Below are 55,472 nucleotides of genomic sequence, written 5' to 3' on the forward strand. Positions count from 1 at the left end.
ACGACGCGCCGATCTCCACCAGGGCCTGCTCGAACTGGCCTGCAGTCTCATATGCCTCCGCCGCCTACGAACCTCATTCTGAAACGATCAGTAAGCCGGCGCCGCTCTCGCGGATGTGGTCGGCCGCCGTCGTGGTTGCTCAATTGGTGGTTGCGGTGGTGGTCGTCGGGGGTTCGTCGGTGGGGGTGGTGGGGTGTCCCGGTGGACGGTGCTCGTGGTCGAGGCGGCGGGCCTCGTGCAGGAGGGACCAGATGTCTGCCACCGGGCCCACGTGGTGGAGCTTGTCGGGGTTGAGGACCGTGCGGATCGTCTGGATGTGGCCGTCGAGGATGTCGAGGGTCCAGGCGGTGACGACCTTGCCGTCCCGGTCGCGCAGGATCGCGCCGGCCTGGCCGTTCAGCTGAAGGGGCTCCACGACGCCGTCGACCCGGGCGAACAGCGAACCGAGGGAGACGAGTGCACGGGCCACGTTCTCGACGCCGAGGACGCCCGCGCTCCACTGCGGGGCCTTGCCACCGCCGTCGCCGACCATGTGCACATCCGCGGCGAGCAGTTCGCGCAGCGCGTCGACGTCGCCCTCCCGGAAGGCGTCGAAGAAGCGGCCGGCGAGTTCCTCGCGTTCCTTGCGGCCGGCCTCGAACCGAGGCCGTCCCGCGTCCATGTGGCGGCGGGCCCGTACCGCGAGCTGCCGGCACGCGGCCTCCGAGCGGCCCACCGCGGAGGCGATCTCCGGGAAGCCGAACGCGAACACCTCCCGCAGCACGAAGACGGCCCGTTCGAGCGGGGTCAGCCGCTCCAGCAGCAACAGCGCCGCCGTCGACAGGGAGTCGGACAGCTCCGCCGACCGCTCCGGGTCCTCGTAGGGGTCGCTGAGCAGCGGCTCGGGGAACCACGGCCCGACGTACTCCTCCCGCCGGACCCTGGCCGACCGCAGCACGTCGATCGAGATCCGGGTGACGACCGCCGAGAGGTACGACTTCGGCGAGACGGGCGCCGTCGGCGCGAACTCGTACCGCAGCCATGTCTCCTGCACGGCGTCCTCGGCCTCGCTCACGCTGCCGAGGATCCGGTAGGCGATCGAGAACAACAACGGCCTCAACTCCTCGAACCCCCCGGCCCGCCCCGTCGCACCCTGCTCGACCCGCCCCTGCCCGTCCCGCGCTGGTCGGCTCCGCCCGTCGCGCCCTGACCGGCTCTGCCCGTCGCGCCCCGGACGACCGGATCCGGACTGCTCCGCACGAGCGGATCCAGGCTGCTCCTCGCGGGCGGGCCCGGACCGTTCCTCGCGGGCTGCCCCGGACAGCCCCGCGCGGGCCGTCCGGGACTGCCCCGCATGAACAGGCCCAGGCTGGTCCGTGGTCACGTCAGGGCCTCCTTGAAGCCCTGGCGCCAGGAGGGGTAGCGCAGGTGCCAGCCGAGGTCTCGTTTGGCTTTGGCGTTGGAGAAGCCGCGGCCGTCGATCATCATGGTGACCGCCTGGTCGCCGGCGAGGAGGCGGGCCAGCCAGACCGGTACCCGCATCGGACGCTTCGCGCCCGCGCACTCGGCGAGATACGGGAGCCATTCGTTCGCCGGGGCGGGTTCGTCGTCGACGATGTTGAAGACGCCCCGTGCCTTCTGCTCGACCGCGAGGACGGTGGCGCTCGCCGCGTCGTCGAGGTGTATCCAGGAGCTGTAGCCGGTGCCCCGCCCGACGAGCGGGTACTGGCGTCTGCGGATCAGCTCGACCTGGTCGTCGGTGGCGCCGGGGCCGTAGAAGGCGCCGTAGCGCAGGGCCACGCCGCCGAAGTCGAGGACGGACCGCTCGGCGTCGCGGAGGATCTCCAGGCCCGCGTGGGCCGCGGTCCCCTCCATGAGGTTGAGCGGGTCCTCCTCGGTCTTGACCCACCCGCCCTCGGGGGCGCCGTTCCAGCTGGCGTAGCCCTGCACGACGAAGTGCGGCACGCCGGACTCCCCGGCCGCGGCCAGCAGGTGCTCGGTGCCCTCCTTGCGCAGCCGGTTGGTCCGGGCGAACCAGCGGTCCGGGTGCTTGATGTCGGGCTTGCCGGCGTGGGTCACGGAGATCGCGGTCATCTGGTGCACGACCACGTCGGGCCGGGCCCCGGCCACCGCCTCCCGGACGGCGACCGCGTCCAGCCCGTCCATCACGACGCCGTCCGCGCCCAGCCGCCGCAGCGCGCCCAGCTTGGCCTCGCTCGTCGTCGTGGCCGTCACCTGATGGCCCCGGGCCAGCAGCCGGGGCACCAGCCGCCGCCCGAGGACCCCGCTCCCGCCCGCCACGAACACGCGCATGCCCATCACCTTCCCGAGCCTTCCCGATGCCGGAGCCTGTCTCCGAGAGCAGGACGAGACAGCCGCTCCGTCTGTGACACGCCCCCCGGCAGACACCGTGCGGACGCGGCGCAGCCCCGATGTCGGTGCGATGTCGGCACTCTGTCGGTGGTTTGTCGGTCGGCTCTGGCACGGTCCTGGGCATGACGCGAATCGATGACAACCCCGTCGGCGGACGCCCCGCCGTGACCGTGCGGGGGCTGGTCAAGCACTACGGCGAGACCAAGGCGCTCGACGGTGTCGACCTCGACGTGCGCGAGGGCACCGTGATGGGCGTCCTCGGGCCGAACGGCGCCGGGAAGACCACCCTCGTACGGATCCTGTCCACCCTGCTCACCCCGGACTCCGGGCAGGCCACCGTGGCCGGCTACGACGTCGTACGCCAGCCCCGCCAGCTGCGCCGGGTGATCGGCCTGACCGGGCAGTACGCCTCGGTCGACGAGAAGCTCTCGGGCTGGGAGAACCTGTACATGATCGGGCGACTGCTGGACCTGCCCCGCAAGGACGCCCGGACCCGCGCCGACGAGCTGCTGGAGCGGTTCTCGCTGACGGAGGCCGCCAGGCGGCCGGCGAGCACGTACTCCGGCGGTATGCGGCGGCGCCTCGACCTCGCCGCCTCGATGATCGGGCGCCCCGCGGTGCTGTACCTGGACGAGCCGACCACCGGGCTCGACCCGCGCACCCGCAACGAGGTGTGGGACGAGGTCAAGGCCATGGTCGGCGACGGGGTCACCGTGCTGCTCACCACCCAGTACATGGAGGAGGCCGAGCAGCTCGCCTCCGAGCTGACCGTCGTGGACCGCGGCAAGGTCATCGCGAACGGCCGCATCGAAGAGCTGAAGGCCAAGGTCGGCGGGCGCACCCTGCGCGTGCGACCGGTGGACCCGCTGCAGCTGCGGCCGCTCGCCGGGATGCTGGACGAGCTGGGCATCACCGGGCTCGCGACCACCACCGTGGACACCGAGACCGGGACGCTGCTGGTGCCGATCCTCAGCGACGAGCAGCTGACCGCCGTGGTCGGCGCGGTCACCGCGCGCGGCATCACGATCTCCTCCATCACCACCGAACTGCCCAGCCTGGACGAGGTGTTCCTGTCCCTCACCGGCCACCGCGCCAGTGCCCCGCAGGACACCGTGCCCACCGGATCCCGCGAGGAGGTCGCCGTATGAGCGCCATCGCCGCACCGCAGAACGACGTCCGTATCCCGCTGCGCGGGCACCTGAGGCACACCGGGGCGCTGATCCGCCGCAACCTGCTGTGGATCCGCCAGGACCCGGAGTCGATGTTCGACGCGCTGCTGATGCCGATCATCTTCACGCTGCTGTTCGTGTTCGTCTTCGGCGGCTCGATCGGGCAGGCGCTGGGCGGCGGCCAGGACCGGTACGTGCAGTACGTCATCCCCGGCATGCTGGCGATGATGAGCATGACGATGTCGCAGGGCGTCGGCACCGGCTTCAGCCAGGACATCAACAGCGGCGTCATGGACCGCTTCCGGTCCCTGCCGATCGGGCGCGGCTCGGTGCTGTTCGCGAAGATCGCCGTCGAGCTGGGCCGGATGCTGTTCGCGACGGCCGTCCTGATGGTCGTGGCGGTCCTGGTCGGGTTCCACATCACCAGCTGGCCCGGCCTGTTCGCGACCGTGGGGCTGTCCGCGCTGTTCGCCTCGTCGATCATGTGGGTGTTCCTCACCCTCGGCGTGGTCATGAAGAGCGCGCAGTCCGTGCAGGCGATGGGTTTCCTGGTGCTGTTCCCGCTCCAGTTCGGCTCGTCGATCTTCGCGCCGACCAAGTCGATGCCGAGCTGGCTGCAGGCCTTCACCGACTACAACCCGCTGTCCACGCTCGCGGACGCGGCCCGCGGTCTGATGGTGGGCGGCCCGGTCGCCCACGACCTGTGGGTGACGGTGGCCTGGTCGGTGGCGATCACCGCGGTGATGGCGCCGGTCGCCATCCACAAGTTCCGCACGAAGAGCTGACGTCACGCAGAGCCGACGTCACGAAGAACTGGCGTCACGAAGAACTGGCGTCACGCAGAGCCGACGCCACGCTGAGCCGACGTCACGCAGAGCTGACTTCGGCCCGCTCAGAGCACCAGGGCGGTGGCCTCCGCGAGGGAGAGGCCGCCGCCCTCGGCGTACGCGGCCTCGTACGCCGGGCCGTCGAGGGACTCGCGGATACGGGCCTCGGTGAGGTCGTTGACACGGCGCTCCACGCCGGAGGGGACGTGTCCGGACGGCAGCAGGGCCTGGGCGGTGCCCAGGCAGCGGGCGGCGTCGGCGGCCCGGTCGCCGCCGTCGAGCCGGGCCAGAGCCATGGCCGCGACGGTGAGGCAGATGGAGGGCAGATGCGGGGTGATCGCCTCGGACAGCGGGTCGCGGGACAGCCGCATCGCCGTACGGACGCGGGTCAGGGCCTCCTGCCCGCGGCCGTCCAGGGCGTCGACCCACGCCTCCTGGCCGAGGATCATCGCGTCGAAGACGACGAAGTGCGCGATCTTGAACTCCTCGCGCAGCAGCCGCAGTTGGTCGCGGGCCTCGGAGACGCGGCCGGTCAGGGAGAGCCAGCAGGCGAGGAAGAGCCGGGCCGCGGGCATGGCCTCGTTGGGGATGCCGTCCTGCGCGGCGATGACCTCGCGCAGCAGGCTCTCCCCGCGTTCCAGCTCGCCCGCCTCCATGAGGACGCTGCCGAGCCGGGCGCCGAGCACGGCCATCTGGGCGCGGGCGCCGAGGCGTTCGGCGTGGACGGTCGCGGACTCGTAGTCGGCGGCTGCCGCGCGGTAGTCGCCCTTGCGCTCGTGGGCCTCGCCCCGGGCGGACAGGGCCTCGGCGAGGCCCCATTCGTCGCCGAGGCGGCGGTAGATCTCCAGGGCCTCGTCGGCGTCGCGGGCGGCGTCGCCCGCCCATTCGGTGCGATTCGCCTGGATGTTGGCCCGCATCCGCAGGGCGCCGGCCAGCTCCCACTCGAAGCCGGGCGTGTCCCGGCAGGTCCGTACGGCGGAGTCGAGGATCATGCGCAGCCGGTCCACGCCGCTGGTCAGCATCTCGGCGAAGAACCACATCATGCCGGGGACCCGGCAGGTCTGCGGCATCCCCGGCTCGTAGACCCGGGTGATGACGCGCAGCTTGCCCTGGGCCGCGGGAGTCTGCCAGGTCTCCAACTCGGTGTCCATGCAGGCGAGATGGGCGAGGTGGACGCCGCGCCGGGCCTCGGCGAGGATGTCGCCGGTGAGCGGCGGCGGGGTGTCGGTGCAGCGCTGCCACACCGGGCGGGCGGGCTCGGCCGGCTCGGTGAACGGGTCGGGGCCGAGCGCCATGACCTCCTGGCACCAGGTGCGGGCGTCCAGGCGCAGGTCGCGCATCTGCCAGTACCAGACCAGGGACAGCACCAGGACGAGCCCCTCCTGCTCGTCGCCGGCGGCGACGGCGTGCCGCAGGGCGGTGCGCAGGTTCTCGTACTCCAGCTGGATCCGGTCGATGGCGGCGCGCTGCTCGCGGCCACGCAGCAACGGGTCGGCGGTGCGGGCGAGTTCGCGGTAGTACGTCAGATGGGCGCGTTCGGCACCGGCGCGGTGTCCGGTCTCGTCGAGCCGTTCGGCCGCGTACTCGGCGACGGTCTCCAGCAGCCGGTAGCGCATCGCGCCGTCGGCCGAGGGGGAGGCCACCACCAGGGACTTGTCGACCAGGGAGCCGAGCGCGTCCAGGGCGGCCGGGCCGCACACGGCCTCGGCGGCGGCCAGATCGCAGCCGCCCGCGAACAGCGACAGCCGGGACAGGACGTCGCGTTCGTCCGCGTCGAGGAGGTCCCAGGACCAGTCCACGACGGCGCGCAAAGTCTGCTGGCGGGGCAGCACGGTGCGGCTGCCGCTGGTGAGCAGCCGGAACCGGTCGTCGAGCCGGTCGGCTATCTGGCGGGGGGTGAGCATGCGAAGCCGGGCGGCGGCCAGCTCGATCGCGAGGGGCAGCCCGTCCAGGCGGCGGCAGATCTCGGCGCACGCCTCGGGGTCGTCCTCGACGCGGAATCCGGGCCGGGCAGCCGCGCCCCGGTCGGCGAGCAGCCGCAGCGCGACCGGTTCGGGCAGCGGCTCCAGGGGCCGCACCACCTCGCCCGGCACGCCGAGCGGCTCGCGGCTGGTGGCGAGGACGGTCAGCTGCGGGCAGCGGGCCAGCAGCCGCTCGGCCAGCTGGGCGGCGGCCTCCACGACGTGCTCGCAGTTGTCGAGGATCAGCAGCATCCGGCGCCGGGCGCAGTGCTCCACGAGCTGGTCGACGGGGTCGTGCCGCTCGGTGACCGCGCGCATGGTCTCGGCGCCGGCGCCGTGCAGCACGGTCTCGCGGGCGCCGACGGCGGTCAGCACGGCCTGCGGTACGGCGTCCGGGTCGTCCACGGGGGCCAGCTCGGCCAGCCACACCCCGTCCCGGACGGTGTCCCGTACCGCCTCGGCGGCCTCCTGCGACAGACGGGTCTTGCCGGCGCCGCCGGGCCCGAGCAGGGTGACCAGCCGGGCGGCGGCGAGGTCGGCGCCGATGGCCGTGATGTCGCTCTCGCGGCCGACGAAGGAGGTGAGCCGGGCGGGCAGGTTGCCGGGCGCGGCGGCGGGCGTGGGCCAGGCAGGCGGCGCGGTTCGTGGGTGCGGCGCGGTCCATGGCTGCGGTGCGGTCGTCCATGGCTGCTGGGCGGTCAGTGGCTGCGGTGCGGTTGCCCATGGCTGCTGCGCGGTCCGTTGCTGCGGCGGGGGCTCGGTGAGCAGTTCGGTGTGCAGGGCGCGCAGCTCGGGCCCGGGGTCGGAGCCGAGCCGGTCGGCGAGGAGCCGGCGTACGTCCTCGTAGGCGGCCAGGGCCTGGGCCGGGCGGCCGGCGTCGCGCAGGGCGCGCAGCCGCAGCGCCTGGAGCGGCTCGTCCAGCGGGTGGCTGTCGCACAGGGCGGCCAGCTCGGGCAGGGACTGCTCGGCGCGGCCGAGGGCGAGGGCGGCGGTGTGCCGGGCCCGCAAGGCGTCCAGTCGGCGGGTCTCCAGGCGGGCGGCCTCCGCGGTGTGGCCGGGCAGGTCGGCGAGGGCGGGGCCGTGCCACAGGGCGAGGGCGTCCTCCAGGACGACGGCCGCCTTGGCCGGGTCGCCGTCGGCGAGGGCGGCGAGGCCCTCGCCGGTCAGCCGGTCGAAGCGGGTGAGGTCGATGTCGTCGGGGGCGGCGGCGAGCCGGTAGCCGCCCTCCGCGGAGGCGACGGCGACGGCGCCCAGCGCCCTGCGGAGCCGGCCGACCAGCGCCTGCAGCGCGCCGGTGGCGTCGGCGGGCGGGTCGGCGCCCCAGACCTCGTCCACCAGCAGATCGGTCGGCACGGTCCGGCCGGCACGGAGCGCGAGCACGCTCAGCAGCGCACGCAGCCGCGCCCCGCCGAGGGGGACGGGCGTGCCGTCGGGGCGGAGTGCCTGGGTGGGTCCGAGGAGGCGATAGCGCACGGGGTCCATTGTCACCGGGGACGCCCCGGCCCCGCTTCCGGGTTTCGGACGCGCGTGAACCGGGAGGAGTCGAGGGTGAGGATCCGGTCGGCGACGGGGATCTCGATCTCCTTGCCGAAGGGGCCGGACCGGGTGCACCGGTAGGCGCCGTTCCCGGGCCGGGTCAGGAGCGTCCAGGTCGCGGCCAGGACGTCGACGATCAGATAGGCGGGGATGCCGCGCAGGGCGTAGTGACCGGGCTCGGTGTGGTCGTCGTGGTGCCTGCTCGGCGGCGACACGACGTCGACCACGAAGGGCAGCAGCGCTTCGTCGATCTCGCACCTGTCCGGCCGGATCCGCTCCGCCGGCAACGCCGACGCGTCGGGCTCCGGCTTGCACCCCTCCCGGGCGGGGACGACCGAGAACCCGCCCGTCGCGCCCCAGCCGGGCAGTCCTGGCTCGATCTGATTGGCGATGCGCCGGGCCGTGGCCACGTGGGCCTGAGTGACACGAACCACAGTGAGCCCGTTCCTCGTCAGCCGCAGGCGCGCACTCCTCGGCACATGGATCGTGTCCTGGACGAACTCGACCCAGCCCTCGGCGATCGTCATGGAAATCCCCTCGGCCGACGCGACGACAGACCATCGACTACCAGGAACCTCCGGCCTTCCGCCGGACGTTCCCCCCACATCACCGGTACGGTCGACCTTCGTGCTGCCCACACCTGACTCAGGAGCCCCATGACCGCCACCACCATCCGCCCCGGCGAGCGGCGCATCAGCCCCGTGTTCCTCGGGATCCTGGCCGTCACGGCGGTGACCGGCTGGGCGACCTGGACGGGGTTCGCCGCGCAGCCCGGTGTCGCGGTGTTCCTGTTCGTGACGGCGGCCTGGGTCGTCTCGCTGTGCCTGCACGAGTACGCGCACGCGCGCACCGCCCTGCACGGCGGGGACATCACGGTCGGCGCGAAGGGCTACCTCACGCTGAACCCGCTGAAGTACACGCACGCCCTGCTGAGCATCGTGCTCCCGCTGGTCTTCCTGATCATGGGCGGGATCGGCCTGCCGGGCGGCGCGGTGTTCATCGAGCGGAACCGGATCCGGGGCCGCTGGCGGCACAGCCTGATCTCGGCGGCGGGCCCTCTGACGAACGTGCTGTTCGCGGCCGTGTGCACGGCGCCCTTCTGGCTGGGCGCCCTGGACGGGGTGCCCCGCGACTTCCGGTTCGCGCTGGCGTTCCTCGCCCTGCTCCAGGTGACGGCGGCGATCCTGAACTTCCTGCCGGTGCCGGGCCTGGACGGGTACGGCGTCATCGAGCCGTGGCTGTCGTACAAGGTGAAGCGGCAGGTGGAGCCGTTCGCGCCGTTCGGTCTGATGTTCGTGTTCGCGCTGCTGTGGGTGCCGTCGTTCAGGGACGGGTTCTTCGACGTGGTCTACGGCATCCTGCACGCGCTGGGGGTCGAGGACGGCGCCTCGTCCTGCGGCTACTGGATCTACCGCTTCTGGGAGAGCACCCCGGAGATCTGCGCGATCACTCCGTGACGGACGTGGTCTGCGTGGTGTGCGTGGCCTGCGTGTGCTGGGCGCGCTGTGTGTGCTGCGCGGCGGCGGCCCGGCCGCGCTTGACGTAGTACCAGGTCATGTTGGACGACAGCCCGGCCAGCAGCACCCAGACGATCCCCAGCCAGCTGCCCTGGGCGAAGGAGACGACGGCCGCGGCCACGGCGAGGACGCAGACGACGAGGGCGTAGAGGGCGATGCGGGGCATGGGGGTCGGCTCCTGTCGGGGACACGGGGACACTGCTCACGACTGCTTCGCCGACCAGTGTCCCCCATGCTCACGCGCCGTCCGTCATGCGCCCCCGCGCCGGTCTCACACGTCGGTGACGCGCAGCCCGGCGTGCGCCTTGTAGCGGCGGTTGACGGAGATCAGGTTCGCGACCAGCGACTCGACCTGATGGGCACCTCGCAGCCGCCCCGCGAAGACGCCCCGCATGCCGGGGATGCGCCCGGCCAGCGCCTGCACGATCTCCACGTCGGCCCGCGCCTCCCCCAGCACCATCACATCGGTGTCGATCTGCTCGATCTCCGGGTCCTGGAGGAGGACGGCCGACAGGTGGTGGAAGGCGGCGGTGACCCGGGAGTCCGGCAGCAGCGCGGCGGCCTGCTGGGCGGCGCTGCCCTCCTCGGGCTTGAGGGCGTAGGCGCCCTGCTTGTCGAAGCCGAGCGGGTTGACGCAGTCCACGACCAGCTTGCCGGCGAGGTCCTCGCGCAGCGATTCGAGCGTCTTGCCGTGGCCCTCCCAGGGCACGGCGACGATCACGATGTCGCTGCGGCGCGCGGTCTCGGCGTTGTCGTGGCCCTCGACGCCGTGGCCGAGTTCCTCGGCCGCCGCCTGCGCGCGCTCGGCGGCGCGCGAGCCGATGATCACCTTCTGGCCGACGCGGGCGAGCCGGTAGGCGAGGCCCTTGCCCTGCGGCCCGGTGCCGCCGAGCACGCCGACGACGAGGCCGGAGACGTCGGGCAGGTCCCAGGGGTCCTTGGCAGGGGCCTTCGCGGGGGCCTCGGCGGCGGTCTGTGCGCTGTCGGTAGAGGTCATGGGCCGACTCTACGTCCGCGAGTGCCTGTGCCCGGGGCCGGGTGATCCGCGCCGGACCACCAGGACCACGGCCGTCCCCAGGTCGAGCGAATCGACGGCGAACTCCCCCTCCCGACGGTGCCGGTTGCGGCAGGATGCGGTCGCATGGACGCCGTACGGGTCGCGTTGCTGCGCGAAGTGCTCGCCGGGACCGAGTGGCTGGGGGCCACACGGCGGTTCGCGGGGGTGCTGCGCGGATCGGTGGTGGCGCACGGGGGCGGGCTGCTGCTGGTGGGCACGCCCGCGTACGAGCCCTGGCACCTGGCCGCGCACCTGGTGGACGAAGCCGCCTGGTCAGGAACCCCCGAACTGGCTCCCACGCTCGTACGGCACGACGCGCGCCCCGGCGACCCCGCGCACCTCGCGGTCGGGCCGGGCAGGATCGAGGAGGCGCGGCGCGGCGAGACCCTGCTGGTGGTCGCCCCCGAGGAGCCCGCGGAACTGCTGGAACGGGTGCATGCGGCCCGGCGGGCCGGGGTGACCGTGCTGACCCTCGGCTCCGGCGGCGCGGAGCTCGCGGCGATGGCCCACGAGACGCTGGCCGTCCCGGACGGCGCGGAGCTGGACCTGAACAGCGTCCAGCACCTGGTCAGCGCGGCGGCCGGCGAAAACGCCAACGGTGTCTCCCCGAGGGCCCGCCGAGGCTTCCGCGACCGCCTCTCCCGCCTGTCCGAAACCCTGACCGCCCCACCGACCGCCCCTTGGTGACACCAGAGGATCGCCGGGGCGTCAGTCGTCCCTACGTTGTTGGTCGGGCTGAGCGAGCCATTCGTAGGGTTGGCTCACCCAGGGGTGCCGGGTGTGGCTTTCAGTCGTGTGCCGCACGTATGGCTTCGGACGATTCGCCGCCCGGCACCCCACGACGACTCGGCTGCTCATCAGGAATTGCGGCACTGATCGCTCAGTAGGGACTCGACAGCGAGGTCGTCCGTGGTACCCGTGTACGAGCGACCTGCGGAGAAGCACGTGACAGCGATCTGGGCCGGCATCGACGCCGGGAAGACCCACCACCACTGCGTGGTGATCGACCACACCGGCAAGCGACTGTTGTCGCGGCGCGTGGCGAACGAAGAGACCGAGCTGCTGCAACTCCCGGCCGACGTCCTCGACCTGGGTGACGAAGCAACCTGGGGTATCGACCTGGCGGACGGCGGGGCCGCCCTGGTGATCGCCGTCCTGCTCAACCACGGCCAGCCGCTGCTCTACATACCCGGCCGGACAGCCAAGCCGTCATGGCCCTCGCCCGCCGGCGCGTCAACGTCCTGTGGGCTCTTCTGCGTGACGGACGGTGCTATCAGCCGACACAACCCGTCACCCTCGCAACTTGACATCCCGATTAGGAATCGTCCGGGGAGCCCTCAGGGGAGGTGTCGTGCCAGCGGGGGTCGGTTTCCCATTCGAGGTTGCGCTCGCGGGCGGTCTCCATCGCGTGCTGGGCCTCTTCCCGGCTGGCGTACGGGCCGAACCGGTCCTTGCCGGGGCACTCCGGGCCCTCTTCGACCTTCTTGTGCTCCAGGCAGTAGTACCACTCGCCCGGCTTGCCGACCGTGCGCTTCTTGAACAGGGCCATGAACCACTCCTCTCGCCAAGCACATCGTGCCCCATGCCCGCTGGTTAGACTCGCTGGCATGTCTGGCCAGTCACTGCTCGTACCAGGGGAGCTGTCTCCCACCCGTTCGGTACCCGGAAACATCCGCCGTCCCGAGTACGTCGGAAAGCCCGCGCCCAAGCCGTACACGGGACCGGAGGTGCAGACCCCGGAGACCATCGAGGCGATGCGGGTCGCCGGCCGCATCGCCGCGCAGGCGATGGAGGAGGCGGCGAAGATCATCGCGCCCGGCGTGACCACCGACGAGCTGGACAAGGTCGCGCACGACTACATGTGCGACCACGGCGCCTACCCGTCCACGCTCGGCTACCGCGGCTTCCCGAAGTCGCTGTGCACGTCGGTCAACGAGGTCATCTGCCACGGCATCCCGGACTCGACGGTCCTCAGGGACGGCGACATCGTCAACCTGGACGTGACGGCGTACATCGGCGGCGTGCACGGCGACAACAACGCCACCTACCTGGTCGGGGACGTGGACGAGGAGTCCCGGCTGCTGGTGGAGCGCACCCGCGAGTCGCTGAACCGGGCGATCAAGGCGGTCAGGCCCGGCCGGCAGATCAACATCATCGGCCGCGTCATCGAGTCGTACGCCAAGCGCTTCGGCTACGGCGTCGTGCGCGACTTCACCGGGCACGGCATCAGCACGGCGTTCCACTCCGGGCTGATCATCCCGCACTACGACAGCCCGCACGCGACGACCGTCATGCAGCCGGGGATGACGTTCACGATCGAGCCGATGCTGACGCTGGGGACGTACGAGTACGAGATGTGGGACGACGGGTGGACCGTCGTGACGAAGGACCGCAAGCGGACGGCCCAGTTCGAGCACACGCTGGTGGTGACGGACACGGGGGCGGAGATCCTGACCCTGCCGTGACCGGCCCCCGCTCCAGGAGAGCCCGCCCCGACGTCCGACGTCCGGGGCGGGCTCTTCGTCTGTCCTGAATGGCCAAAAAGCGGCTCGAATTCGAGTCGAATCGGAATCGGATCCGGCCAGGATGTTTCCCGGCAGTCTGGTGGTAAAGATACCGACAGCAGGTCGGCAAAACGAGGAGCGTCCATGGAACCGTTCTCGACTCTCATCCGCACGGCGTCGCGCGAGCAGCACGACGAGGCCAAGACCTCGCCGTTCATGGGCAACCTGGTCGGCGGCCGGCTGGACGTGCCCGCGTACGCGCGCTACACCGAGCAGCTGTGGTTCGTCTACGAGGCGCTGGAGAGCGCGGCCGAGCGGCTGGCGACGGATCCGGTGGCCGGCCCCTTCGTCCGCCCGGAGCTGTTCCGGCTGGAGGCGCTGGGGCGGGACCTGGCGCACCTGCGGGGCGACGGCTGGCGGGAGGGCCTGTCCGCCCTGCCCGAGGCCCTGACCTACACGGACCGGATCCGGGAGTGCGCCGAGAGCTGGCCGAGCGGATACGTCGCCCACCACTACACCCGCTACCTGGGTGACCTGGCCGGCGGCCAGATCATCCGCGACCGCGCGGAGAGGACGTGGGGCTTCGCGCGGAAGGGCGACGGGGTCCGCTTCTACGTCTTCGAGCAGATATCCAACCCGGCCGCGTTCAAGCAGACGTACCACAAGCTGCTGGACGAGGTGGCGGCGGACGAGGTGGCGCGACAGCGGATCGTGGCGGAGTGCAGGAACGCGTTCGAGCTGAACACGGAGGTCTTCCGTGCCCTGGACAAGGAGTTCCCGCTGAGCGCCTAGCGCTCCAGGAGCACCCGGCCGCCGATCTCCACCCAGCCGTGCGGCTGGGGTGCGGTCAGGATCTGGGAGCCGTTGCCCTGGGTGATGTTGAGGGCGCGACCCAGGCGCTCAGTGAGGAGGAGGGCCGCGGCGCCGGTGGCCTCGTCCTCGGTGATGCCCCCGGTGCAAGCACCGGCTCCACCGGAGCGGCTGACGCCGCGCTCATCGATACGGCCGGGGAAGGCGCGGGCACGGACGCGGCCGGCCGCCTCGTCCTCCCAGGCCCAGGCGTAGATCCTCCCCCGGACTTCGTCCGGGGGGACCCCCATCTCGCTTCGCTCCCCGGGCGGGGGCACGTCGAGGGCGTCGACCTCGGCGGCCGTCGCGTACTGACGCAGGGTGTGCGGCGGGGCCCACTCGGCGCGGGCCTCGATCCAGGTGAACTCGCCGTCCAGCCGGGTGCCCACCACTCCGGCGGGGGTGACGAGTTCGGGTATGTCCAGCAGCCAGGCCGCGCCGACGCAGGGGTGCCCGGCGAAGGGCAGGCGCAGGGTGGGGGTGTAGATGTCGATCACTCCGCGCTCGGGGTCGTCCACGAACACGGTCTCGCCGAAGCCGAGTTTCGCGGCCAGTTCCTGCCGCTCGCCGCGCCCGGGGAGTACGGAGCCGTCGCGCACGACACCGAGTTCGTTGCCGTAGCCGCCGTTCGGTGCGCAGAAGACGCGGAGTACGTCGTAGTCAGTCACCGGGGAATTGAAACATCGCGGCCCCGGCGAGAGCGTCCCAGGCGGGAGCGCCGCCGGGCAAGGGCCAGGAGCGGGTGCCACCCTCCCACCCCTTGATTCCCCCTTTACCATTCATTGGCCGCTCTTTTAAGTCGTCGAGATCAAGCCGTGCCTGTGATCTTTCCGGGAGGTGCGAATCGGGACCCAGCGGGTACAGCTAAGGCAAGCCTCAGGTAAGTTAGGGCAGCCTCACCACACCAGATCCGCTGGAGCCTGCATGCGAGCCGTCCGACTGACCGTCACCGCCGCCGCCACCGTGGCGACTCTGACCGCCCTCTCGGCCTGCACCGCGAAGAGCGATGCCAAGGACGGCGACGCCATCCAGGTCACCGCCGCCGACACCAAGTGCGAGACCTCCGCCACGTCGGTCCCGGCGGGTCATGTGACCCTGAAGATCGAGAACAAGGGCTCGAAGGCCACCGAGGTCGAGATCGTGTTCCCGGACGACCGGATCGTCTCCGAGAAGGAGAACATCGGGCCGGGCACGAAGTACACGCTCACCGCCGAGGTGAAGGCCGGCTCGTACGAGATCGCCTGCCGCCCCGGCATGAAGGGCCACGGCATCCGCCAGAAGCTCACCGTCACCGGCTCCGGCACGACCGCGAAGCGGGACCCGAAGCTCGACAAGGCGGTCGCCGACTACCGCGCCTACGCGCAGCAGCAGGCCGACGCCACGCTGCCGCTCGTCGAGACGTTCGCGAAGGCGGTCAAGGACGGCGACCTGGAGGCCGCGAAGAAGGCGTACGCGCCCTCCCGCCTCGGCTGGGAGCGCACCGAGCCGGTCGCCGAGTCCTTCGGTGACATCGACCCGAAGGTCGATGTCCGCGAGGACGGCCTGGAGGACGGCCAGAAGTGGACCGGCTGGCACCGCCTGGAGAAGTCGCTGTGGCACGACAAGAAGACCGGCGCCACGGAGAAGGCCCTCGCCGACCAGCTGGTGACGGACCTGAAGGACTGGCAGAAGCGGGTCGGCAAGGCCGAGATCACCCCGACCTCCATGGCCAACGGCGCCAAGGAGCTGCTGGACGAGGTCGCCACCGGCAAGGTCACCGGTGAGGAGGACCGCTACGCGCACACCGACCTGGTCGACTTCAAGGGCAACGTCGAGGGCGCCCAGAAGGCGTACGAGCTGCTGAAGCCGGTCGCCCAGAAGAACGACAAGGCGCTGACCACCGAGCTGGACAAGCAGTTCGCCTCGCTGAACACGCTGCTCGACAAGTACCGCGCGGACAAGAACTCCTACGAGTTCGTCTCCTACGACAAGGTCACCAAGGACCAGCGCAAGGAACTGTCGGACGCGGTGAACGCGCTCGCCGAGCCGCTGTCCAAGCTGGCCGCCGCGGTCGCGAAGTAGGACCGCGAAGTACGGCCGCGCAGTAGGACCGCGGAGCAGGACGAAGCAGGACAGGGAGCAGGACGATGACCGACACCCAGGAGAGCCGGGGCGCCAGCCCGTCGCGCCGGGCGCTGATCGGCTGGGGAGGCGCCGGGCTCGCGCTCGGTGCCGCGGCGGCCGGCGGAGCCGTCGCGGTGGCGAGGACCGGCGACGACGCCGCCCCGGTGGCCGCGGAGACCGGCAACGCGGTGGAGTTCCACGGCGCCCACCAGGCGGGTATCGCGACCCCGGTCCAGGACCGGCTGCACTTCGCCGCGTTCGACGTGAAGACCGACGACCGCGACGAGTTCGTGCGGATGCTGAAGGACTGGACGGACGCCGCCCGGCGGATGACCGCCGGCAAGGCGGTCGGTGACGGCGCCTACGGCGGGCTCGCCGAGGCCCCGCCGGACGACACCGGCGAGGCGCTGGGTCTGAAGCCCTCCCGGCTGACGCTGACGATCGGTTTCGGGCCCTCGCTCTTCGACCGGTTCTCCCTGTCCGGCAAGCGGCCCGAGGCCCTCGTCGACCTGCCCAAGTTCCCCGGCGACAACCTCGACCGGACGCGCACCGGCGGCGACCTGTGCATCCAGGCCTGCGCGGACGACCCGCAGGTCGCCGTGCACGCCATCCGCAACCTGGCCCGCATCGGCTTCGGCAAGGTCGCCATCCGCTGGTCGCAGCTCGGCTTCGGCAAGACCTCGTCCACCACCCCGGACGCCCAGACGCCCCGCAACCTGATGGGCTTCAAGGACGGAACCCGCAACATCGCGGGATCGGAGAGCGACCGCCTGAAGAAGTTCGTGTGGGTCGGCGAGGGCGACGGCGGCAAGGACGAGGCGTGGATGACCGGTGGGTCGTACCTCGTCGCCCGTCGTATCCGGATGAACATCGAGACCTGGGACCGGACCTCGCTGCAGGAGCAGGAGGACGTCTTCGGCCGGGACAAGGGCGAGGGCGCGCCGGTCGGCAGGGCCAAGGAGCACGACGAGCCGTTCCTGAAGGCGATGAAGCCGGACGCGCACGTGCGCCTCGCGCACCCCGACTCCAACGGCGGGATCACCATCCTGCGCCGCGGCTACTCCTTCACGGACGGCTCGGACGGCCTCGGCCGCCTGGACGCGGGCCTGTTCTTCCTGGCCTACCAGCGCGACGTCCGCGAGGGGTTCATCCCGCTGCAGCGCAGGCTGTCCGGGCACGACGCGCTCAACGAGTACATCCAGCATGTGGGTTCGGCCGTGTTCGCCGTTCCGCCCGGCGTCCGCGACAAGGACGACTGGTGGGGCCGCACGCTGTTCTCCAAGGAGGCGTGAGCCGTGTTCTCCAACTACCTGATCGGCCTGCGCGAGGGTCTGGAGGCGTCGCTCGTCGTCTGCATCCTGATCGCCTACCTGGTCAAGACCGGCCGCAAGGACGCCCTGAGGCCGATCTGGATCGGTATCGGCATCGCCGTCGCCATCGCCATGGGCTTCGGCTGCGCGCTGGAATTCGGCTCGCAGGAGCTGACGTTCGAGGCGCAGGAGGCGCTCGGCGGCTCGCTGTCGGTCCTCGCGGTCGGCCTGGTGACCTGGATGGTGTTCTGGATGCGGCGCACCGCCCGGCACCTGAAGTCGGAGCTGCACGGCAAGCTGGACGCCGCGCTCGCCATGGGCACGGGCGCGCTGGTCGCCACCGCGTTCCTGGCCGTGGGCCGGGAGGGCCTGGAGACCGCGCTGTTCGTGTGGGCCTCGGTGCACGCGGCCAGTGACGGCACCCCGCGCCCGCTGATCGGCGTGGCCCTCGGTCTCGCCACCGCGGTCCTGCTGGGCTGGCTGTTCTACCGGGGCGCCCTGAAGATCAACCTGGCCAAGTTCTTCACCTGGACCGGCGCCATGCTGGTCGTGGTCGCGGCGGGCGTGCTGGCGTACGGCTTCCACGACCTGCAGGAGGCCAACTGGATCCCGGGCATCTCCGACCTGGCCTTCGACATCAGCGGCACGATCCCGCCGGACAGCTGGTACGGCACGCTCCTCAAGGGTGTCCTCAACTTCCAGCCGGACCCGACCGTCATCCAGGTCACGGTGTGGCTGCTGTACCTGGTCCCGACTCTCGCGATCTTCTTCGCCCCGGTAGGGTTCGCCTCCGGGAAGGGGAAGGTGAAGGCACCTCATGACCAGGGAACGCAGCCCTCAAAGGCTTCGTAGGCGGCACCGGAACGCACTCATAGCGGCTTCACTGGCCGCTCTCTCACTGACGGCGAGCGGCTGCGTGGTGGTGCACGGGGAGCGCGAGATCCTCCCCGCCACCACCCGCGCCGAGGCCGCCAAGGCGCTCCGGCAGTTCACGGACGCCTACAACAAGGCCGACAAGGCCTACGACAGCTCCCTGGACGCGGACTACGTCACCGGGGCGCTGTCCGACATCGACTCCGCCCGGCTGAGGGCGGGGCACGTCAACAGCCCGGCGGGCAACGCGGATCACACGCCGCTGGAGCTGACGGACGCGACGTTCACCATCCCGAAGAAGGCCGGCTGGCCCCGCTGGTTCGTCGCGGACACCAAGGCCAACAAGGGCGGCGCGGCCCGCTGGCTGCTGGTCTTCACGCGCAGCGACCTCGGCAGGCCGTGGCAGGTGGCGTATCTGACGCTCGTCGCGCCCGGTTCCGTACCGAAGTTCAAGACGGACAAGGACGGCTGGGCCGAGACGGTGCCCGCCGACACCACGGGGCAGGCGGTGCCGCCCAGCGAGCTGAGCAGGACCTACACGACGTACCTGAAGAGCGGCGGGAAGACGTTCGCGGACGGCAGCTACACCAGTGTCTGGCGCAGTGACCGCGCGAAGCAGGCCAAGAAGCCGGGCCTGGTCCGGCAGTACATCGACCAGCCGCTGACCCGCGACGACTACGCGCCGCTCGCGCTGCGCACGGCGGACGGAGGGGCGCTGGTGTTCTTCACCGCGCACCACTTCGAGAAGCGGACCGCCGCCCCGGGCACCTCCGTGCAGGTCCCGAACAAGGACGTGCAGGCCCTGACCAAGGGCGAGGTGAAGCAGTCGCTGACGCTGGAGTTCATCTCCAACCAGGTCGCCCTCGACCCGGCCGGCAGCGGCCCGGTGTCGGTCATCGGGCGGGTGGTGGGCCTGACGGCGGCACAGGGCGAGTAAGGCGCCCGGCGCCGCCGCTGGTGTCCCTGGTGCCTTTGGTGGCCCCGGTGCCGCTCGTGCTGCTGGTGCCGCTAGCGGCGCAGTGGCCAGGCGGCACCCTGATGATCGGTTCCCGCGTGGCGCGCGCACGCGTCCGTGAGGGCCTCCAGCAGGGTCAGCGGGTCGGGCAGCGGATGCTCGGGGCCGCGCACCCAGCGCACCTGCTGCTCGTCGTCGCCGGGCAGCCGGGCGGGGGGTACGAGGACGTAGGAGCCCCGGCAGTGCCAGCGCATACCGGGGTGCTCGTCCATGGTCTCGGGGTGGCAGTCCAGCTGGCACGGCCACCACTCGTCCTCGTCCTCGGGGGTGCCCCGGGTGAGGGTGAAGAACAGCATGCGGCCGTCGTCGCCCTCCGCGACCGGGCCGACCTCGACGCCCGAGCCGAGCAGCCGCTCCAGCGCCTCCCGGCCCGCCTCCAGGGGCACGTCCAGGACGTCGTGGGTCATGCCGGTGGCGGTGATGAAGTTGGCCTGCGGCTGGTGCCGGGCCCAGCGCTCGATCTGGGCGCGGTCGGTGGTGGACTGGGTCTGCCACGCGAACGACAGCGGATGCCGGCCCGGGGTGGGACAGCCGACGCGGACACAGGAGCACCGGTAGCCGTCGGCGGGGTGCGCGGCGGGCGCGAGCGGCAGTCCCGCCGCGGCGGCGGCGAGCAGCAGGGCCTCACGGCCGCCGCCGTCGGCGGCGTCCGTCTCCTTCGGCCGGCGTCCGCGCAGCCACTGGGAGAGTCTGCCCTGCCGGCCGGACCGGCCGCCGAACGTCCCGCTCATGTATCGCCTCGCCTCGCTGGTCGCCGCTGGTGTGCGGACAGCATGCCTTATCGTCCCATCTTCACGCGCTTGGGGGTGTCCGGGGTCCGATTCCGTGCAGCGCGTAGTCGACCAGGGTGTCCGTGTAGTCGTAGGTGATCGGTCCGGTCCGTTGCAGCCAGCGCTGTGCGAGCGGCGAGACGAACAGTTCCAGGGCGATCCGGGGGTCGACGCCGGCCCGGACCTCCCCGGTGTCCTGGGCGGAGCGCAGCCGGTCGACGTACAGCTGGAGCTGGGGTTCGAGGAGCTTGCCCACGAACTCGCGGCCGAGGGGCTCGTTGACCACTCCCTCGGCGGCCAGCGCCCGGGAGGGCACCTCGAAGCGCGGGTCGACGAGCTGGTCCACCGTGATCCGCAGCACGGCCTTGAGGTCGGCGGCCAGGTCGCCGGTGTCGGGGACGACGTACGGCTCCTGTCCCGCCTCCCGCGCCGCCTGCACGGACAGGTCGAGGAACGCCTCCAGCAGGACGGCCGCCTTGGAGGGCCACCAGCGGTAGATCGTCTGCTTGCCGACCCCGGCGCGGGCCGCGATCCCCTCGACCGTCGTCCTCGGGTACCCGACCTCGCCGACCAGGTCGAGGGCGGCGGCGTAGATCGCCCGGCGGGACTTGTCGCTGCGGCGGGTGGCGTCGGGGGCGGGCTTCTTCACCATGGGGTGACGCTAACAAGCCGCGCCGGCTACTCCGTCGCGTCCCACGGCGGCCAGGGGTCGCCCCAGTCGGCGTCCCGGGCCGCCTTGTACAGGTCGCCGTGGCGCTTGGTGACCGTCGTACGGCGCAGCTGTTCGTCCGCCTCGCACAGGTCGAGGAGCACCTGGCCCTTGCGGATCTGCGGGCGCCGGACCACCCGGGCGGGGGCCGGTACGGCGGGCAGCCGGGTGGCGGCGACGTAGCTGAACTTCTCGTCCTCGTACGCGAGGGAGCCGCCCTTGACCTGCCGGTGCAGGGAGGAGCGGCTGACCCGGGCGGAGAAGTGGCACCAGTCGGTGCCGGGCACGATCGGGCAGGCGGCGCTGTGCGGGCAGGGCGCGGCGATACGGAACCCGGCGCGGATCAGCCGGTCGCGGGCCTCGATGATCCGCTCGTAGCCCGCCGGGGTGCCGGCCTCCACGATCACGACGCACCGCGCGGCTGCCGCGGCGGCGTCGACGAGGGCGGCGCGGTCGGGCTCGGCGAGTTCGTTGAGGACGTACGACACCGTGACGAGGTCGGTGTCCTCCAGCGTGAGGGCGCCACCGATCCGGGCGCGCTGCCAGCGGGCGCCGGTGAGGGCCGGGTTGGCGGCGGCGATCTGCCGGCCGAGGGCGAGCGCGGGCTCCGCCCAGTCCAGCACGGTGACGGGGCGCCCGCCCGGCCAGGCGGCGGTGACGGCCCAGGTGGCGGCGCCGGTGCCGCCGCCGACGTCGGTGTGGCTGCCCGGCGCCCAGTCGGGCACGGCCGCCGCGAACGCCTCCAGCGCGGCGCGGACCGCCTCGAAGGTGGCCGGCATCCGATACGCGGCGTAGGCGGCGACATCGGCGCGGTCACGCAGGATCGGCGCGTGGGTGGGGGTCTCGCCCCGGTAGTTCGCGATCAGCCGCTCGACAGCTCCGGCCGCATGCCGGGGCGGCAGACCGTCAAGCACTCCGGCCAGGGTGGCCCGCAGAATCTCGGCTGGGGAGAAGGGGACGTTCACGGGGCGATTCTCTCAGGTGCGCACGGGTGCTTGCGGGTGCTCGCAGGGGAAGGGGGGCGGCCAGTTGGTGGAGCGGGTGCCGGGGAGGCGGGCGGTCAGCTGGCGGAGCGGGTGCCGGAGGTAGTGGCGGCAACCGGGCAGAGCGGGCGACGAACAGCGGGCAGAGCGCATGCGGGCTGCGCACCCCCGGGAAAGCCCTGCGCCCCCGGTGGGGAGCCGCAGCGACCCCGGGTCCGGACGCCCGGCAAGCGCCACAGCACCTGCCAAGGCCCGACGCCTGGCAGGCGTCGCCACCCCGGACCGGGCGCGCGCCGGGTGGGGCCGCGGCCCGCAGGCCCCCGAGTCGCGGACCCGCCGCCGGCCACCGAGTCACGGCGTCGCCCCAAGCCCCCCGGGGCGCAGCCCCGCCTCAAGTCCCCGAGTTACGGCGGAGACGCCCGCTCACGCGTCGCGGACCGCTCGTGACAGGTGGGTTGCCAGGGTGGCTCGGGGGGTGTTGTTCGGGGGGCGGCGGCGGGGGTGGACCGTGTTGGCCAGGAGGATGAGGAAGGTGTCCGTCGCGGGGTCCAGGACCAGGGAGGTGCCGGTGAAGCCGGTGTGGCCCGCCGCTCCCCTGCCCGCCAGTTCGCCCATGAACCCGTGCTGGTCCAGGGCGAAGCCCAGCGCGGGCGGGGTCAGCATGAGTTCGACGAAGTCGGGGCCGAGTATGCGCGCGGGGCCGTAGGAGCCGCCCGCGAGCAGGGTGCGGCAGAAGACGGCGAGGTCGCGGGCGTTGGAGAAGAGGCCCGCGTGGCCGCAGACGCCGCCGAGCGCGAAGGCGTTCTCGTCGTGGACCACTCCCCGCAGCATCCCCCGGTCCGCCTTGGCCCACGGCCGCCGCTGGTCCTCGGTGGCGGCCGCGCCGGGGCTGGGTCCGAAGCCGGTGGCGGTCATGCCGAGGGGGCGGGTGATGCCGTCCTCGACGAGGACGTCGAGGGTGCGGCCGCTGATCCGCTCCAGCACCAGTTGGAGCAGGATCATGTTGAGGTCGGAGTAGAGGTGGACGCCGGGTTCCGCCGTGGGCGGCTCCGCGCGCAGCAGTGCGAGGCGGGCGCTGTCGTCGGGGCAGTCGTACAGCGGGAGTTCGGGGCGCAGCCCGGAGGTGTGGGTGAGCAACTGCCGTACGGTGACGCCGTGGTCGGCGACGCCGGTGAACTCGGGCAGGTAGGCGCCGACCCGGGCGTCGATGCCGAGGGTGCCGCGCTCGATCTGCTGCACCGCGGCGACGGACGTGAAGAGTTTGGTGAGCGAGGCCAGGTCGAAGCAGGTGTCGACGGCGGCCGGGACCCGGGCGGCGTGCGGCAGTTCGACGCCGGTGTCGGTCGCGGGGTCGTAGGAGGCGTACCGCACGGCGAAGCCCGAGGCCTCGGCGACGGCGATCACGGGTCCGCGTCCGGCCATGACGACGGCACCGGCGGCCCAGGGGTGTGGTCCGGCGGTGAGGGTGTGCGCCTCGTCGACGAGGCGCACGAGTTCCGTGGGGTCGAGCCCGGCCCGTTCCGGGGTGTCGACGCGCAGTCTCGGTGCGCTCAGTTCCCGTCTCCCTCCGACCCCGCGTTCGCTTTCCAGGGACGGCACATTCCCACGAAGCAGGCCGCCGCCACCAGTGCGCCCACCAGTTGGACCACGGCCATGGGCACGGCGGTGTGCTCCCCGGCGACGCCGACGAGCGGGGAGGCGACCGCGCCGACGAGGAAGGAGGAGGTGCCGAGCAGTGCGGAGGCGGAGCCGGCGGCGTGCCGGGTGCGCAGCAGGGCGAGGGACTGGGCGTTGGGCAGGGTGAGACCCATCGCGGACATCAGCACGAACAGCGCGGCGGCGACCGGGACGAGACCGGTCTCGCCGAAGACTCCTGTGGTCATCAGCAGCAGGGCGGTGGCGGCGAGCACGATCAGGGCGAGGCCGGTGGCGAGCACCTTGTCCAGGCTGACCCGGCCCACCAGCACCTTGCCGTTGATCTGCCCGGCGATCAGCAGCCCGACCGAGTTGAGCCCGAACAGCAGGCTGAAGGTCTGCGGGGAGGCGCCGTAGATCTCCTGGACGACGAACGGGGAGGCGGATATGTAGGCGAACAGCGCGGCGAAGGTGAAGCCGCCGACGAGCATGTAGCCGGTGAAGGGCAGGTCGGCGAGCAGCCCGCGCATGGTGCGCAGGGCCTGCCCCACTCCGCCGCGATGCCGGTCGGCGGGCGCCAGGGTCTCGGGCAGCCGCAGCCACACCACCGCGGTGAGCGCGGCCCCGACCACGGTGAGGACGACGAACACGCCCCGCCAGTCGGTCACCCTGAGGATCTGCCCGCCGATCAGCGGGGCCAGGATCGGGGCGATCCCGGAGATCAGCATCAGGGTGGAGAAGAAGCGGGCCATGGCGACGCCGTCGTACAGATCGCGTACGACGGCACGCGCGATGACGATCCCGGCCGAGCCCGCGAGGCCCTGTGCCAGCCGGAAGGCGACGAGGGTCTCGACGTTCGGCGCGAGCGCGCACAGGGCGGTGGCGGCGATGTACAGGACGAGGCCGGCCAGCAGCGGGCGGCGACGGCCCCAGCGGTCGCTCATCGGGCCGACGACCAGCTGCCCGAGCGCCATGCCGGCCAGGCACGCGGTGAGGGTGAGCTGGACGGTGGCGGCGGGGGCGTGCAGTGAGCGGGTGACCTCCGGCAGGGACGGGAGGTACATGTCCATCGCCAGCGGGGGTGTGGCGGTGAGGCCGCCGAGGACGAGGGTGACGAGGAGGCTGGTGCGGCGAAGGGTGGAGGTGGGGGGCGTGGGGGAGGTCGGGGGCGTGGTGGAGGTGGGGGGCGTGGGGGACGTGTGCCCCGATTCCGGTATCGGTGCCGCCGCGCGCTCGGACATGCGTCCGCCCCTCCCTGTGTAGAACGACCCGGTCCATGCTCTCAGCCCGCGCAAGGGGTTTGCCGTAGGGGTGCGAGGGCAGGGACAGAGGGCCCGTATGGCGGACAGATTGTTCCGGATGGCGGACTTGGCGCCTACGCTGCGGAGGCATGAACGAGAGGCAGTCGAAGGTCGCGGTGGTGACAGGGGGCGGGTCCGGGATCGGGCGGGCCGTTGCCGGGGAGTTGATGCGGGGCGGGTGGTCGGTGGTCCTGGGGGGCCGAAGGGCCGAGACGCTGGAGGAGACGGCGGCGCTGGTGCCGGGGGCCTGCGCGCTGGCCGTGCGGACGGACGTGTCGCGGCCCGAGGACGTGGAGGCGCTGTTCACGGCGGCGGTCGAGCGGTTCGGGCGGATCGACCTGCTGTTCAACAACGCGGGGACGTTCGGGCCCGGCGGGGTCCCCGTGGAGGACCTGTCGTACGACGCCTGGCGGCACGTGGTGGACACCAACCTCAACGGAGCGTTCCTGTGCGCGCAGGCGGCGTACCGGCGCATGAAGGAGCAGGACCCGCAGGGCGGCCGGATCATCAACAACGGTTCGATCTCCGCGCACACACCCCGTCCGCACTCGGTCGCCTACACGGCGACCAAGCACGCGCTGACCGGCCTGACCAAGTCGCTGTCCCTGGACGGGCGGCCGTACGGCATCGCGGTCGGCCAGATCGACATCGGCAACGCGGCCACCGACATGACGGCCCGGATGCGGACCGGGGCGCTCCAGGCCAACGGGGAGACCGTCCCGGAACCGGTGATGGACGTGGCCGACGTGGCGCGCACGGTGCGGCACATGGCCGAACTGCCGCTGGCGGCGAACGTGCAGTTCACGACGGTGCTGGCGACGGCGATGCCGTACATCGGGCGGGGCTGAGGCGGGACTCGGGCGGGGCGGAACCCGACACGCCAATCTTCACAAGTGGAGTTTGAGCATCCGCAGTAATGCGGCCGTTCGGGCGCATATGCTCAACTCGCCTCCACAAGAGCTTCACATGTGGAGATGGGGTTCCGCGGCCACACCGAGGGGGGAGGGCGGCGGTCGTTCCACCGAGCCGGAATGGGGGTGGACCCCGCGCGGGACGCGGGGTGCGCACCGGTGGGTGGAACGGCCGCCGCACAAACGGCACGGACATGTACGGCACGGATATGTACGGCACGGATATATAGGGCGCCGGCACAGGCGGCAGCGACATAGCCGGCGCCGGTACAGACGACGCCGCCCTGCGACGGCTCCCTCAGCGCCGGTGCCTGCCGCCGGACTGGGCGACCGTCTTCTTCTCCGGCGCCTCCCGCCGCGTCTCCACCGCCGTCGCGGCCCGCGCCCGGCGCCGCCGCAGCAGCGCCCACGTGCCCGCGCCGAGCAGTGCCGCCGTCCCCGCGGCGCCCTCCGCCAGCCGCAACGGCGAGGGTCCGCCGTTCCTCGCGCCCGGCGCTCCGGTCGCGGCGCGAGCGGCCTTGCTCACCGTTGCCGGGTCCGCGCCCGAGCGTGCCCCGCCCTCGCTGAGCGGCTCGGCGAGCGTGCCGACCGGCTGGGCCGAACGCCCTTGCCCGAAGCCCCAGTCGAGCAGCGCGGCGCTCTGCTCGTACACCGCGTTGTTGCCCGTGCTGGGGTGCATCACGGTGACCAGCAGGGTGCGGCCGCCCCGGGTGGCGGCTCCGGTGAACGTGTTGCCCGCGTGGCTGGTGTAGCCGTTCTTCACCCCGATGAGACCGGAGTACGTGCCGAGCCCCCACGCTCCCGTGAGCAGGCGGTCGGTGTTCTGGATCTGGAAGGTCTTCCTGCCCCCCGCCGGGAAGTCGGCGGTCCGTGTGCCGCAGTAGCCGCGGAAGTCGGGGCTCTTGAGGCCGTGCCGGGCGAACAGGGTGAGGTCGTACGCCGAGGAGAGCTGGCCGGGGTGGTCGAAGCCGTCGGGGCTGACCACATGGGTGTCGAGGGCCTGCAGGTCCTCGGCCCTTGCCTGCATCTCGGCGACCGTCTTCGCTACGCCGCCGTTCATGTGGGCGAGCACATGGACCGCGTCGTTCCCGGAGCGCAGGAACACGCCCTGCCACAACTGCTCGACGGTGTACGTGGTGCCCGCCCTGATACCGACGAGGCTGGAGCCGAACGGGATGTCCGCCAGGTCCGCCTCGGTGACCTTGTACCGCTGGTGCCGGTCGAACTTCGCCAGCACGGTGTCCGCGAACAGCATCTTCAGCGTGGACGCGGGCGGGAGCCGCCGGTGCGCGTTGAACGAGGCGAGCACCTCCCCGCTCCCGGCGTCGGCGAGGACCCACGCCTGGGCGGTGAGCTTCCCGGGCACTCCGCCGGCACCCCGCACCTGGATCCCGCCCCGGGCCAGCCGCCCGCCACCGATCGCGGAGGTCACGGAGGTCGCGGTGGTCACCGAGGTCCGGGAGTTCGCGGAGGTCTCGGAGGCGGCGGCGGTGCCGGACGCGGACAGGGGGAGGGCGGCGGCCGTCAACCCGAGGACGGCACGTCGGCTGAGCTGGGAACATTCGCGCACCAGGGGACCGTACACCGACCGCCGTGACGAAAATGTGACCGAGAACTCCCCTTTCACAGCCCTGGGACATCCTTTACCCGCAGGACCTGGAAGGTTCATCCGCGGCAGGCCGTGTGAGGTCTGGCTCACATCACCTACTCACTTCACCGGCCCACATCACCGGCTTACATCACCAACTCACGTCACCGGCTCACTTCACGGGTGCGCGGGCTGCGGGCCCACAGCCAGGCGAGGGCGCCCTGAGCGAGGGTGCGTCCGTCGCCGGTGAGGATCTCGCGCAGCGCCTCGACCCGCTCCAGCCACCGCGGGTCGACGCCGGAGCCGTCGTCGGCGAAGCCCTGGAGCCAGCCCGGCGGACGGCTGCGGATGTCCCCCGCCTCCAGCGGGCCCGGCCGCTTCCCGGCGAGCACCCCCATGGCGAGGGGGCTGCGGACGACGCTCGCCAACTCCAGCCGCTCGCACAGCTCGACGAGGCGGGGCGCGTCCTGGAGCACGTTGAGCGCGTGCTGTACGGCCGTGCAGTGGGGCCCTCGGCGAAGACGGCGGCGCGGGCCGGGTCGTCGGTGCTCCAGGCGTAGGCCCGGATGAGCCCCTCGCCGACGAACTCCTCGCACAGGTCGCGGAGTTCGACGGCGCGCTCCGGATCGGCGTCGGAGATGTGGAGCTGGTACAGGTCGACGTGGTCGGTGCCGAGGCGGCGCAGGGAGGCGGTGAGAGCGCGGCGGGCGTACTCCGGGGTGTCGTCGGTGCCCATGAGGGTGCGGGTGCCGGCGTCGAAGACGTTGCCCCACTTGGTGGCGATGACGACCTGGTCCCGGTGGCCGTGCAGCGCGCGGCCCAGGATCTCCTCGCTGTGGCCCGTACCTCCCCCACTCTCGGCTTCGCTCGAGCGGGGGGACCCCCGGCATCGGCGGTGTCGAAGAAGGTCACGCCCAGTTCGAGCGCCCGCCGGATCGCCCGTACGGACTCCTCGTCGTCGACCTTCCCCCATCCGCGCGGCTGTCCGTCGGGGCCCTGGACCTCTCCGCCGATGGCCCAGCAGCCGAATCCGAGGGCACTCACGTCGATCCCGCCGCGCCCCAGTGTCCTGGTGACGGTCCTGGTGGTCTCCATACCGAAGGACACCAGGAGTTGAAGTGCACACCAGGACAAGGCTCACGCGCCGGCGATTTCCACGACCCCGACTCCACGCCTCCGGCTTCACGACCCCGAGTTCACGCCTCCGGCTTCACGCCTCGGACTTCACGCCTCACCGGTCTCGAACCGGGAGATCCGTCCGTCGTCCGCGACCGTGAAGTCCCACTTGGTGCGCATCTCGCCCCAGGTGTCGTTGCTGTAGCGGGCGACCAGGGAACGGCCGCCGTGGGACTCCTTGTCGACCTCCATGTGGCCGTGCGAGGAGAAGATCTCCTCGTCGATCCAGTCCGCGAGGTCGCGGTCGGAGCCGTCGTCGGCCATGGTCGCGTCGGGCGCGAGGAGAGACAGGAAGCGCTCGCGGTCGTGGGAGTTGACGGCGGTCACGAAGGCGCGGACGGCCGGGTCACTGAGCTTGGCTGGCTGAATGGGCATGGCGCCAGGCTCACACCGCTCCCCCGCACCCGCCACCCGAACGCCGTCCAGGACGGGCCCGGCCGGACCCGGGGTGCGACGGTGGACACGCGGCGGAGCACCGCGCGCCCGCCGCGCACCCCCTCTCACCTGCCCATGTCCATCCGCTGCCGGGGAGTCACCGTGACCTGTTACGACCGACGAGATCTGGGCCTGCTGCTGCTCCGGCTGGGGACGGGCGGGGTGCTGGCCGCGCACGGCACGCAGAAGCTGTTCGGCTGGTTCGGCGGGCACGGCATCGAGGGCACCGGTCAGTTCATGGAGTCCGTCGGCTACGCGCCCGGCAGGCAGAGCGCGATGGCGGCGGGCCTCGCGGAGGCGGGCGGCGGCGCGCTGCTCGCGCTGGGCCTCGCGACCCCGGCGGCGGGCGCGGCAGCGGCCGGCGCGATGGCCGGCGCGGCGGCGGTCCACGTGCCCAACGGCTTCTTCGCCCAGTCGGGTGGCTACGAGTACGCGGCCGGCCTCGGTCTCACCGCCGCCGGACTCGCCGTCGCCGGCCCCGGCCGCCTCTCCCTCGACCACGCCTTCGGCCATGTCTTCGACCGGGGCTGGATGGTTCCGGTGGCGCTGGGGGTGACGGCAACGGCGACGGCGCTGGTGGTGGGGGCGCGCAACCGGCGGGTGCGGCAGCGGACGGAGGGGGAGCAGGAGGCGCTCTTCGACGAGTAAGCGCTCCGCTGGGGGGCGAGCGTGTCGGGGGTGTGCGCGTTGATCCGGTGCGAAAGCTGCGGAGCTGCGGGCTGGCTGCGGCTGGGCGTCGAGTGCGAAAGCTGCGGGTCGGGTGTGGCTGGGCGCGCAGTTCCCCGCGACCCTTTCGGGGTGCCGGACCCTGAGGGCGATGGACCGGTGGGGGCGATCTGGATCGCGTTCGGTCCTCGTGACACGTGCGTGACCGGTCGGATGTGGCTGGGCGCGCGGTTCCCCGCGACCCTTTCGGGGTGCCGGACCCTGAGGGCGATGGACCGGTGGGGGCGATCTGGAGCGCGTTCGGTCCTCGTGACACGTGCGTGACCGGTCGGATGTGGCTGGGCGCGCAGTTCCCCGCGACCCTTTCGGGGTGCTGGCCCTGAGGGCGATGGACCGGTGGGGGGCGATCTGGATCGCGTTCGGTCCTCGTGACACATGCGTGACCGGTCGGGTGTGGCTGGGCGCGCGGTTCCCCGCGACCCTTTCGGGGTGCCGGACCCTGAGGGCGATGGATCGGTGGGGGTGATCTGGAGCGCGTTCGGTCCTCGTGACACATGCGTGACCGGTCGGGTGTGGCTGGGCGCGCGGTTCCCCGCGACCCTTTCGGGGTGCTGGCCCTGAGGGAGATGGGCCGAAGGCTGTCGCATACCGGGCGACCCACCTGTCACACGGCTCAAGTCGGCGTCGAGTGGGCGGTCCTAGGGTTGACTGCATGCGGATCTTCGTAACCGGTGGTGCGGGATTCATCGGGTCCCAGTACGTGAGGGCACTGCTGTCCGGCGAGCTTCCGGGGGCGGACGGCGCCCGCGTGACCGTCCTCGACAAACTCGGCCACGGCAGCAACATGCGCAACCTCGAACCGGTCGCCGAGAACCCGGCTTTCCGGTTCGTCCGCGGCGACGTCTGCGACGCGGAACTCGTCGACGAGATCGTGCGCGGGCACGACGCCGTCGTCCATTTCGCGGCCGAGTCGCACGTCGACCGGTCGATCGACGACGCCCGTCCGTTCGTGACGACGAACGTCCTCGGCACCCAGGTGCTGCTGGACGCCGCCCGGCGGCACGGGATCGGGCGTTTCCTGCACGTCTCCACGGACGAGGTCTACGGCTCCATAGCGGCCGGTTCGTGGACCGAGGCGCAGCCGCTGGCCCCCAACTCGCCGTACGCGGCGTCCAAGGCGGGCTCCGACCTGCTGGTGCTGTCCGCGCACCGGACGCACGGGCTGGACGTCGTGATCACCCGGTGCTCCAACAACTACGGCCCCTACCAGAACCCGGAGAAGGTCATCCCGCTGTTCGTGACGAACCTGCTGCGCGGGCGGCGGGTCCCGTTGTACGGCGAGGGCGACAACGTCCGCGAATGGCTCCATGTCGCGGACCACTGCCTGGCCATTCAACTGGTGCTGCGGGGCGGCAGATCCGGCCACGTCTACAACGTGGGCGGCGGCACGGAACTGACCAACAAGGGACTCACCGCGCTCCTGCTGGAAAGCTGCGGAGCCGGATGGGACATGGTCGAGCGGGTCGCCGACCGGCTCGGCCACGACCAGCGGTACTCGCTGGACATGAGCAAGATACGAGACGAACTCGGTTTCACCCCACGGCAGTCGTTCGAGACGGGCCTCAAGGCCACGGTCGAGTGGTACCGGGAGAACACGTCCTGGTGGAACCGGTAGAAGTCCGCCGGCATGCGGATCGGATCCGGCTGGGCGGTACGCGTCCGGAATCCGACCCTGTTCGAGCGGCACGCGAGCGGTATTCGAGCGATCGTCAAGCGCCGCACCGTAATCCTGTGAGAGATCGACCTTCGGTCTTATCACGATGCACAAAAGGGGACAATCAATATGGCTGACCAGAAATTCCCGGTGACCGGCAAGGAAGTGCGGCTGGCGCGCTATGCCGAGAACCAGCCGACGAAGGACGACTTCGAGATCGTCGACGTGGAGGTCACCGAGCCCGCGTCCGGCAACGTCGTGGTGCACAACGTGTACCTGCAGGTGACCGCCGTCATGCGCGACCTGATGACGGAGGAGCCGGGGCTGCCGATGATGCCGCCCTACAAGGTCGGCGAGCGGCCGTGGGGCGGTGCCGTCGGCGTCGTCGTCGCCTCGGCGAGCCCCGACCTGGCCGTCGGTGACACCGTGCAGCACATGGACGGCTGGACCGACTACTCCACCGGTCCCGCCTCCCAGTACTTCAAGGTCGAGGCCTCCTGGTTCCCCGGCCCCGAGTACTTCCTGAACCAGGGCATCACGGCCTACCACGGCATGGCCGACGTCGCCGAGGTCGGCGAGGGCGACGTCGTGTTCGTGTCGAACGCGGCCGGCGGTGTCGGCTCGCTCGCCGGCCAGATCGCCAAGGCCCGCGGCGCCAAGCGGGTCATCGGCTCGGCCGGCAGCGCCGAGAAGGTCGAGTACCTCACCAAGGAACTCGGCTACGACGCGGCGTTCGACTACCACGACGGCCCCGTGCTCGACCGGCTCCGGGAACTCGCCCCCGACGGGATCGACGTCTTCTTCGACCTGGTCGGCGGGGAGCAGTTCGAGGCCGCCGTGCAGGCGGCGGCGCAGGGCGCGCGGTTCGCGCTGTGCGGGACGGTGTCCGCGCAGACGGGCAACGCCGAGGGTGCCTTCCCGCGGCTGGACATCATGGCCGGCATCATCCGGCAGATCGTCATCAAGCCGTTCTCGACGTACCACACGCCTGAGCAGATCCAGGCGTGGACGCAGCACTTCGCGCAGTGGCTGCAGGAAGGAAAGATCGTCCTGCCGTACACCGTGGTGGAGGGCGGCGTGAGCGCCGCTCCCGAGGCTCTCGTCGCGCTGCTCGGCGGTGCCTACAAGGGCAACGTGCTCGTCAAGATCTCTGAAGGCTGACACCGGGCGGGTCGGGACTGCACACCGGGAACCGGGTGCAGTCCACTCGCATCTTCGAATCAGGAGTTGCCTCCGATGACCTATCAGATGGCACTGGACGCCCCCGTCAGGGCGCGACGGGCCGGACTCGTACTCGCGGTGTGCTGCCTCGGGCAGCTGATGGTGATCCTCGACTCGTCGATCGTGAACGTCGCCATCCCGTCCATCCAGAGCGCGCTGCACTTCACGCCCGGCAGCCTGACCTGGGTCTACGACGGATACCTGATCCCGTTCGCGGGCTTCCTGCTCTTCTCCGGGCGGATGGTGGACCTCTACGGGGGCCGCCGTCTCTTACTCATCGGCCTCGGCGTGTTCACGGTGTTCAGCCTCGTCGGCGGCATCGCGACGAACGCGGCGACGCTGGTGCTCGGCCGGGCCGGGCAGGGCTTCGGCGGCGCGATCATCGCGTCCTCCGCGCTGGCCGTGCTGACCTCCACGTTCACCGAGCCGACCGAGCGGGCGAAGGCGCTCGCGCTGTGGGGCGCGGCGTCCGGGAGCGGCGGGGCGATCGGCGTCCTCAGCGGCGGGGCGATCGTCGAATGGATGTCGTGGCGCTGGGTCTTCCTCGTCAACGTGCCGCTCGGCCTGCTGATCGCGGGCCTGGCGGTCGCGTCGGTCGGTACGACTCCCGGCGGCGGCTCGGGCGCGCAGGCGAAGGAGACGAAGCCGAAGCAGCAGACGAAGCTCGACGTGCTCGGCTCCGTGTCGGTCACGCTGGGCATCGCCGCGCTCGTCTACGGGCTCGCCGAGGGCCAGCGTTACGGCTGGGGTTCGGCGCGCATCGTCTCGGCACTGGCGATCGGCGTCGTGCTGCTCGCGGTGTTCGTGCTCGACCAGGCCAAGCTGGCCGAGCAGCCGCTGATGGACCTGCGCCTGTTCCGCAACCGTTCGGTGTGGGCGGCCAACGTCACGATGCTGGCCTTCGGGGCGGCGCTGCCCGCGACGTTCTACTTCCTGACGCTGCTGTACCAGTCGGTGCTCCACTACAGCGCCATCCGTACCGGGCTGGTGTTCCTGCCGCTGACGGTGTGCGCGTTCATCGGTGCCGCCGCGTCCTCGGTGATCGCGCCGCGGACCGGTCCCCGGCCGATGATGCTGGCCGGGCTCGTGCCGATGATCGCCGGCCTGGTGTGGCAGTCGGCGGCGGACGAGCACGCCACCTATGTCGCCGATCTGCTGGGCCCGAGCCTGCTGTTCGGCCTGGGGCTCGGCATCGTGGTGACGTCGGTGGCGGGCGCGGCGACGGCGGGTGTGCCGGAGGACAAGCAGGGTCTGGCCTCGGGCGTGCTGAACACCTCGCAGTCGCTGGGCGGTGCGGCCGGCCTCGCGGTCATGGTCGCGGTGGCCCAGGCCCGTACCGCGCACGTCGCGGGTGAGAGTGGTCCGGACGCGCATGCGTTCGCGGCCGGTTACGCGGCCGCGTTCCTCGCGACCGGCGTGCTGCTCGCCCTCAGCCTCGTGTCCGCGGCGGCGGTGCCGCGCGAGACCCGGTAGGTCCCGCGTCGTACGGCGGCGTACGACGCCGTACGACGCGGGACCAAGCCGAACCACGCCGTACCACGCACGGAAGAGCCCGCCCGGCGCACAGCGCACCGGGCGGGCTTTTCCGTGTCACGGCCCGCGGACGGCGCGTTGTCACGGGTTCCGGGCGGTGGCGCCTTGTCACCGGCTCCGGAGGGCGCCCTGTCATCGGCTCCGGGGGGCGCCTTGCCACCGGTTCCGGACGGGCGTCCTTGTCGCCGGTTCCGGATGGCGCCTACCCGGCCTCGATCGGCCCTATAGGCACCGTCATTAGCTTTCAAGACATGCGAGGCATCATCCTGGCCGGCGGAACCGGCTCCCGACTGTGGCCGATCACCCAGGCCATGTCGAAACAGCTCATGCCCGTGTTCGACAAGCCGATGATCTATTACCCCCTGTGCACCCTGGTGCTGGCGGGCGTGCGAGACATCCTCGTCATCACGACGCCGTCCGACCGGGACTCCTTCGAACGGCTGCTGGGCGACGGCGCGCAACTGGGCCTGCGGATCCAGTACGCGACGCAGCCCAGGCCCGGAGGGATCGCGCAGGCCTTCCTGATAGGCGCGGACTTCATCGGGGACGAGCCGGTCGCGCTCGTCCTCGGCGACAACATCTTCCACGGCGTCGGTCTGGGCGACCAGCTCAAGGCGCACGCCTCCCCTCAGGGCGGTCACATCTTCGCCTACCCGGTGGCGAACCCGGGCGACTTCGGCGTCCTGGACTTCGACAGCGAAGGGCGCGTCCTGTCCATCGAGGAGAAACCGGCCCACCCCAAATCGCGGTACGTGGTGCCGGGCCTCTACTTCTACGACAACCGTGTGGTCGACATCGCCCGGTCCCTGCGGCCCAGCGCGCGCGGCGAGCTGGAGATCACCGAGGTGAACCAGGTGTACCTGCGGCGCGACGAGCTCAAGGTCACCGTCCTCGACCGCGGCACCGTCTGGCTCGACACCGGGACCTTCGCCTCGCTGGTGCAGGCGTCGGAGTTCGTCCGGGTGATCGAGGAGCGGCAGGGGCTGAAGATCGGCTGCGTGGAGGAGGCGGCCTGGCGCAACGGGCTCATCGGCAACGACCGGCTCCGCGAGCTGGCGGTGCCGCTCCTGTCCAGCGGCTACGGCGCGTACCTGATGGGGCTGCTCGACGCCGCCGCCGAAGAGATCCGGCGGCCGGTCCCGGTCGGCGCCGGCGCCACCCGCTGACCAGACACCGGCCGGCCAGACACCGGCTGACACGACATCAGCCGACCAGACATCAACTGGCCAGACATCGGCCGACAAGTCACCGGCCGACAAGGAGACCCGATGGACTTCGAAGAACTCGGCATCGAGGGCGTCCACCTCGTCACGCCGCGGGTGTTCGACGACCCGCGCGGCGCGTTCCTGGAACTGTTCGTCGGCGACCGGCTGGCCGGGGCGACCGGCCGGCCGATGGACGTGGCGCAGGTCAACTGCTCGGTCTCGCGCCGCGGAACGATCCGCGGCATCCACCTCACGGCGTCCCCGCCCGGTGAGGCGAAGTACGTGACGTGCGTGAGCGGCGCGATCGTCGACGTCGTCGTCGACGTGCGCGTCGGCTCCCCCACCTACGGCGCGTCCCTCGCGATCCCGCTGGACGACCGGCGGCGCCAGGCCGTGTACATCGCCGACGGGCTCGGCCACGGCTTCGCGGCGGTCAGCGACACCGCGGTGGTCACGTACCTGTGCGACAGCGTCTACACCCCCGCGAAGGCGATCTCGATCAACCCGCTGGACCCGCGGCTCGCCCTGCCGTGGCCCGCCATGGACGACGTCGTCCTGTCCGACAAGGACCGGGACGCGCCGTCGCTGGCACAGACGGAGGCCCTCGGCGTGCTGCCGCGCTACGCGGACCTCCGCGCAAGGACTCCGGTCAGCTCCCGCGCATGACCGGACGGTCATCGGCGAGCACGACGACGACAGCAGGAACAGGAGCACTCATGAAGAGGCACATCGCCTTCCTGAACATCCCCGCGGCCGGCCATGTCACACCGACGCTGGCCGTGGTCGAGGAGCTGGTCCGGCGCGGCCACAAGGTCAGCTATCTGGCCGCCGACGGCTTCGCCGAGCGCATCGCCTCCACCGGCGCCGAGATCATCCCGTACACCACGACCCTCGACCCGCGCACGATCGCGCCGACCGGTGCGGAGGACTGGCTGGCCCGCGTGCTGCTCGGCGCGGTCCGGGAGGCGGCGGCCACGGCGCCGGGCCTTGAGGCCCACTTCGGCGACGATCTGCCGGACTGCCTCGTCTACGACATCTCGATGCAGTTCCTCGGCCGTGTGATGGCGCGCAAGCTCGGTGTGCCGGGCATCCAGCTCTACCCGGTCCTCGCCTCCCACCAGTACTTCTCCGAGGCGGAGAGCGCCGCGGAGGGCATGTTCGGTGAACTGACCCGCGAGCTGCGGGCGTTCGCCGACGAGCACGGGCTCGGCGACGTCCCGCTGGACGAGCTGATGGCGGACGCGGCCTGCAACATCTCCTTCATGCCGCGGGAGTTCCAGTCGGACGCCGACTCCTTCCCCGAGGACCGGTACACGTTCGTCGGGATCCCGCTGCGGGAGAGCGACCTTCAGGGCACCTGGCGGCCGTCCAGCGACAAGCCGGTGGTGCTGATCTCCCTGGGCACGACCTTCAACACCCAGCCCGAGTTCTTCGCGATGTGCGCCAAGGCCTTCGAGGGGCTGCCCTGGCACGTGGTGATCGCGGCGGGCCCCGGCGTCGACCTGGACGCGGTGGGCGAGCTGCCGCCCAACGCCGAGATCCACTCGTGGCTGACGCTGCAGGCGGTGCTGGAGCACGCCGGCGCGTTCGTGTGCCACGGCGGCGCGGGCAACACCATGAACGCCCTGTACGCGGGGGTGCCGCTGGTGTCCGTGCCGCACAACGGTGACTCGGAGATGATCGCCGCCCGCACGGGCGAGCTGCGGCTCGGCCGCGTCCTGGACCCCGAGGAGGTGACCCCCGAGACCCTCCGCAAGGCCGTCCTGGAGGTCGCCGACGACGAGACCGTACAGGCCAACCTGCGGGACATGCGCAGGTACATGCAGAAGGCGGGCGGCGCCCCGCGCGCGGCCGACACGATCCTCGGCCACATCGACTCCGTGCCGAAGTGAGCGCCGGTACCCACAGACACCGGCTGATGCCGACGGATGCCGGCTGACGCCGACAGACACCGGCCGATGCCGACAGACACCGACAGGAGAAGGCGATGGACCTGAACGACATCAACTCGCACGATCTGAGCACCAAGCTCGTCCCGGGCGACCTGTACCTGGAGCTTCAGCAGTTCTACGCGCTGCAGCAGAAGATCCTCGACCGCGGTGACGGCGAGGAGTGGGCGCGCACCTTCACGCCGGACGGGGTGTTCCAGGCCGCCGACATGCCCGAGCCGCTGGTGGGCCGCGAGATCCTCGTCAAGGCGATCGAGCGTCAGACCGGCATGCACGAGGGGCTCATCCTGCGGCACTGGGTCGGGCAGCTGACCGTCGAGCAGCTCGACGACGACACCGTGCGCGCCCAGAGCTACGTCATGGTCTACGTGATCCCCAACCGCACGCTCCTGGACGGGGACGTGCACTTCCGCCACCACACCCTCTGCGACGACGAACTCGTCCGCTCCGCCGACGGGTCCTGGCTCGTGCGGAAGCGTTTCGTCGCCACCGACGGCGCCTACAAGTAAGCCCGCGCGAACCGGAAGGTCGTCACACTCATGCGAAAGATCATCGGCACCGTGGCGTCGGCGGGTCTCCTGGCCGTCGTGGCGGCGGGCGGCGCGTACGCGGACACCTGCCCGGCCTCCCCCAGCCGGCTCGTCGGCAAGTGGGCCGGCACGGTCACCCACGGGGGCACCACCGGGGACATCGACCTCATATTCACGCCGGCCGGCAAGGCGTGCCTCCTCACGTCCGCCGGGGTCAGCGAGGGCACCTGGAAGTACACGGCCACCACCGGCAACTACACCTACAAGATCACCGAGGCGCTGATCGACGGGACCGGCGCCCAGGCCGGCTGGATCTACATCAACCAGGCCACCAGCGGGGCGGTGACCAGCACGTTCACCAGCAGCGGCACCTCGGAGGTGTACGACATTGCGGGCAACTACCAGTTCTCCCAGGTCGCCGACGTCGACGTGCACCGCGTCGCCGGCGCGGCCAGCTGCTGAGGCCGGAAAGACATGATCCCCCTCTTCAAGGTGGCGATGTCCGAGACGGCGTCGGCGCTGGTCGGCCAGGTGCTGGACAGCGGCTACATCGGTCAGGGCGCGAAGGTCGACGCGTTCGAGAGCGCCCTGGCCGAACGGCTGGACACGGAACGGGTGCTGACGGTCAACAGCGCCACGTCCGGGCTGCATCTGGCCCTGCATCTGGTCGCCGAGGAGTCGGGGCGGGACGGCGAGGTCCTGGCGACCGCGCTGACCTGCACCGCGACGAACTGGCCGATCCTCGCCAACGGGATGCGGATCCGCTGGGTGGACACCGACCCGGCGACGCTGAACCTGGACCTGGACGACCTGGCCCGGAAGATCACGCCCGCGACCCGGGCGATCGTCCTCGTGCACTGGGCCGGCTACCCGGTCGACCTGGACCGCCTGGCGCGCGTCCTCGACGAGGCCGAACGCGTGCACGGCGTCCGGCCCCGGGTCATCGAGGACTGCGCGGACGCGTGGGGCGCCACGTACAAGGGCGTCCCGCTCGGCGGGCACGGCAACATCTGCGTCTACAGCTTTCAGGCGATCAAGCACCTCACGACCGGGGACGGCGGCCTGATCGTGCTGCCCGACGACGACCTGCTGGCCCGTGCCCGGCTGCTGCGCTGGTACGGCATCGACCGTGACGGCGGGGCGTCCCGGTTCAAGAACGACATCCCCGCGTACGGCTTCAAGTTCAACATGAACGACATCAACGCGGCGATCGGTCTCGCGAACCTGGAGATCGTCGACGGCCTCGTCGCCCGGCACCGGGAGAACGCGGCGTTCTACGACGCCGAACTGGCCGGTGCGGACGGTCTCGAGACGACCGAGCGGGCCGCCGACCGCGATCCGTCGTTCTGGTACTACTCCGTCAAGGTGGACGACCGCGACGCCTTCGTGCGGCGCATGAAGGAGGCCGGGATCGCCACGAGCGAGGTCCACGAGCGCAACGACGTCTACGGCGCCACCCGGGAGTTCCGGGCACTCCTGCCCGGCCTCGACAGTGTCGCGGAGCGCCACATCGGGATCCCGGTGGGCTGGTGGGTGTCGGACGAGGACCGGGCCCACGTCGTGAAGACCATCAGGGCCGGCTGGTAGGCAGGGCGCGGGAAGGGCGAAGGGGGGAGGGGCTGGAAGCCGATGCGGCTTCCAGCCCCTCCCCCCTTCGCCCTCTGTGAGGCCGAGTCCCTCTGTGAGGTCGAGTCCGAAGGTTCAGTCCTGTCCCGTCAGTTGACGGTCGAGGGCCCGTTCCGTCCGGGTCAGCGGGACGTCCGGGCGCAGCCGCTCCGGGTGCCAGGCCGGCGGGCCGGCCGGAGGGCCGGTGAGTTCCCGGCCCTCGTGACTCTCCGGCAGCCACACGTACATCCGGCCCGCGGCGACGAGCCCGCGGTACAGGGCCCGCAGCACGCGCGGTCCCCTCATCTGCCCGCGCCGCTCAGGAGCGGCTGCGCCGGCTCCCCGGCCGGGTCGGCGGACCAGGTCCACAGCCGGGACATCGCCACCGGGTCGGGCACATGGCCCTCGGTCCACAGGCGGGCCGCGGCGGTGAGGACCGACTGGCGGTCGGCCTCGGCGGTGCCGGGGCGGCCCGGCAGCAGGGGGACCACGGCGCTCGCCCCGAGCCGCACCGCCCGGTGCCGGCGGGCGAAGGCGGTGAGCGTCTGGCGGGGTCCGGCCTCGATCAGCAGCATGTCGTCGGCGAGAAGCAGCGCTTCGAGGGCCTGGTTGAAGTACACGGTGTCGGTGATCTGGCGGGCCCAGAAGCGCGGGCTGACCGCGTCGTCGGGGCTCATCAGCTCCCCCGTGTACCCGGAGTAGAGGGGCAGTGCCGGTACGCGCAGCGGTATCGCGTGGTAGGCGGTCTCGACGGCGTCCGAGGCGGGGGCCATCGCCGGGGAGTGGAAGGGGCTGGTGGCGGGCACGGGCACGGCGACCACGCCGGCGGCGCGCAGTTCCTCGGCGATCTCGGCGAGCGGTGCGACGGAACCGGCCAGCATGGTCTGCTGGTTGGCGTTGACCGCGGCGATCGCGACGTCGGCGCGCAGCAGGGGACGCAGCCGCCGCTCCTCGGCGCCGACGGCGAGCATGCCGCCGGGCGGGATCTTCACGGCCTGCCTGACCCGCTCCATGACCATGGCCACGGCGTCGGACAGCGAGACGACGCCGGCGATCGTCGCGGCGACGAGTTCGCCCGCGCTGTGTCCGAGCACCGCCGCGGGGCGTACGCCCCAGCTCATCACCATGCGGCCGAGTGCGTGGTCGACGGCGAACAGCAGCGGCTGCGCGCGGCGTACGTCGTCGATGGGGATCTCGGGGCGGCCGTCGGTGAGCCAGTCCGCGCGGATCCGGTGCCCCTCGTCGCCCATGTGGAACAGGGCGGCGTCGACGGCGGCGGTGAACACCGGCTCCCGCCCGTACAGTCCGGCCGCCATGGCGTGGTGCTGCGAGCCCTGGCCGGGGAAGAGCAGGGCGACGGGGCGCGGCTTGCGGGAGACGACCGGCTTGGCCTTGTGCACGGCGGCGGCGGCCAGCGGGGCGACGGTGACGGCGGCGGCGCGCACCGGTCCGGGGGCGCTGCCGCACGGCAGGACGGTCGGCAGGGCGGGGAACCCGTCGTGGTGCAGTCCCGAGAGCAGGGGCAGGAGTTCGCCGCGCACCCGCTGCTCGTCCCGCTCGTCCCGGCCCGACCACAGGAGCAGCCGGTGGTGGGCGGGCGCGGTGGTGCGCCGGCCGTGGGCGAGGGGCAGCAGGGACGGGGTGGTGTCGGGGTCGGTGGTGCCGCCGAGGTCGAGGACGCCGATGACGTTGTCGTCGTCGGCGACGGCCTCGGCGGCGCGCTTGACGGCGTAGACGGTGATGGCGCCGGGGCCGGGTTCGTCGCAGCCGGCGACGAGGGCGAAGTCGGCGGTGCCGTCGTGGAGTTCCTGGTGGGCCAGGCGCAGGGCGCGGCCGGGTGCGGGGGCGACGCGCACGGCGAAGCCCTCGTGCTCGGCGGCGAGTGTGGGGTCGGGCGCGTGGGCGCCGACGTAGACGACGGTGCGTACGGGCAGTTGGTCCGGGGCCCGGCCGAAGGCCCGCAGGACCGCCGAGATCCCGGCGGCCGATGCCACCGCCGGCGTCTCGCCTTCACGGGCGGGGCCGGGGCTGACCACGAGCCTCCGGATCACCGCGCTGTTGGCCGTGAGCTGCATGGTTACCTCCTCGTGGGCCGCGTGCCGCGACCGCTGCGGTGGCAGGTGGGGAAAAGCAGGGCGGCCGCCCGTCGGTGGGGGGAACCGAGGGGCGGCCGCGCGGACCGGCTCAGGCTGCTGCGTCCTGGCCGGCGTTGATGAGGGCGAGCAGCGCTCCCGGCGTCTCGGCGTCGACGACCGCGTCGTCGGGGACGCTGATGCCGTAGGTCCGCTGGATCTCGCCGATGACCTGGAGCAGGGCGAGGGAGTCGTAGCCGAGCTCCAGGAAGGGGGTGTCGATGACGTCGCCGTCCAGGTCGACGCCCTCCTCCTCGCCCGCGCTCTCGCGCAGCATGCGCGTGAGGTCGGCCAGGGTGACGGTGGTGGTCGTGGTGGCGGTCATGGTCATGTCCTCCGTTGGGTGATGGTTGTCCTGTCGTGCCGAGGTGCCGGCTTGTGGTGGGTGCGGTGCCGGCTTGTGGTGGGTGCGGTGCCGGCTTGTGGTGGTGCGGTGCCGGTCAGGCGTGCCGGCGGACGACCAGGGCGGCGTTGAACCCGCCGTGGCCGCGGGCGAGGACCAGCGCGTTGGTGAGCCGGGCCTCGCGGGGCTCGCCGGTGACGAGGTCGATGCGCAGGCCGGGGGCGAGGGTGTCGACGCCGGTGGTGGGCGGGATGACGCCGTCGCGCAGGGCGAGCAGCGCGGTCGCCGCGTCGAGGGCGGCGCCGCCGGCGAGGAGGCGTCCGGTCATCGTCTTGGGGGCGGTCACCGGTACGGCGCCGGGGCCGAAGATCTCCGTGATGGCCTCGGCCTCGGCGCGGTCGCGGTCCGGGACGCCGGACGCGTCGGCGAAGACGACGTCGATGTCCTCGGGGGCGAGTCCGGCGTCGGCGAGGGCCAGCCGGGCGGCCTTGGCAAGGCCCGGCGGGCGGCCGGTGCCCGGGGCGGGGTCGAGGGTGGCGGCGTACCCGGCGATCGCGCCGTAGACGCGCTCGGCGGAGCGGCGGCGGGCGGATTCGAGGTCCTCGGCGATGAGGATGGCGCCGCCCTCCCCGGGCACGTAGCCGTTCGCGTCGGCGGAGAAGGGCAGGTAGGCGCGGGCGGGGTCGTCCTCGGTGCTCATCAGGCCGGAGGCCAGTTGGGGCACCCAGCCCCAGGGGCAGATGCCCGCGTCGACGCCGCCGGAGACGACGACGGGGAAGCCCTTGCGGACATGGCGGCGGGCGTGCCCGATGGCGTCGATGCCGCCGGCCTGTTCGGTGAGCAGGACCCCGCTGGGGCCGCGCATCTTGTGCCGGATGGAGATCTGGCCGGTGTTGACGGCGTAGAACCAGGCGAAGGACTGGTAGGCGCTGACGTGTTCCTTGCCCTTGCTCCACAGGTTCTGCAGCTCGCGCTGGCCGAACTCGACGGCGCCGCCGGACGCGGAGGTGACCACGCCCATCCCGTACTCGGGGACCTCGGAGGTGTCCAGGCCCGCGTCCTTCAGGGCCCAGTCGGCGGCGGTGAGGGCGAGGCGGGTCATGTGGTCGGTCTGGGGCATGAGCCGGCTGGGGATGTGCTCCTCGGCGACGAACCCCGGTACCTCGCCCGCGAGCCCGGCAGGGTACTGGCCGGCGTCGAAGCGGGTGACCGGGCCGATGCCCGACTGGCCGGCGAGGGTGGCCTTCCAGTAGTCCTCGGTGCCCAGGCCGTTGGGCGCGGTGATGCCGAGGCCGGTCACGACGGTGGTGACGGTCATCCGATGCTCCTTTCGGGCCGCGCGAGGACCATCGCGCTCTGGAAGCCTCCGAAGCCGCTGCCGACGCTGAGGACCGCGTCGGTCTTCTTCTCGCGTGCGGTCAACGGGATGTAGTCCAGGTCGAGTTCAGGGTCGGGCTCGTGGAGGTTCGCGGTGGGCGGCAGCACGCCGTGTTCCATCGCGAGGGCGCAGGCAGCGATCTCCAGGGAGCCGATCGCGCCGAGCGAGTGCCCGATCATCGACTTGATGGAGCTGATGGGCGTGCGGTAGGCGTGCTCGCCGAGGCTCCGCTTGAACGCCCCTGTCTCGTGGCGGTCGTTCATCTTGGTGCCGGAGCCGTGGGCGTTGATGTAGTCGATGGCGCCCGGGTCGAGCCGGGCCTCGTCGAGGGCGACGTCGATGGCCTCGGACATCTCCCGGCCGTCCGGCTTGAGCCCGGTCATGTGGTAGGCGTTGCAGCGGGCGGCGAAGCCGGCTATCTCGGCGTAGATGTGGGCGCCGCGGCGCCTGGCGCTCTCCAGCTCCTCCAGGACGAGGATGGCGGCGCCCTCGCCGAGCACCAGGCCGCTGCGGGTCCTGTCGAAGGGCCGGCAGGCGCTCTCGGGGGTGTCGTTGCGCGGGGTGGTGGCGAGGATCGCGTCGAAGCAGGCCGAGGTGATGGGTGAGATCGGGGCCTCGGTGGCGCCCGCGATCATCACGTCGCAGGTGCCCTCGCGGATCAGCTCGACGGCGTGACCGAGCGAGTCGAGGCCCGAGGTGCAGCCGGTGGAGATGACGGCCGCGGGTCCCTCGGCGCCGGCCGCCATGCCGACCTCGGCGGCCATGGAGCTGGGCACGAAGTGCCGGTACAGCTCGGGGACCGCGTACTCGTGGTCGACGAGCCACTTGCGTCCGCCGTCGCTGACGACGGCGTACTCGCGCTCCAGGCTGGTGGTGCAGCCGACGGCGCTGCCCAGCGAGGTGCCGATGCGCAGCGGGTCGATGCCAAAGGTGTCGAGACCGCTGTCGGCGAGCGCCTCCCGGGTGGAGACGACCGCGAACTGGGCGGCCCGGTCGAGGCGCCGGGTCTCCTGCTGGGAGAGTCCGGCGGCCAGCGGGTCGAAGTCGCACTCGGCGGCGACGCGGGAGCGGAACTGCGAGGGGTCGTAGAACGAGATGGTGCGGGTGGCGGTGCGGCCCGCGGTGAGCAGGTCCCAGTAGTTCTTCACCCCGACCCCGCCAGGGGCCACGACACCCAGTCCGGTGATGGCAACTCGACGCATCATCTACCTCGCCTTCGACGGGGCGGGGTGCTCGCTGCACTCCCTGCCGGATGGAACTGTGCGGGCCACTGTCGATCCCTTCGTCAGAGCATTCGCGTTGTCTCGGCGGCCGGGGCGTACGGGGGTGGGTGCTCGCCCCGGCCGGCCGACCCGGCCGTCCGGCCGCTTGTGGCGTGCCGTATGTCCGGTGTCCACATGGAACGTGCGCCCCCTCGACACCCGCTCGTGTCCGCGTGGACCGGTCGGCCGCCTTGTCAGGTCGGGCTGTTGCCATGCTTGCGAGCAGGCACTTCGGCCTTTTTGCCGCGCAGCATGGCGAGGGAGCGGATGAGGACGGAGCGGGTGTCGGCCGGGTCGACGACGTCGTCCACCAGGCCGCGTTCGGCGGCGTAGTAGGGGTGCATCAGCTCGGTCCGGTACTCCTTGATGCGCTGGGCGCGGACCCCTTCGGGGTCGTCGGAGGCGTTGATCTCCCGGCGGAAGATGACGTTCGCCGCGCCTTCGGCGCCCATGACGGCGATCTCGTTGGTCGGCCAGGCGAAGGAGAGGTCGCAGCCGATGGAGCGGGAGTCCATCACGATGTACGCGCCGCCGTACGCCTTGCGCAGGACCAGCGAGATGCGGGGCACGGTGGCGTTGCAGTACGCGTACAGGAGTTTGGCGCCGTGCCGGATGATGCCGTTGTGCTCCTGGTCGACGCCGGGCAGGAAGCCGGGCACGTCGACGAGGGTGACCAGCGGGATGTTGAAGGCGTCGCAGGTGGACACGAAGCGGGCGGCCTTCTCGCTGGCGTGGATGTCGAGGACGCCGGCGAGCACGGCGGGCTGGTTGGCGACGATGCCGACGGTGTGCCCGTCGAGGCGGGCGAGCGCGCACACGATGTTGCGCGCCCAGGCCTCGTGGACCTCGAAGTACTCGCCGTCGTCGACGAGTTCCCCGATGACCGCGCGGATGTCGTACGACTGCCCCGGCTCGGCCGGCACCAGGTCGACGAGCGCGTCGGTGCGCCGGTCCGCGGGGTCGTCGGCCTGGACGGCGGGCGGTGCCTCGCGGTTGTTGGCGGGCAGCAGGGAGATCAGGAAGCGTACGTCCTCCAGGCACTCCGTCTCGTCGTCGTAGGCGAAGTGGCAGACCCCGGAGACGCTCGCGTGGGTGTCGGCGCCGCCGAGGCCGTTGTGGGTGATCCGCTCGCCGGTGACCGCCTGGACGACGTCGGGTCCGGTGATGAACATCTGGGCGGTCTCGCGCACCATGAACACGAAGTCGGTCAGCGCGGGCGAGTAGGCGGCGCCGCCGGCGCAGGGGCCGAGCATCACGCTGATCTGCGGGATGACTCCGGAGGCGGCGACGTTGCGGCGGAAGATCCCGCCGTACCCGGCGAGCGCGGTGACGCCTTCCTGGATGCGGGCGCCGGCGCCGTCGTTGAGCGACACCAGCGGGGCGCCGGCCGCTTCCGCCAGGTCCATCACCTTGTGGACCTTGGCGGCGTGGGCCTCGCCGAGGGCTCCCGCGAAGACGCGGAAGTCGTGGGCGTAGGCGAAGACGGTGCGGCCGTGGACCTGGCCCCAGCCGATCACGACGCCGTCGCCGTGGGGTTTCCTGTCCTCCAGGCCGAAGCCGGTGGCGCGGTGCCTGCGCAGCGGCTCGATCTCGGTGAAGGTGCCCTCGTCGAAGAGGGCCGTGAGGCGCTCGTGCGCGGTGAGCTTGTTCTTCGCGTGCTGGCGCCGGGTCGCTTCGGGGTCGGGGCCGCGCCCGACCTCTTCCTTGAGGCGGCGCAGCTCTTCCGCGGCTCGCCGCAGGTCAGGTGCGGTGAGCGGGGCGGCTGCCGGGGTGGTCGTCGGGGTGGTTCCCGGGGCGTTTTCCGGGGTGGTTCCCGGGGCGGTGAGGTCGTCGAGGATCGTCATCGGCGCACCGTAGGTACGCCGCCTCGAATGCGGGTCGAGCAGCCGCCCCGCTCAGCCCTGTGCGGGTGAGGGGATCGCGCGGTCGAGTTCCGGGTCAGCGCACAGGATGGCCTGGTGCAGGCGCTGGAGCCGGGGCGAGGGTTCGAGGCCGAGGTCCTCGACGAGGCAGCCGCGCAGCCGCTGGTACGCCTCCAGGGCGCGCCACGCGTTGTTCGAGCGGTGCAGCGCGGTCATCAGCTGGGCGCAGAAGTTCTCGTGCATGGGGTGCCTGGCGGCCAGGACGCGCAGTTCCGGCACCATCTCGGCGTGCCGGCCGAGCTGGAGGTCGGCGTCTATGCGCCGCTCCAGGGCCGCCATGCGGTCCTCCTCCAGCCGTAGTTTCTCCAGTTCGAGGACGCCGCCGACGCGTACGTCCACGAGCGCCGGCCCCTGCCACAGGCCGAGGGCGCGGCCGAGGAGTTCGGAGGCGGTCCGGTGGTCCTCGGCCGCGTGCGCGTCACGTCCGGAGGCGTGCAGCTGCTCGAATTCCTGTACGTCGATACGGCCCGGGTGGACCTCCAGGAGGTAGCCCCCGTGCTGGGTGACGAGGACGTCCTTGGGCTGCCGGGCGGGGTCGCCGTCGAGCGCGACGGCGATCTTGCGCCTCAGCTGCAGGATGTAGGTCTGCAAGGTGGTGGCGGCACTGCGGGGGATGTCCTCGCCCCAGATCTCCTCCATCAGCGTGGGTACGGTGACGACGCGTCCGGGCTGCAACGCAAGCAAAGCGAGGATCTGCCGCGGTTTGGCAGCACTCGGCACCACCGACACACCGTTCAGTTCGGCTGTGAGCCGACCCAGTACTTTGATGTCCATGTGTTTGCTCTCCCGTCTCGCGCGGGAGGACTCCCCCGGCCACAAAGTCATGGCCAGTACCTCCCGAGCGTGGCAAGAGCCTGGCAGCAGGGGCCTTCGAGCCACAGTGAGCGGGTCATGAACGGACCCATGAAAATGTCATGCCGGGATGGTGAGCCCGGCACTGGGCCACCGCGTTCGGCTCACTGAAGAATTCGGAAGCACGTGCAGCGGCCGAACACCGTTCCGACTTGCGCGCTGTCTCTCAACACTCTGGACTGGAGGGTCCCATGAGCACGTTGATCGACCTCGCCCCGGCCGCCCCGGCGGCGGACGCACTGTCGCAGAACCACCGCATCGCGCTTCTGACCGCCCGCGCCGGCCTCGAACCGGAGCTGGCGGCGCGCTACCACAGCGACCCGGTCTCGGTGCTCGCCGAGTTCGGCGTGGTGGCGGCCGAGCCCATGTACCTGACGGGGAACACCGGGGCGGGCCTCGTGATGGAGGACCTGGACCGGGTGGACACGGCCGTCACCGCCTCCTCCTTCTTCTGCACCACGTACGAGGCCCGCCTCGTCGAGGCAACCTGCGCGTGACGACTCCTCGCGCGCTCGCGGGTGTGCAGCAGGTGGGGTTCAAGCCCCACCTGCGGGTCGAGGTGGTGGGCGGCGAGGCCGTCTACCTCCTGTCGGAGCACGGTACGACCGCCCTGCACGGTCCGTGCATCGAGGCGCTCGCGCCGTTGCTCGACGGCACGCGGACCCTGGAGACGGTCCTCGACGAGGTCTCCGCCGTGCTTCCCGCGGAGGCGGCCGCGCAGACCATCGCGGCGCTCGCCGGGGCCGAGCTGATCGGCTACCGCAGCCCGGCGGCCGACTGCGCGGCGGAGGCGTACTGGGAGCTGTCCGGGCTGAGCGGGGCTGGTGCCCAGGCGGCCCTGCGGAACACGCCCGTGCGCGTCGTCACCCTGGGCTCGGTGGACGCCGACACCGTCCGCCGGGAGTGCCTGGCCTCCGGGCTGACCCTGGCGGCGACCGACGAGTCCGCCGTGTTCACGCTCGTCCTGTGCGACGACTACCTCAACCCGGAGCTGGACGGTGTGGACGCCGCGCACCGCGGCGCCGGCCGGCCCTGGCTCCTCGCCAAGCCCTGCGGTGTGCAGGCCTGGGTGGGGCCGGTGTTCGGCAGGCCGGACGGGCCCTGCTGGTCGTGTCTGGCCCACCGGCTGCGCGGGCACCGTGTGACGCACGTGCCCGTTCAGCGCGTCCTCGGTCTGTCGGGCCCGGTGGCGCTGCCGCAGGCGTACGTGAACTCCGTGCGTTCCCTGGGCCTGCAGACCGCCGTGCTCGAAGCGATGAAGTGGGCGGCCGGCATGCGCCATGCGGAACAGGGCGCCGTCTGCACGCTCGACACCCGTACCCTGCGCACCCGGCATCACGCGGTGGCCCGGCGCCCGCAGTGCCCGCAGTGCGGCGATCCCGGGCTGACGGCGGCGCGGGTGCGGCGGCCGGTGACCTTCGTCCCCCGCCTCAAGTCCGGTGCGCCGGGCGGCGATCAGCGGGCCCTGCCCCCGGAGGCGGTGCTCGCCCGCTACGGCCACCTGGTGGACCCGCTGACCGGGGTGGTGCCGGAGGTGAAGCCCGCTCCGGGGGCTCCGGACGGCCTGAACCGCTATGTCTCCGGGCGCAATCCCGCGCTCCAGGCCCATTCGCTGGCCGCCCTGCGCGGGGGGCTGCGCAGCCACAGCGGCGGCAAGGGCATCACCCCGGTGGAGGCCGAGGTCGGGGCCCTGTGCGAGGCCGTGGAGCGCTACAGCGCGACCCGGCACGGGGACGAGCCGGTCGTCGTGGACAGCTTCACCGGACTGGGCGCGGACGCCGTCCACCCCAACGCCTGCCAGCTGTACGCCGAGCGCCAGTTCGCGCGGCGGGACGCCTGGAACCGTACGGCCTCCGCGTTCAACCACGTCCCGCCGCCCTTCGACCCGGGGGCGCGACGGGAGTGGACCCCGGTGTGGTCCCTCACCGCCGGCGCCCACCGGATGCTGCCCACCTCGATGCTGTACTTCGGGCCCGCACCGGGCGCGGGACCGGCCGCCCCCTGGGCGGACTCCAACGGCAACGCGGCCGGCAGCAGTCTTGAGGACGCGGTCGTCCAGGGATTCCTCGAAGTGGTCGAGCGGGACGCGGTGGCCCTGTGGTGGTACAACCGCACCCGGCAGCCGGCCGTCGACCTGGACGCCTTCGACGAGCCCTGGCTCGCCCGGATCCGCACCACGTACGACAGGCTGGGCCGTGAGCTGTGGGCGCTCGATCTCACCGCCGACCTCGGCATTCCCGTCATGGTCGCCGTCTCCCGGCGCAGGGCTCGGCCGGCCGAGCGGATCTGCTTCGGGTTCGGGGCTCATTTCGATCCCCGCACGGCGCTGCGCCGGGCGGTGACCGAGATGGCCCAGCTGCTCCCTCCCGAGGACACCGCGGCGGATCCGGGGAGCGGGTTCGCGTCCCTTCACCCGGAGTTGAGCACGTGGTGGCAGGAAGCGACCGTCGAGAACCAGCCATACCTGCGCCCGGATCCCGCCGAGTCTCCCCTCACACCAGGAAGTTGCATGTGGACGCCGCGAGTTGATCTCGCCGAGGAGATCACGGCGGCAGAAGCCCTGGTCAGGGGTGCGGGCATGGAAATGCTGGTCCTCGACCAGACGCGGCCCGACGTGGAGCTCCCGGTGGTGAAGGTGGTCGTCCCGGGGATGCGTTCCTTCTGGGCCAGGTACGCGCCCGGACGCCTCTACGACGTGCCCGTGCAGCTCGGACGCGTGTGCGGGCCGACGCGGTACGAAGATCTCAACCCGATTCCGCTGTTCGTGTGAATCCGACCCTTAAGGGACACTGGTAGCCGCCCGCAACCCGTTCGCCCTAGCATGCGTTCGGTCGTCCCCTGCGAGGAGGCTACGATGCCGGACGCTTTCCGGAACCCGGAAAGTCCTGATGGTGCCACGAAGTCCCATGGAACTGCCCACCGTTTCACCATGGCACCACAACTCGCCCGCACAATCCGCATCGTGGTGCTGAGCTGTTACTGCGCCGTCGTCGTCGTCAACGTGCTCGCGACCGGCAAGGCGAGTACCGCCGGACTCGCCACGTGCGTCGCCCTCGTCCTGATGCTGTTCGCCGTGCAGTTCGCCCTCACCTCGGCCGGCGCGCGCGGCTGGCCCCTGCGGTGGCGCATCGCCGCTCTCGGTGTGCAGGTCGTCCTGACCTACCTGCCGGAGGTCTGGTTCGGCCTCGACTGGGGCAGCATGCAGGGGCCGCTCGGCGCGACGGTGCTGCTGACCCTGCCCGGCCGGGTCGCCTGGCCGCTGTTCGCACTCGTTCTCGCCAGCGCCCCCGCGATCGTGCTGGCGAAGGGCGAGAGCGTGCTCTACGCCTGCTACGTCGTCATCTCCGTGGCCCTGGCCAGCGTGATCATCTACTGCCAGACGAAGCTGACCGACGCGGTGCAGGAACTCCACGACACGCGCGAGCAGTTGGCGAAGATGGCCGTCACCCAGGAGCGCCTGCGCTTCTCCCGGGACCTGCACGACCTGCTCGGCTACAGCCTGTCCACGATCACGCTCAAGGGCGAACTGGTGAACCGGCTCATCCAGACCCGCCCGCGGCAGGCCTGCGAGGAGACCGTCTCCCTGCTCCTGGTCGCCCGGCAGGCCCTCGCCGACGTCCGGCTCGTCTCCTGCGGCTACCGCGACATGTCGCTGCGCGAGGAGGCGGAGTCGGCCGCCTCGGTCCTGACGTCCGCGGACGTCCGCGCCACGGTGGACGTCGAGGTCGCGCGGCTGCACCCCGTCGTCGACACGGTCCTCGCGACCGTCCTGCGGGAGGGCGTGACGAACATCCTGCGCCACAGCAAGGCGGAGATTTGTACCATCAAGGCGACCGGTGAGGACGACATGCTCCTCCTGGTGCTGGTCAACGACGGTGTGACCGGCGAGAAGACGGACACACGAGCGGGAGGCGGCAGCGGACTGGGCAATCTGCGGGCCCGACTCACCGCGATAGGCGGGGAGTTGACGGCCGGCATCGGCGAGGACGGCCTGTTCCACCTCAGGGCGCGAGCCCCCGTCCAGCCCCACAAGGGAGACACGGGCGTGGTGACGGCCACCGCCGCACAAGACACTGACACCACTGGCAGAGCCATGGCCTGACAGCCGACGCATCTTTTTGTTCGGGGGACTCGGATGCTGTCCATCACCATCCTCCTCGCGGAGGACGTGCACATGATCCGCGGCGCGCTCGTCGCCCTGCTGCAACTGGAGCCCGATCTGAGAGTCGTGGCCTCGGTCGACCGGGGCGACCTCATCGTGAAGGCCGCGCTCGACACCCGCCCCGACGTCGCCGTGATCGACGTCGACCTGCCCGGCATCGACGGGCTCACCGCGGCGGCCGAGCTGCACGAGCAACTGCCCAGCTGCCGCTGCCTCATCCTCACCAGCCTCGGCAGACCCGGCACCATGCGGCGTGCCATGTCCGCGCACGTGGCCGGGTTCCTGCTGAAGGACTCGCCACCGGACCAACTCGCCGCCGCGGTGCGGTCGGTGGCCACCGGCCGCCGTGTCGTGGATCCCCAACTCGCCCTGACCGCCTGGGACTACCCGGACAATCCGCTGTCTCCGCGGGAGATGGAGGTGCTACGTCTCGCGGCCCGGGGAGCCGACGCCGCCGAGATCGCCGGCTGCCTGTATCTCACCAAGGGAACCGTCCGCAACTACCTCACCTCCATCGTCGGCAAGCTCAGCGCCCGCAACCGCATCGACGCGGTCCGCATAGCCGAAGAGGCCGGCTGGATCCCCTGAGCCGGCCGGGGCCGCACGGCCGAAGTCCGCCGACGCCCCCAGCAGGACGTCCAGCAGGCCCTCGTCCAAGGTGGTGCCCACGGACACGTCCGCGAGCTCGCCGAACCCCGCGTCGTACACCGCCGCGCTCACCACGTGTGCGCCGCCGACGGCGAACGTCCCGAACGCCCAGCCCTCGTCGTGCGCCGGGCTGCCGTCGGGGCGTACCAGGCGGGCGCCCGATACGCCCCGCAGGGTGAAGCCGAACTCGGTGAAGCGGAAGCGCAGCCCCTGGCCGAGCGCCTTGCTGTAGGCCTCCTTGAGGGTCCACAGCCGCACCAGCGTGGCGTTGCGCGCGTCCTCGCCGCCCCGGTCGAGCAGGTCCGTCTCGAACGGGGTGCAGGCCTGCCGCTCGGAGCCGGTGCGGGCCAGGCGCCGGTCGGCGCGCTCCACGTCGACGCCGATGCGGCCGCGCCGGGTCAGGCCGACGACCATCGTGTCGTCGGTGTGGCTGAGGCTGATGTCGATCTGGTCGAGGCCGCGAACATAGGGGCGCCCGCCCGGCTGGTAGGCCAGGTCCACCAGGCTCGGACGGGTGCGCAGGGCGGCTGCGGCCGTGTGGCGCAGGAAGAGCCGGGAGGCGAGGAAGTTCTCGCGCATCCGGGGCTGGGCGAGCCGCTCGTAGCGCACCCAGTCGCGGCCCAGCACGGAGCGCTGCTCCTCGGGGTCGCCGGCCGGTCTCCAGTCCGGCACCCTGCCGTGCACCAGGACGCTTCCGGTGCGCACCAGTTCGTCACGCACCGGTTCCCAGGGGCTGCCCGGACCGTGTGCGGACACCAGCCGCCCGATGGCCGTCACCGTCTCACGCCCCGGCCGGCGCGGCCGTGAGCGGCCCTGCGTCGAGTGCGGAGATCACCCCTGCCAGGTCCACCGCGTCGCTCTCCGGGCCCCGGCACACCGCGAGGCACCTCGGCCCCCGGCTCCCGCCCATCCGGCGCAGGAACGGGGTGAGCACCACCCGCGGTCCGATCTCCACGACATGGGTGGGTGTCTGCTGGGCGAGCATCGCGCGGGCGGCGTCGGCGAACCGGACCGGCGCGGTGATCTGCCGGCTCCAGTAGGGGCCGTACAGCGGCTCGGTGGTGAGTCTGCCGTGGACGGTGGAGTAGAACGGCATCCGGGCCGCGCCGCCCGACACTCTGCGCGCGACCGAGTCGAACTTCGGCACCATCGGGGCCATCAGCGGCGAGTGGAAGGGGTGCGTGACGGCCAGGTGACGACAGGAGATGCCCCGCCGTTCGAGGATCTCCTGGATGCGTTCGAGTCCCGCGCGGTCGCCGGAGAGCACCGTGGCCTTGGCGGCGTTGATGGCGCCGATGCCGACGCCGGGCTCGTCGGCGACCAGCTCCGCCGCCTCGAACGGGGCGGCGCAGGTCGCCATCATGCCGCCCCGTGAGGGCAGGTACTGCATGAAGGCGCCGCGCATCGAGACCAGCCTGGCGGCGTCGGGCAGGGAGAGGGCGCCCGCGACGGTGGCCGCCGCGAACTCGCCGATGCCGTGGCCGAGCACGGCGACCGGGACGACGCCCGCCTCCTGGAGCACCTGCGCAAGGGCGTACTCGACGGCGAACAGCGCGGGCTGGGTGAAGGCCGTCTGGTGGATGCGCGGGTCGTCCTTGAGGATCAGGTCGACCACGGACGTGCCCGTGTACGGCAGGAGCGCCTGCGCGGCCTCGTCGAGGTGGGTACGGAACCCGGTCGAGTCGAGGTACAGGCCCGAGGTCATGCCCGGGTGCTGGGAGCCCTGGCCGGTGAACACGAAGGCCGCCCGGACCAGGCCGCCGCCGGCGGGGTGCGGATCACGCTGGGCCATGTGGCGGCCGAGGCCGCGCACGGTGGGGTGCTCGGCGATGTCGGACGGGTCGATCAGGGGGCCGAACTCCTCCTCGATGTCGCCGTACAGGCTGAGCGCGGCGACCGAGTCGAGCCCGTACTCATGGAAGGGCACGTTCTCGTCGACGGGCACCCCCAGGTACCGGGTGAGCCGCTCGACGAGCCACTCGCGGTGGGTCGCGCCGAAGGAGTCGTCGTCTCGCTGTGGTTCAGGCATGGGTCAGTGCTCCATCTTGGGCTGGGACGGGTAACCGCCGACGGTCAGGCCAGCGCGGAGCCGTACAGGTCGTAGGAGCGGCGCTCGCGCAGGCGGGTCAACGCCTCGGCGAGCACGCGTTGTTCGCTGTCGACGGGGCGGTCGGGCAGGGGCAGGCCGAGGCGCCGGCCGAGGCGGTAGAGCGCCGCGGACGGCCAGGCGGGGTCGGCCAGGAAGGGGTCGGTCCCGTCGTCGGCCTGCTCGCGCCACACCCCGAGGCACGACGCCGCCGCGAGCACCAGGGTGTAGCGGTCGGCGAGAGCGAAGTGGTGGGGGCTCGCGAGGGCCGCGCGGTCGGCGGGGTCGACCGCCTGGAACGCCCGGGTCAGATCGCGCAGTTCGACGGTGAAGACGCGGGCGAGGGAGCGCAGCAGCGGCCACTGGTCGCGTCCGGGCCGGGTGACGTCGGCCGACTCCAGCCAGTCGGTGCAGGCCACCAGGGTCGCGGCCAGCGGGTCGCCGTCACCGAGCAGCGACAGCCGGGTGAGGTCGAGCGGCGGGAGGTTCTCCTGCGGCCGGAACAGCCCCACCGGCGCCTCCTGCTGGAGGAACCAGGAGTGCCGGGCGAAGTACGGCAGTTGCGGCAGGATGCTGACCTGCCGGCCGGCGCTGCCCGCGTGGCCGAGCGTGGTGACGGGCAGGTCCCGCAATTGCTTGCGGAACATCCCGTACGTCCCGCTCACCGCGAAGCTCTCCTCGCCGAGCACCGCGGACATCTCGTCCATCGTCTCGGTGGCGAGCCGCGGCGCCAGATAGGCCGCCGAGGCCGCGTACACGCTCATCTGGCGCGGCAGCAGGTGCAGGGCCCGGGTGGCGACGAGGGCGAGGCAGTCGATGACCAGCAGGTCGAGGAACGCGCCGGTGAGGACGGACCGGACGTGCCGCACGTCGAGCGAGGAGCGGCCGTCGGCGCGGGTGCGGGTGGCGAAGGTGGCCACGGTGCGCAGCGCGGTGTCGACGCCGGCGAGGACGATCGACGGGATGAGGCCGCGGATCAGCAGCGAGGAGCGCAGCGAGAGTTCGTAGCCGTCGCCGACCCGGCCGAGGACGGTGCTCGCCGGGACGGGGCAGTCGGTGAAGGCGAGGCCGCCGAACTCGGCGGCGCGCATGCCGGTGGTGGCGCGGCGCTCCAGGTCCCTGATCCGGTCGGCGGGCAGCGCGGCGCGGTCGAGGAGCAGCACGCAGTGGCTGCGTCCGCCGGCGTCCGCGTCACCGGTGCGGGCGAAGACCACCAGACCGCGGGCGCGGGCCGCGTTGGCGATGGCGGTCTTGCTGCCGTTCAGGAGCAGCCCTGTGCCGTCCGGGCGGGCGGTGAACTCGTCGCGGACGAAGTCGTTGCCGTGCGCCACCTCGTGCCGGGCGACGGCGATCCGGTCGCCGCCGAGCAGGAGCTTGGCGGCGAAGTCGCGCTGTCCGGCGTCGCCGGCGGTCCACACGGGCACAGCGGCGAAGAAGCAGCTGAGGCCGTACCCGAAGCCGAGGGAGGCGTCGCGCCGGAACAGCGGGCGCAGCAGCCGGCCCAGGACGTCCATGCGCCGCAGCCTGCCGCCGAGTTCGGCGGGCACGAACTCGGCGTTCAGCCCGTAGGCGTCGAGGACCTTCTCGGCGCCCGGCAGCGGGGTGCCGGCGGCGTCGGCGGCGAGCAGCGCGTCACCGCCGAGCGGGTTGTCCAGGTCGTCGAGGGGGCCGAACGCGCTCTCC

Annotated in this window: 49 protein-coding genes and 3 pseudogenes (1 of these 52 running past the window's edge); 26 read left to right on the top strand and 26 right to left on the bottom strand. The window is 71.9% G+C overall.

Annotated elements, in window-relative coordinates:
* Nucleotides 1–139: 139 nt before the first annotated feature.
* Together ACGFYV_RS23525 and ACGFYV_RS23530 are read right to left on the bottom strand one after the other, a co-directional pair.
* Nucleotides 140–1,090 carry an RNA polymerase sigma-70 factor gene (locus ACGFYV_RS23525; RefSeq protein WP_393880402.1) on the bottom strand — a complete coding sequence of 317 codons (951 nt, stop codon included), beginning with the start codon at nt 1,088–1,090 and terminating at the stop codon, nt 140–142.
* Between the two features lie 269 nt (nt 1,091–1,359).
* Nucleotides 1,360–2,298, bottom strand: a complete 939-nt coding sequence (locus tag ACGFYV_RS23530; RefSeq protein ID WP_393880500.1) for an NAD-dependent epimerase/dehydratase family protein — start codon at nt 2,296–2,298, stop codon at nt 1,360–1,362.
* A gap of 176 nt (nt 2,299–2,474) precedes the next feature.
* Between ACGFYV_RS23530 and ACGFYV_RS23535 the strand changes: the two genes are divergently transcribed.
* Complete coding sequence (locus ACGFYV_RS23535) at nt 2,475–3,500, top strand: ATP-binding cassette domain-containing protein (RefSeq protein ID WP_393880403.1); 1,026 nt, start codon at nt 2,475–2,477, stop codon at nt 3,498–3,500.
* Nucleotides 3,497–4,306, top strand: a complete 810-nt coding sequence (locus tag ACGFYV_RS23540) for an ABC transporter permease (protein WP_393880404.1) — start codon at nt 3,497–3,499, stop codon at nt 4,304–4,306. Before ACGFYV_RS23535 ends, ACGFYV_RS23540 begins: the two co-directional genes overlap by 4 nt.
* A 107-nt stretch (nt 4,307–4,413) precedes the next feature.
* Here ACGFYV_RS23540 and ACGFYV_RS23545 read toward each other — a convergent pair whose 3' ends face one another.
* A complete protein-coding gene (locus tag ACGFYV_RS23545; protein ID WP_393880501.1) occupies nt 4,414–7,791 on the bottom strand; it encodes a BTAD domain-containing putative transcriptional regulator in 3,378 nt (1,125 codons plus the stop codon).
* A gap of 2 nt (nt 7,792–7,793) precedes the next feature.
* Nucleotides 7,794–8,372 (bottom strand): Uma2 family endonuclease, encoded by a 579-nt coding sequence (locus ACGFYV_RS23550; RefSeq protein WP_393880405.1) that lies wholly within the window; start codon nt 8,370–8,372, stop codon nt 7,794–7,796.
* A 129-nt stretch (nt 8,373–8,501) separates the two neighbouring features.
* On the opposite strand from ACGFYV_RS23550, the gene ACGFYV_RS23555 reads away from it, so the two are divergent.
* Entirely contained in the window at nt 8,502–9,302 is an 801-nt protein-coding gene (locus ACGFYV_RS23555) for a site-2 protease family protein (RefSeq protein WP_393880406.1), read from the top strand.
* Here ACGFYV_RS23555 and ACGFYV_RS23560 read toward each other — a convergent pair.
* Complete coding sequence (locus tag ACGFYV_RS23560; protein ID WP_393880407.1) at nt 9,292–9,528, bottom strand: hypothetical protein; 237 nt, start codon at nt 9,526–9,528, stop codon at nt 9,292–9,294. The two genes, ACGFYV_RS23555 and ACGFYV_RS23560, sit on opposite strands and share 11 nt — an antisense overlap.
* Before the next feature lie 105 nt (nt 9,529–9,633).
* Complete coding sequence (npdG, locus tag ACGFYV_RS23565) at nt 9,634–10,359, bottom strand: NADPH-dependent F420 reductase (RefSeq protein ID WP_393880408.1); 726 nt, start codon at nt 10,357–10,359, stop codon at nt 9,634–9,636.
* A gap of 144 nt (nt 10,360–10,503) precedes the next feature.
* On the opposite strand from npdG, the gene ACGFYV_RS23570 reads away from it, so the two are divergent.
* Nucleotides 10,504–11,106, top strand: coding sequence for a hypothetical protein (locus tag ACGFYV_RS23570; RefSeq protein WP_393880409.1), 603 nt, complete (start codon nt 10,504–10,506; stop codon nt 11,104–11,106).
* Between the two features lie 258 nt (nt 11,107–11,364).
* Nucleotides 11,365–11,616, top strand: a pseudogene (locus tag ACGFYV_RS23575) (transposase); the annotation flags it as partial.
* Between the two features lie 118 nt (nt 11,617–11,734).
* Here the strand turns inward: ACGFYV_RS23575 and ACGFYV_RS23580 are convergent.
* Entirely contained in the window at nt 11,735–11,968 is a 234-nt protein-coding gene (locus tag ACGFYV_RS23580; protein WP_393880410.1) for a hypothetical protein, read from the bottom strand.
* Nucleotides 11,969–12,026: 58 nt separating this feature from the next.
* Between ACGFYV_RS23580 and map the strand changes: the two genes are divergently transcribed.
* Nucleotides 12,027–12,884 (top strand): type I methionyl aminopeptidase, encoded by an 858-nt coding sequence (gene map, locus ACGFYV_RS23585; protein ID WP_393880411.1) that lies wholly within the window; start codon nt 12,027–12,029, stop codon nt 12,882–12,884.
* A gap of 183 nt (nt 12,885–13,067) precedes the next feature.
* Complete coding sequence (locus tag ACGFYV_RS23590; protein WP_393880412.1) at nt 13,068–13,715, top strand: heme oxygenase (biliverdin-producing); 648 nt, start codon at nt 13,068–13,070, stop codon at nt 13,713–13,715.
* Here ACGFYV_RS23590 and ACGFYV_RS23595 read toward each other — a convergent pair.
* Nucleotides 13,712–14,440: a PhzF family phenazine biosynthesis protein gene (locus ACGFYV_RS23595; protein ID WP_393880413.1), complete on the bottom strand. Its 729-nt coding sequence runs from the start codon at nt 14,438–14,440 to the stop codon at nt 13,712–13,714. The genes ACGFYV_RS23590 and ACGFYV_RS23595 overlap by 4 nt on opposite strands.
* Before the next feature lie 256 nt (nt 14,441–14,696).
* Here ACGFYV_RS23595 and efeO point away from each other — a divergent pair, with 256 nt between their 5' ends.
* The 4 genes from efeO (at nt 14,697) to ACGFYV_RS23615 (ending at nt 18,995) form a co-directional block, all read left to right on the top strand.
* Nucleotides 14,697–15,833 carry an iron uptake system protein EfeO gene (gene efeO / locus ACGFYV_RS23600; protein WP_393880414.1) on the top strand — a complete coding sequence of 379 codons (1,137 nt, stop codon included), beginning with the start codon at nt 14,697–14,699 and terminating at the stop codon, nt 15,831–15,833.
* 65 nt (nt 15,834–15,898) lie between these two features.
* A complete protein-coding gene (gene efeB, locus ACGFYV_RS23605) occupies nt 15,899–17,167 on the top strand; it encodes an iron uptake transporter deferrochelatase/peroxidase subunit (protein WP_393880415.1) in 1,269 nt (422 codons plus the stop codon).
* 3 nt (nt 17,168–17,170) lie between these two features.
* Nucleotides 17,171–18,037 (top strand): iron uptake transporter permease EfeU, encoded by an 867-nt coding sequence (gene efeU / locus ACGFYV_RS23610; RefSeq protein WP_393880416.1) that lies wholly within the window; start codon nt 17,171–17,173, stop codon nt 18,035–18,037.
* Nucleotides 18,003–18,995 carry a hypothetical protein gene (locus ACGFYV_RS23615; protein WP_393880417.1) on the top strand — a complete coding sequence of 331 codons (993 nt, stop codon included), beginning with the start codon at nt 18,003–18,005 and terminating at the stop codon, nt 18,993–18,995. Before efeU ends, ACGFYV_RS23615 begins: the two co-directional genes overlap by 35 nt.
* Before the next feature lie 71 nt (nt 18,996–19,066).
* On the opposite strand, the gene ACGFYV_RS23620 is transcribed toward ACGFYV_RS23615, so the two are convergent.
* The 5 genes from ACGFYV_RS23620 to ACGFYV_RS23640 form a co-directional block, all read right to left on the bottom strand.
* Entirely contained in the window at nt 19,067–19,804 is a 738-nt protein-coding gene (locus ACGFYV_RS23620; protein ID WP_393880418.1) for a bifunctional DNA primase/polymerase, read from the bottom strand.
* 61 nt (nt 19,805–19,865) lie between these two features.
* Complete coding sequence (locus ACGFYV_RS23625; protein ID WP_393880419.1) at nt 19,866–20,495, bottom strand: TetR/AcrR family transcriptional regulator; 630 nt, start codon at nt 20,493–20,495, stop codon at nt 19,866–19,868.
* Nucleotides 20,496–20,521: 26 nt separating this feature from the next.
* Entirely contained in the window at nt 20,522–21,517 is a 996-nt protein-coding gene (locus ACGFYV_RS23630; protein WP_393880420.1) for a small ribosomal subunit Rsm22 family protein, read from the bottom strand.
* Nucleotides 21,518–21,958: 441 nt separating this feature from the next.
* A complete protein-coding gene (locus ACGFYV_RS23635; protein WP_393880421.1) occupies nt 21,959–23,134 on the bottom strand; it encodes a serine hydrolase domain-containing protein in 1,176 nt (391 codons plus the stop codon).
* On the bottom strand, nt 23,086–24,411 hold the full coding sequence (locus tag ACGFYV_RS23640) for a multidrug effflux MFS transporter (protein ID WP_393880422.1): 1,326 nt from the start codon (nt 24,409–24,411) through the stop codon (nt 23,086–23,088). Before ACGFYV_RS23640 ends, ACGFYV_RS23635 begins: the two co-directional genes overlap by 49 nt.
* Nucleotides 24,412–24,560: 149 nt before the next feature.
* Between ACGFYV_RS23640 and ACGFYV_RS23645 the strand changes: the two genes are divergently transcribed.
* A complete protein-coding gene (locus ACGFYV_RS23645; protein WP_393880423.1) occupies nt 24,561–25,319 on the top strand; it encodes an SDR family oxidoreductase in 759 nt (252 codons plus the stop codon).
* Nucleotides 25,320–25,680: 361 nt separating this feature from the next.
* Here the strand turns inward: ACGFYV_RS23645 and ACGFYV_RS23650 are convergent, their stop codons facing one another.
* The 3 genes and pseudogenes from ACGFYV_RS23650 to ACGFYV_RS23660 form a co-directional block, all read right to left on the bottom strand.
* Nucleotides 25,681–26,952 carry a D-alanyl-D-alanine carboxypeptidase family protein gene (locus tag ACGFYV_RS23650; RefSeq protein WP_393880424.1) on the bottom strand — a complete coding sequence of 424 codons (1,272 nt, stop codon included), beginning with the start codon at nt 26,950–26,952 and terminating at the stop codon, nt 25,681–25,683.
* Nucleotides 26,953–27,152: 200 nt separating this feature from the next.
* Nucleotides 27,153–28,065, bottom strand: a pseudogene (locus tag ACGFYV_RS23655) (aldo/keto reductase); the annotation flags it as partial.
* Nucleotides 28,066–28,194: 129 nt separating this feature from the next.
* On the bottom strand, nt 28,195–28,521 hold the full coding sequence (locus ACGFYV_RS23660; protein WP_393880425.1) for a nuclear transport factor 2 family protein: 327 nt from the start codon (nt 28,519–28,521) through the stop codon (nt 28,195–28,197).
* Between the two features lie 162 nt (nt 28,522–28,683).
* Here ACGFYV_RS23660 and ACGFYV_RS23665 point away from each other — a divergent pair, with 162 nt between their 5' ends.
* From ACGFYV_RS23665 to ACGFYV_RS23710, 10 genes are all read left to right on the top strand, one after another.
* Nucleotides 28,684–29,229, top strand: coding sequence for a DoxX family protein (locus ACGFYV_RS23665; RefSeq protein WP_393880426.1), 546 nt, complete (start codon nt 28,684–28,686; stop codon nt 29,227–29,229).
* Nucleotides 29,230–29,959: 730 nt separating this feature from the next.
* Nucleotides 29,960–30,922, top strand: a complete 963-nt coding sequence (rfbB, locus tag ACGFYV_RS23670) for a dTDP-glucose 4,6-dehydratase (protein WP_393880427.1) — start codon at nt 29,960–29,962, stop codon at nt 30,920–30,922.
* A 168-nt stretch (nt 30,923–31,090) separates the two neighbouring features.
* On the top strand, nt 31,091–32,122 hold the full coding sequence (locus ACGFYV_RS23675; RefSeq protein ID WP_393880428.1) for a zinc-binding dehydrogenase: 1,032 nt from the start codon (nt 31,091–31,093) through the stop codon (nt 32,120–32,122).
* 75 nt (nt 32,123–32,197) lie between these two features.
* Complete coding sequence (locus tag ACGFYV_RS23680; protein WP_393880429.1) at nt 32,198–33,655, top strand: DHA2 family efflux MFS transporter permease subunit; 1,458 nt, start codon at nt 32,198–32,200, stop codon at nt 33,653–33,655.
* Between the two features lie 311 nt (nt 33,656–33,966).
* Complete coding sequence (rfbA, locus tag ACGFYV_RS23685) at nt 33,967–34,881, top strand: glucose-1-phosphate thymidylyltransferase RfbA (RefSeq protein WP_393880430.1); 915 nt, start codon at nt 33,967–33,969, stop codon at nt 34,879–34,881.
* Nucleotides 34,882–34,983: 102 nt separating this feature from the next.
* The gene (locus tag ACGFYV_RS23690; protein WP_393880431.1) at nt 34,984–35,586 is read left to right on the top strand and encodes a dTDP-4-dehydrorhamnose 3,5-epimerase family protein; all 603 of its coding nucleotides are present in this window, start codon (nt 34,984–34,986) and stop codon (nt 35,584–35,586) included.
* A 50-nt stretch (nt 35,587–35,636) separates the two neighbouring features.
* On the top strand, nt 35,637–36,812 hold the full coding sequence (locus ACGFYV_RS23695) for a macrolide family glycosyltransferase (protein ID WP_393880432.1): 1,176 nt from the start codon (nt 35,637–35,639) through the stop codon (nt 36,810–36,812).
* 95 nt (nt 36,813–36,907) lie between these two features.
* Entirely contained in the window at nt 36,908–37,378 is a 471-nt protein-coding gene (locus ACGFYV_RS23700) for a nuclear transport factor 2 family protein (protein ID WP_393880433.1), read from the top strand.
* A gap of 30 nt (nt 37,379–37,408) precedes the next feature.
* Nucleotides 37,409–37,861: a hypothetical protein gene (locus ACGFYV_RS23705; protein WP_393880434.1), complete on the top strand. Its 453-nt coding sequence runs from the start codon at nt 37,409–37,411 to the stop codon at nt 37,859–37,861.
* Nucleotides 37,862–37,873: 12 nt separating this feature from the next.
* Nucleotides 37,874–38,986: a DegT/DnrJ/EryC1/StrS family aminotransferase gene (locus ACGFYV_RS23710; RefSeq protein WP_393880435.1), complete on the top strand. Its 1,113-nt coding sequence runs from the start codon at nt 37,874–37,876 to the stop codon at nt 38,984–38,986.
* Nucleotides 38,987–39,100: 114 nt separating this feature from the next.
* Here the strand turns inward: ACGFYV_RS23710 and ACGFYV_RS23715 are convergent, their stop codons facing one another.
* The 7 genes from ACGFYV_RS23715 to ACGFYV_RS23745 form a co-directional block, all read right to left on the bottom strand.
* Entirely contained in the window at nt 39,101–39,295 is a 195-nt protein-coding gene (locus ACGFYV_RS23715; protein WP_393880436.1) for a DUF6059 family protein, read from the bottom strand.
* An 11-nt stretch (nt 39,296–39,306) separates the two neighbouring features.
* Entirely contained in the window at nt 39,307–41,079 is a 1,773-nt protein-coding gene (locus ACGFYV_RS23720; RefSeq protein ID WP_393880437.1) for an acyltransferase domain-containing protein, read from the bottom strand.
* A 109-nt stretch (nt 41,080–41,188) separates the two neighbouring features.
* Nucleotides 41,189–41,467 carry an acyl carrier protein gene (locus ACGFYV_RS23725; RefSeq protein ID WP_393880438.1) on the bottom strand — a complete coding sequence of 93 codons (279 nt, stop codon included), beginning with the start codon at nt 41,465–41,467 and terminating at the stop codon, nt 41,189–41,191.
* A 109-nt stretch (nt 41,468–41,576) separates the two neighbouring features.
* Complete coding sequence (locus tag ACGFYV_RS23730; protein WP_393880439.1) at nt 41,577–42,797, bottom strand: ketosynthase chain-length factor; 1,221 nt, start codon at nt 42,795–42,797, stop codon at nt 41,577–41,579.
* The gene (locus ACGFYV_RS23735; protein ID WP_393880502.1) at nt 42,794–44,059 is read right to left on the bottom strand and encodes a beta-ketoacyl-[acyl-carrier-protein] synthase family protein; all 1,266 of its coding nucleotides are present in this window, start codon (nt 44,057–44,059) and stop codon (nt 42,794–42,796) included. Before ACGFYV_RS23735 ends, ACGFYV_RS23730 begins: the two co-directional genes overlap by 4 nt.
* A gap of 254 nt (nt 44,060–44,313) precedes the next feature.
* A complete protein-coding gene (locus ACGFYV_RS23740) occupies nt 44,314–45,963 on the bottom strand; it encodes an acyl-CoA carboxylase subunit beta (protein ID WP_393880440.1) in 1,650 nt (549 codons plus the stop codon).
* 51 nt (nt 45,964–46,014) lie between these two features.
* Nucleotides 46,015–46,815 carry a BTAD domain-containing putative transcriptional regulator gene (locus ACGFYV_RS23745; RefSeq protein ID WP_393880441.1) on the bottom strand — a complete coding sequence of 267 codons (801 nt, stop codon included), beginning with the start codon at nt 46,813–46,815 and terminating at the stop codon, nt 46,015–46,017.
* Between the two features lie 269 nt (nt 46,816–47,084).
* Between ACGFYV_RS23745 and ACGFYV_RS23750 the strand changes: the two genes are divergently transcribed.
* From ACGFYV_RS23750 to ACGFYV_RS23765, 4 genes are all read left to right on the top strand, one after another.
* On the top strand, nt 47,085–47,390 hold the full coding sequence (locus tag ACGFYV_RS23750; RefSeq protein WP_393880442.1) for a hypothetical protein: 306 nt from the start codon (nt 47,085–47,087) through the stop codon (nt 47,388–47,390).
* A complete protein-coding gene (locus ACGFYV_RS23755) occupies nt 47,387–49,663 on the top strand; it encodes a TOMM precursor leader peptide-binding protein (protein WP_393880443.1) in 2,277 nt (758 codons plus the stop codon). The genes ACGFYV_RS23750 and ACGFYV_RS23755 overlap by 4 nt, the downstream gene beginning before the upstream one ends.
* Nucleotides 49,664–49,822: 159 nt before the next feature.
* Complete coding sequence (locus ACGFYV_RS23760; RefSeq protein WP_393880444.1) at nt 49,823–50,995, top strand: sensor histidine kinase; 1,173 nt, start codon at nt 49,823–49,825, stop codon at nt 50,993–50,995.
* A 33-nt stretch (nt 50,996–51,028) separates the two neighbouring features.
* On the top strand, nt 51,029–51,643 hold the full coding sequence (locus ACGFYV_RS23765; protein ID WP_393880445.1) for a DNA-binding response regulator: 615 nt from the start codon (nt 51,029–51,031) through the stop codon (nt 51,641–51,643).
* Between the two features lie 216 nt (nt 51,644–51,859).
* On the opposite strand, the pseudogene ACGFYV_RS23770 reads toward ACGFYV_RS23765, so the two are convergent.
* The 3 genes and pseudogenes from ACGFYV_RS23770 to ACGFYV_RS23780 all read right to left on the bottom strand — a co-directional run.
* Nucleotides 51,860–52,282 (bottom strand): annotated as a pseudogene (locus tag ACGFYV_RS23770) (4'-phosphopantetheinyl transferase family protein); the annotation flags it as partial.
* Nucleotides 52,283–52,484: 202 nt separating this feature from the next.
* Nucleotides 52,485–53,732, bottom strand: coding sequence for an acyltransferase domain-containing protein (locus tag ACGFYV_RS23775; protein WP_393880446.1), 1,248 nt, complete (start codon nt 53,730–53,732; stop codon nt 52,485–52,487).
* Nucleotides 53,733–53,776: 44 nt separating this feature from the next.
* Nucleotides 53,777–55,472 carry the 3' portion of an acyl-CoA dehydrogenase gene (locus tag ACGFYV_RS23780; RefSeq protein ID WP_393880447.1) on the bottom strand. The gene runs 44 nt beyond the window's last position, so 1,696 of the gene's 1,740 nt are visible here — the last part of the coding sequence; the start codon falls outside the window, past its right edge; its stop codon occupies nt 53,777–53,779.

The sequence above is a fragment of the Streptomyces sp. NPDC048297 genome, assembly GCF_043201585.1.
Lineage (GTDB): Bacteria > Actinomycetota > Actinomycetes > Streptomycetales > Streptomycetaceae > Streptomyces.

Bases quoted from the DNA above. Each gene is read 5' to 3' on its own strand.
- rfbA (WP_393880430.1), top strand. From the start codon at position 33,967: ATGCGAGGCATCATCCTGGCCGGCGGAACCGGCTCCCGACTGTGGCCG.
- ACGFYV_RS23620 (WP_393880418.1), bottom strand. From the start codon at position 19,804: ATGAGCGGGACGTTCGGCGGCCGGTCCGGCCGGCAGGGCAGACTCTCC.
- ACGFYV_RS23590 (WP_393880412.1), top strand. From the start codon at position 13,068: ATGGAACCGTTCTCGACTCTCATCCGCACGGCGTCGCGCGAGCAGCAC.
- ACGFYV_RS23540 (WP_393880404.1), top strand. From the start codon at position 3,497: ATGAGCGCCATCGCCGCACCGCAGAACGACGTCCGTATCCCGCTGCGC.
- ACGFYV_RS23530 (WP_393880500.1), bottom strand. From the start codon at position 2,298: ATGGGCATGCGCGTGTTCGTGGCGGGCGGGAGCGGGGTCCTCGGGCGG.
- ACGFYV_RS23660 (WP_393880425.1), bottom strand. From the start codon at position 28,521: ATGCCCATTCAGCCAGCCAAGCTCAGTGACCCGGCCGTCCGCGCCTTC.
- npdG (WP_393880408.1), bottom strand. From the start codon at position 10,359: ATGACCTCTACCGACAGCGCACAGACCGCCGCCGAGGCCCCCGCGAAG.
- ACGFYV_RS23775 (WP_393880446.1), bottom strand. From the start codon at position 53,732: ATGCCTGAACCACAGCGAGACGACGACTCCTTCGGCGCGACCCACCGC.
- ACGFYV_RS23695 (WP_393880432.1), top strand. From the start codon at position 35,637: ATGAAGAGGCACATCGCCTTCCTGAACATCCCCGCGGCCGGCCATGTC.
- ACGFYV_RS23625 (WP_393880419.1), bottom strand. From the start codon at position 20,495: ATGGTGAAGAAGCCCGCCCCCGACGCCACCCGCCGCAGCGACAAGTCC.
- ACGFYV_RS23560 (WP_393880407.1), bottom strand. From the start codon at position 9,528: ATGCCCCGCATCGCCCTCTACGCCCTCGTCGTCTGCGTCCTCGCCGTG.
- ACGFYV_RS23740 (WP_393880440.1), bottom strand. From the start codon at position 45,963: ATGACGATCCTCGACGACCTCACCGCCCCGGGAACCACCCCGGAAAAC.
- ACGFYV_RS23710 (WP_393880435.1), top strand. From the start codon at position 37,874: ATGATCCCCCTCTTCAAGGTGGCGATGTCCGAGACGGCGTCGGCGCTG.
- ACGFYV_RS23580 (WP_393880410.1), bottom strand. From the start codon at position 11,968: ATGGCCCTGTTCAAGAAGCGCACGGTCGGCAAGCCGGGCGAGTGGTAC.
- ACGFYV_RS23570 (WP_393880409.1), top strand. From the start codon at position 10,504: ATGGACGCCGTACGGGTCGCGTTGCTGCGCGAAGTGCTCGCCGGGACC.
- ACGFYV_RS23745 (WP_393880441.1), bottom strand. From the start codon at position 46,815: ATGGACATCAAAGTACTGGGTCGGCTCACAGCCGAACTGAACGGTGTG.
- ACGFYV_RS23750 (WP_393880442.1), top strand. From the start codon at position 47,085: ATGAGCACGTTGATCGACCTCGCCCCGGCCGCCCCGGCGGCGGACGCA.
- ACGFYV_RS23550 (WP_393880405.1), bottom strand. From the start codon at position 8,372: ATGACGATCGCCGAGGGCTGGGTCGAGTTCGTCCAGGACACGATCCAT.
- ACGFYV_RS23690 (WP_393880431.1), top strand. From the start codon at position 34,984: ATGGACTTCGAAGAACTCGGCATCGAGGGCGTCCACCTCGTCACGCCG.
- ACGFYV_RS23555 (WP_393880406.1), top strand. From the start codon at position 8,502: ATGACCGCCACCACCATCCGCCCCGGCGAGCGGCGCATCAGCCCCGTG.
- ACGFYV_RS23645 (WP_393880423.1), top strand. From the start codon at position 24,561: ATGAACGAGAGGCAGTCGAAGGTCGCGGTGGTGACAGGGGGCGGGTCC.
- ACGFYV_RS23535 (WP_393880403.1), top strand. From the start codon at position 2,475: ATGACGCGAATCGATGACAACCCCGTCGGCGGACGCCCCGCCGTGACC.
- ACGFYV_RS23705 (WP_393880434.1), top strand. From the start codon at position 37,409: ATGCGAAAGATCATCGGCACCGTGGCGTCGGCGGGTCTCCTGGCCGTC.
- ACGFYV_RS23760 (WP_393880444.1), top strand. From the start codon at position 49,823: ATGGCACCACAACTCGCCCGCACAATCCGCATCGTGGTGCTGAGCTGT.
- rfbB (WP_393880427.1), top strand. From the start codon at position 29,960: ATGCGGATCTTCGTAACCGGTGGTGCGGGATTCATCGGGTCCCAGTAC.
- ACGFYV_RS23765 (WP_393880445.1), top strand. From the start codon at position 51,029: ATGCTGTCCATCACCATCCTCCTCGCGGAGGACGTGCACATGATCCGC.
- ACGFYV_RS23725 (WP_393880438.1), bottom strand. From the start codon at position 41,467: ATGACCATGACCGCCACCACGACCACCACCGTCACCCTGGCCGACCTC.
- efeB (WP_393880415.1), top strand. From the start codon at position 15,899: ATGACCGACACCCAGGAGAGCCGGGGCGCCAGCCCGTCGCGCCGGGCG.
- efeO (WP_393880414.1), top strand. From the start codon at position 14,697: ATGCGAGCCGTCCGACTGACCGTCACCGCCGCCGCCACCGTGGCGACT.
- ACGFYV_RS23680 (WP_393880429.1), top strand. From the start codon at position 32,198: ATGACCTATCAGATGGCACTGGACGCCCCCGTCAGGGCGCGACGGGCC.
- ACGFYV_RS23640 (WP_393880422.1), bottom strand. From the start codon at position 24,411: ATGTCCGAGCGCGCGGCGGCACCGATACCGGAATCGGGGCACACGTCC.
- ACGFYV_RS23675 (WP_393880428.1), top strand. From the start codon at position 31,091: ATGGCTGACCAGAAATTCCCGGTGACCGGCAAGGAAGTGCGGCTGGCG.
- map (WP_393880411.1), top strand. From the start codon at position 12,027: ATGTCTGGCCAGTCACTGCTCGTACCAGGGGAGCTGTCTCCCACCCGT.
- ACGFYV_RS23735 (WP_393880502.1), bottom strand. From the start codon at position 44,059: ATGCGTCGAGTTGCCATCACCGGACTGGGTGTCGTGGCCCCTGGCGGG.
- ACGFYV_RS23730 (WP_393880439.1), bottom strand. From the start codon at position 42,797: ATGACCGTCACCACCGTCGTGACCGGCCTCGGCATCACCGCGCCCAAC.
- ACGFYV_RS23545 (WP_393880501.1), bottom strand. From the start codon at position 7,791: ATGGACCCCGTGCGCTATCGCCTCCTCGGACCCACCCAGGCACTCCGC.
- ACGFYV_RS23720 (WP_393880437.1), bottom strand. From the start codon at position 41,079: ATGCAGCTCACGGCCAACAGCGCGGTGATCCGGAGGCTCGTGGTCAGC.
- ACGFYV_RS23700 (WP_393880433.1), top strand. From the start codon at position 36,908: ATGGACCTGAACGACATCAACTCGCACGATCTGAGCACCAAGCTCGTC.
- ACGFYV_RS23615 (WP_393880417.1), top strand. From the start codon at position 18,003: ATGACCAGGGAACGCAGCCCTCAAAGGCTTCGTAGGCGGCACCGGAAC.